Annotated in this window: 40 protein-coding genes; 36 read left to right on the forward strand and 4 right to left on the reverse strand. The window is 36.7% G+C overall.

Annotated features, from left to right (window positions below; translation table 11 throughout):
* The first annotated feature begins 447 nt into the window (after positions 1-447).
* The 23 genes from B0A67_RS04705 (at position 448) to B0A67_RS04810 (ending at position 38,556) form a co-directional block, all read left to right on the forward strand.
* Positions 448-3,579 (forward strand): SusC/RagA family TonB-linked outer membrane protein, encoded by a 3,132-nt coding sequence (locus B0A67_RS04705; protein ID WP_072960172.1) that lies wholly within the window; start codon positions 448-450, stop codon positions 3,577-3,579.
* A 16-nt stretch (positions 3,580-3,595) separates the two neighbouring features.
* Positions 3,596-5,068, forward strand: a complete 1,473-nt coding sequence (locus B0A67_RS04710) for a RagB/SusD family nutrient uptake outer membrane protein (protein WP_072960175.1) — start codon at positions 3,596-3,598, stop codon at positions 5,066-5,068.
* 27 nt (positions 5,069-5,095) lie between these two features.
* On the forward strand, positions 5,096-7,021 hold the full coding sequence (locus B0A67_RS04715) for an arylsulfatase (protein WP_072960178.1): 1,926 nt from the start codon (positions 5,096-5,098) through the stop codon (positions 7,019-7,021).
* Positions 7,022-7,090: 69 nt separating this feature from the next.
* Positions 7,091-7,642 (forward strand): DUF1254 domain-containing protein, encoded by a 552-nt coding sequence (locus B0A67_RS04720; protein WP_072960181.1) that lies wholly within the window; start codon positions 7,091-7,093, stop codon positions 7,640-7,642.
* A gap of 396 nt (positions 7,643-8,038) precedes the next feature.
* Positions 8,039-8,632 carry a DUF1214 domain-containing protein gene (locus B0A67_RS04725; RefSeq protein ID WP_072960184.1) on the forward strand — a complete coding sequence of 198 codons (594 nt, stop codon included), beginning with the start codon at positions 8,039-8,041 and terminating at the stop codon, positions 8,630-8,632.
* Between the two features lie 365 nt (positions 8,633-8,997).
* Positions 8,998-10,068 carry a sterol desaturase family protein gene (locus B0A67_RS04730; RefSeq protein WP_072960186.1) on the forward strand — a complete coding sequence of 357 codons (1,071 nt, stop codon included), beginning with the start codon at positions 8,998-9,000 and terminating at the stop codon, positions 10,066-10,068.
* Between the two features lie 6 nt (positions 10,069-10,074).
* Positions 10,075-12,027: an alkyl/aryl-sulfatase gene (locus B0A67_RS04735; protein WP_072960187.1), complete on the forward strand. Its 1,953-nt coding sequence runs from the start codon at positions 10,075-10,077 to the stop codon at positions 12,025-12,027.
* A 10-nt stretch (positions 12,028-12,037) separates the two neighbouring features.
* Positions 12,038-12,754, forward strand: a complete 717-nt coding sequence (locus tag B0A67_RS04740; RefSeq protein WP_072960189.1) for a thioredoxin domain-containing protein — start codon at positions 12,038-12,040, stop codon at positions 12,752-12,754.
* Positions 12,755-12,916: 162 nt separating this feature from the next.
* Positions 12,917-14,533 carry a sulfatase-like hydrolase/transferase gene (locus tag B0A67_RS04745; RefSeq protein ID WP_072960191.1) on the forward strand — a complete coding sequence of 539 codons (1,617 nt, stop codon included), beginning with the start codon at positions 12,917-12,919 and terminating at the stop codon, positions 14,531-14,533.
* 176 nt (positions 14,534-14,709) lie between these two features.
* Positions 14,710-15,972: a YeiH family protein gene (locus B0A67_RS04750; protein ID WP_072960193.1), complete on the forward strand. Its 1,263-nt coding sequence runs from the start codon at positions 14,710-14,712 to the stop codon at positions 15,970-15,972.
* Positions 15,973-16,354: 382 nt separating this feature from the next.
* Complete coding sequence (locus tag B0A67_RS04755; protein ID WP_072960196.1) at positions 16,355-18,001, forward strand: arylsulfatase; 1,647 nt, start codon at positions 16,355-16,357, stop codon at positions 17,999-18,001.
* Positions 18,002-18,964: 963 nt separating this feature from the next.
* On the forward strand, positions 18,965-22,150 hold the full coding sequence (locus B0A67_RS04760) for a SusC/RagA family TonB-linked outer membrane protein (protein ID WP_072960199.1): 3,186 nt from the start codon (positions 18,965-18,967) through the stop codon (positions 22,148-22,150).
* Between the two features lie 30 nt (positions 22,151-22,180).
* Positions 22,181-23,644 (forward strand): RagB/SusD family nutrient uptake outer membrane protein, encoded by a 1,464-nt coding sequence (locus tag B0A67_RS04765; protein ID WP_072960201.1) that lies wholly within the window; start codon positions 22,181-22,183, stop codon positions 23,642-23,644.
* 241 nt (positions 23,645-23,885) lie between these two features.
* A complete protein-coding gene (locus B0A67_RS04770; protein ID WP_084074560.1) occupies positions 23,886-25,586 on the forward strand; it encodes an amidohydrolase in 1,701 nt (566 codons plus the stop codon).
* Positions 25,587-25,608: 22 nt separating this feature from the next.
* The gene (locus B0A67_RS24920; RefSeq protein ID WP_207557310.1) at positions 25,609-25,761 is read left to right on the forward strand and encodes a hypothetical protein; all 153 of its coding nucleotides are present in this window, start codon (positions 25,609-25,611) and stop codon (positions 25,759-25,761) included.
* Positions 25,754-26,920 carry an LLM class flavin-dependent oxidoreductase gene (locus B0A67_RS04775; RefSeq protein WP_072960204.1) on the forward strand — a complete coding sequence of 389 codons (1,167 nt, stop codon included), beginning with the start codon at positions 25,754-25,756 and terminating at the stop codon, positions 26,918-26,920. Before B0A67_RS24920 ends, B0A67_RS04775 begins: the two co-directional genes overlap by 8 nt.
* 21 nt (positions 26,921-26,941) lie before the next feature.
* Entirely contained in the window at positions 26,942-28,375 is a 1,434-nt protein-coding gene (locus B0A67_RS04780; protein ID WP_072960207.1) for an APC family permease, read from the forward strand.
* Positions 28,376-28,637: 262 nt separating this feature from the next.
* The gene (locus B0A67_RS04785; RefSeq protein WP_072960210.1) at positions 28,638-29,462 is read left to right on the forward strand and encodes a serine O-acetyltransferase; all 825 of its coding nucleotides are present in this window, start codon (positions 28,638-28,640) and stop codon (positions 29,460-29,462) included.
* A 352-nt stretch (positions 29,463-29,814) separates the two neighbouring features.
* Positions 29,815-30,735: a cysteine synthase A gene (cysK, locus tag B0A67_RS04790; RefSeq protein WP_072960424.1), complete on the forward strand. Its 921-nt coding sequence runs from the start codon at positions 29,815-29,817 to the stop codon at positions 30,733-30,735.
* A gap of 170 nt (positions 30,736-30,905) precedes the next feature.
* Positions 30,906-31,826: a family 2A encapsulin nanocompartment shell protein gene (locus B0A67_RS04795; RefSeq protein WP_072960213.1), complete on the forward strand. Its 921-nt coding sequence runs from the start codon at positions 30,906-30,908 to the stop codon at positions 31,824-31,826.
* A complete protein-coding gene (locus B0A67_RS25280) occupies positions 31,810-33,747 on the forward strand; it encodes a family 2A encapsulin nanocompartment cargo protein cysteine desulfurase (protein ID WP_072960216.1) in 1,938 nt (645 codons plus the stop codon). The genes B0A67_RS04795 and B0A67_RS25280 overlap by 17 nt, the downstream gene beginning before the upstream one ends.
* 395 nt (positions 33,748-34,142) lie before the next feature.
* Positions 34,143-37,151 carry a SusC/RagA family TonB-linked outer membrane protein gene (locus B0A67_RS04805; RefSeq protein WP_072960219.1) on the forward strand — a complete coding sequence of 1,003 codons (3,009 nt, stop codon included), beginning with the start codon at positions 34,143-34,145 and terminating at the stop codon, positions 37,149-37,151.
* A 10-nt stretch (positions 37,152-37,161) separates the two neighbouring features.
* Entirely contained in the window at positions 37,162-38,556 is a 1,395-nt protein-coding gene (locus tag B0A67_RS04810; RefSeq protein ID WP_072960221.1) for a RagB/SusD family nutrient uptake outer membrane protein, read from the forward strand.
* A gap of 75 nt (positions 38,557-38,631) precedes the next feature.
* Here the strand turns inward: B0A67_RS04810 and B0A67_RS04815 are convergent, their stop codons facing one another.
* Positions 38,632-39,093, reverse strand: a complete 462-nt coding sequence (locus B0A67_RS04815; protein ID WP_072960224.1) for a DUF1810 domain-containing protein — start codon at positions 39,091-39,093, stop codon at positions 38,632-38,634.
* Between the two features lie 270 nt (positions 39,094-39,363).
* Positions 39,364-40,617 carry an ornithine--oxo-acid transaminase gene (rocD, locus tag B0A67_RS04820; RefSeq protein ID WP_072960227.1) on the reverse strand — a complete coding sequence of 418 codons (1,254 nt, stop codon included), beginning with the start codon at positions 40,615-40,617 and terminating at the stop codon, positions 39,364-39,366.
* Positions 40,618-40,838: 221 nt separating this feature from the next.
* On the opposite strand from rocD, the gene B0A67_RS04825 reads away from it, so the two are divergent.
* From B0A67_RS04825 to B0A67_RS04855, 7 genes are all read left to right on the forward strand, one after another.
* The gene (locus B0A67_RS04825) at positions 40,839-41,291 is read left to right on the forward strand and encodes an Lrp/AsnC family transcriptional regulator (RefSeq protein ID WP_072960229.1); all 453 of its coding nucleotides are present in this window, start codon (positions 40,839-40,841) and stop codon (positions 41,289-41,291) included.
* Between the two features lie 21 nt (positions 41,292-41,312).
* Positions 41,313-42,791 (forward strand): M20/M25/M40 family metallo-hydrolase, encoded by a 1,479-nt coding sequence (locus tag B0A67_RS04830; protein WP_084074561.1) that lies wholly within the window; start codon positions 41,313-41,315, stop codon positions 42,789-42,791.
* 12 nt (positions 42,792-42,803) lie between these two features.
* Entirely contained in the window at positions 42,804-43,667 is an 864-nt protein-coding gene (locus tag B0A67_RS04835) for a cyanophycinase (RefSeq protein WP_072960235.1), read from the forward strand.
* Between the two features lie 2 nt (positions 43,668-43,669).
* Positions 43,670-45,871: a penicillin acylase family protein gene (locus tag B0A67_RS04840; RefSeq protein WP_072960238.1), complete on the forward strand. Its 2,202-nt coding sequence runs from the start codon at positions 43,670-43,672 to the stop codon at positions 45,869-45,871.
* Positions 45,872-45,970: 99 nt separating this feature from the next.
* Positions 45,971-46,744, forward strand: coding sequence for a dienelactone hydrolase family protein (locus tag B0A67_RS04845; RefSeq protein WP_072960240.1), 774 nt, complete (start codon positions 45,971-45,973; stop codon positions 46,742-46,744).
* A 179-nt stretch (positions 46,745-46,923) separates the two neighbouring features.
* Positions 46,924-47,901, forward strand: coding sequence for a DUF3667 domain-containing protein (locus B0A67_RS04850; RefSeq protein ID WP_072960243.1), 978 nt, complete (start codon positions 46,924-46,926; stop codon positions 47,899-47,901).
* A 7-nt stretch (positions 47,902-47,908) separates the two neighbouring features.
* Positions 47,909-48,925, forward strand: coding sequence for a M28 family peptidase (locus B0A67_RS04855; protein ID WP_072960245.1), 1,017 nt, complete (start codon positions 47,909-47,911; stop codon positions 48,923-48,925).
* Positions 48,926-49,094: 169 nt separating this feature from the next.
* On the opposite strand, the gene rho is transcribed toward B0A67_RS04855, so the two are convergent.
* On the reverse strand, positions 49,095-50,999 hold the full coding sequence (rho, locus tag B0A67_RS04860; RefSeq protein ID WP_072960248.1) for a transcription termination factor Rho: 1,905 nt from the start codon (positions 50,997-50,999) through the stop codon (positions 49,095-49,097).
* A 183-nt stretch (positions 51,000-51,182) separates the two neighbouring features.
* Between rho and B0A67_RS04865 the strand changes: the two genes are divergently transcribed.
* The 3 genes from B0A67_RS04865 to B0A67_RS04875 all read left to right on the forward strand — a co-directional run bounded on the left by B0A67_RS04865 (position 51,183) and on the right by B0A67_RS04875 (position 53,396).
* Positions 51,183-51,593: a DUF4293 domain-containing protein gene (locus B0A67_RS04865; RefSeq protein WP_072960252.1), complete on the forward strand. Its 411-nt coding sequence runs from the start codon at positions 51,183-51,185 to the stop codon at positions 51,591-51,593.
* Between the two features lie 168 nt (positions 51,594-51,761).
* Positions 51,762-52,424: a response regulator gene (locus B0A67_RS04870; RefSeq protein WP_072960255.1), complete on the forward strand. Its 663-nt coding sequence runs from the start codon at positions 51,762-51,764 to the stop codon at positions 52,422-52,424.
* A gap of 45 nt (positions 52,425-52,469) precedes the next feature.
* A complete protein-coding gene (locus B0A67_RS04875) occupies positions 52,470-53,396 on the forward strand; it encodes a sensor histidine kinase (RefSeq protein ID WP_072960258.1) in 927 nt (308 codons plus the stop codon).
* Between the two features lie 6 nt (positions 53,397-53,402).
* Here the strand turns inward: B0A67_RS04875 and B0A67_RS04880 are convergent, their stop codons facing one another.
* Positions 53,403-53,897, reverse strand: a complete 495-nt coding sequence (locus tag B0A67_RS04880; protein ID WP_072960260.1) for a metallophosphoesterase family protein — start codon at positions 53,895-53,897, stop codon at positions 53,403-53,405.
* Positions 53,898-54,262: 365 nt separating this feature from the next.
* On the opposite strand from B0A67_RS04880, the gene truA reads away from it, so the two are divergent.
* The 3 genes from truA (at position 54,263) to B0A67_RS04895 (ending at position 57,548) form a co-directional block, all read left to right on the forward strand.
* Entirely contained in the window at positions 54,263-54,997 is a 735-nt protein-coding gene (gene truA, locus B0A67_RS04885) for a tRNA pseudouridine(38-40) synthase TruA (protein ID WP_072960263.1), read from the forward strand.
* Between the two features lie 69 nt (positions 54,998-55,066).
* Entirely contained in the window at positions 55,067-56,821 is a 1,755-nt protein-coding gene (locus B0A67_RS04890) for an ABC transporter ATP-binding protein (protein WP_072960266.1), read from the forward strand.
* Between the two features lie 142 nt (positions 56,822-56,963).
* Positions 56,964-57,548: an NUMOD4 domain-containing protein gene (locus B0A67_RS04895; RefSeq protein WP_072960428.1), complete on the forward strand. Its 585-nt coding sequence runs from the start codon at positions 56,964-56,966 to the stop codon at positions 57,546-57,548.
* Positions 57,549-57,671 lie beyond the last annotated feature (123 nt).

Raw genomic sequence — 57,671 nt, forward strand, 5'->3', positions numbered from 1 at the left:
AAAACAACCGAAAGCATATCGCATTACATTTTTTCTGAAAAATATACTTATAACACTCTCTGTTATATGTGCTTCTGTTGCTAATTCTTAGCCTTTTTTCGTTTACATCAGTTTCTCATTTTACATCAGGCTGATTAAAAAACGAATCTTTACAAAAACATCATAAAAATTACTTACTGAAATTACAAAAGTCTATTTGATACCTCTATTTGTATCAGAAGGATTCTTGAAACTATACCTGAAAATTAAAACGAAAATGACTAATAACTAAAAACAAGAAGATGAAAAAAATGCAAAGCTGTTGCTGTAAATAAAAAAAGCCATTTCTGCGGCAACAGAAATGGCAAGGCTTAAAGAACATTTATCACTAAATCAAGAATCCCATTAGAGAGTTGAAAATTCAACTTTCAAGGCGCCTTGTTAATTACTTAAAACCAGTACAAAGAAATGAAAAAAAATTTAAAAATATACTCATTGCTTTTTATCCTGCTGCTTTCGGCAGGAATTAATGCCCAAAATACCACACCGCTGATACAATCCAAACTCGACGGAACTGTTGTAGATGATGTTACAAATCAACCAATTATAGGCGCTTCTATCAATATTAAGGGTACAACTCACGGGGTTCAGACGGATGCAGAAGGAAAGTTTTATTTTCAAACCGGACAAAAATTCCCTTATACTTTAATCGTAAGCTACATTGGCTATAAAAAAGCAGAAGTCGTAGTCAATAAAAATCCGGTTACCATTCACCTGAAAGAAGAACGTCAGGAATTAGATGAATTGGTAGTGGTAGGTTATGGTTCTCAAAAACGTAAAGACATTACAGGATCTGTAGCTTCAGTTCCCAAAGCAAATTTATCACAGGTCACCTCATCTGCAGATAATCTGTTACGAGGCGCAATTGCCGGAGTGGTAGTTACGCAAAGTTCGGGACGTCCGGGAGCTTCATCAAGTGTACGTATCAGAGGAGGAAATTCGATTACTGCTGGTAACGAACCTCTTTATGTAGTAGATGGAATATTGATTTATAATGACAATAATAATGGTACAGCCGGAGTTACGAATGCCGGTTCATCAATCAATGTATTGTCGACCATAAATCCCGGCGATATTGAATCTATCGAAGTACTAAAAGATGCATCAGCAACGGCAATATACGGATCCCGTGGGGCAAATGGTGTTGTAATTATCACTACCAAAAAAGGAACAAAAGGACAGGATAATATTTCGTATCAGGGCTATTTTGGATTTCAGAATGTTTCAAAAAAGCTAAACTTAATGAATGCCAGCCAATGGGCAAGCTTACGCAATGACGTTCAGGCAAGTATTGGTCAGGCTCCCTCTTTCTCTGATGCTCAGATCGAAGCGCTAAAAACGTCAGGAGGATATGACTGGCAGTCTGAAATATTCAGAACCGCAGCTCCTGTTCAGAATCATCAGTTGTCATTTTCCGGTGGGGATGAAAAATCAAGATATGCGGTGTCAGCAGGTTATTTTCAGCAAGACGGAATTGTAATTGCTTCTGATTTCAAACGGATTTCATTACGTGTTAACTACGAAAGAAATTATTCGCAGAATTTTAAGTTTGGTGTCAACGCCAACTACAGTAATTCGGTTTCTAATGGTGTAGGAACAAATGGCGGTGCTGCTGCCGGAAGATCGCCAAGCCCATTAGTTGTTGCGCTGTATCAGCCGCCGGTAGTGCCTATTAAAAATCCTGACGGAAGTTATAATTTAACAAACAACCCTTATGCAACGCCTGTCAACGGTATTATCGGGAATCCCATCAATGACCTGGTAAGTACCATTAATGAAACCAAAATTAACAGAATTTTGACCAGTTTATTTGGTGAGTATAAAATAACCAAAAAACTGGTTGCAAAAGTGGCTGTGAGTGGTGATGTACTGAATACAAAACAAAATTATTATGCTCCGACTACTACTACGGCAGGTGCGGGAACAAAAGGTCTGGCATCTGTTGGAGACAGATTGGTAAGCTCTGTTTTGAATGAAAATACGCTGAACTACAATACTACTTTTGGCGAAGACCACAAGTTCTCTGCTTTAGGCGGATACACACTTCAATACACTCAGGGTGAAGTTGTAAATGCAGGCGCAAATACTTTTGTAAATGATGCCAACACTTTTAATGCGCTTCAGGATGGCGTTCCTGTAAAACCTTATACAGATGCATTCGAAAGTGTACTGAAATCATGGTTAACAAGAATCAATTATTCCTATAAGGGAAAATATAATTTAACGCTTTCAGCACGTGCGGATGGTTCGTCAAGATTTGGTTCTGAATCACTTTGGGGCTATTTTCCGTCAGCAGGATTTTCATGGAATATTACTGATGAGAATTTTGCAAAAAACATCAAAGGTGTAACTGAAGCAAAACTTAGAATAACAGCCGGAACTACAGGAAATCAGGAAATAGGAAACTATCTTCCACTTGCTTCAATGGGTTCTGTAAACTACTCTTTTGGAGGTACATTGTACACAGGACTTGCGCCTACCCGACTGGCAAATCCGGATTTGAAGTGGGAGAAAACCAATCAGTACAATGTTGGTTTAGACTTATCATTATTAGACCGAAAAATCAATTTTGTGTTTGATGTTTACTACAAAAAAACAAATGATTTACTGATCAATGTCCCCGTTCCATTGACATCAGGATATGCAACTGTTCTTCAGAATATTGGTGGTGTTGAAAATAAAGGTGTTGAAATTGGTTTGATCACAGAAAACCTGAAAACAGAAAACTTTTCATGGAACTCTAACTTTGTGTTTTCTGCCAACAAAAATAAAGTGGTGTCAATAGGAAATGGTGTTGATCAGTTTTTCCCGGTTGTGCCAAATGGTTCTTTATTGCAACAACAGCCTGTAACGGTAAAAGTAGGATTGCCTCTGGGAACTTTCTGGGGATACAAAACCAACGGCATTTTTCAGACTCAGGAAGAAGTAAATACGCAGCCAAAAATAAACAGTTTAGCCAATACAAAAGTGGGCGACAGAAAATATGTCGATACTAATGGAGACGGTGTAATATCAGCTGCTGATAAGGGAAATCTTGGAACTTCGCAGCCTAAATTTGTTGGAAGTTTTACGAACACGATTTCATATCACGATTTTGATCTTAATTTCTCTTTTCAGGGATCGTATGGTGGAAAAGTTTTTAATGCTTTAAATCAGCAATTAGAAATTTCTACTCTTGGAACGAATGCGAATGTTACGCTGGAAGATCGTTGGACACCAACAAATCCAAGCAATGAAATTCCGAGAGCAACAAGTTCTCCTCTGGGAATCGTTTCAGAACGTTATGTAGAAGATGCTTCTTTCTTGCGATTAAAATTAATCACTTTAGGATACACATTGCCTAAAAGCGCTTCTCAAAGATTAGGAGCCAAAAGCATTAAATTTTATGTATCTGCTGAAAATTTAATCACATGGACAAAATACACTGGTTACGATCCAGAGGTAAGTTCATACGAACAAAACAACTTATATCCCGGAATTGATTTTGGTTCTTATCCAAACTCTAAAACGTTCATTTCGGGTCTGAACATAACTTTCTAAGTAAAAAATACATACAATGAAAAAAATTATAATAACAATCCTAATAAGTGCCGGTTTATTTGCATCGTGCACCGATTTAGAGGTAACACCTACCTCTTTTGTAACCGAAGACAATTATTTTAAAACCCAGGATGATGCTATTGCAAGCGTAACTGCTGCTTATGCTTCTTTAAGTCTTGATCCGGGTGAGCAAAGTTTATTTGGCAGAAACCTTTATTTCCTGACCGACATGGCTACTGATTATGCAGCAGCAGGAGTTTCTGCTACGAATCCGCAAGTAAGGGCATTGAGCAGTTTAACTCACGATGCTACTTCAGATCGTGTTCAGGTCGCCTGGCGCCAGATTTACAACGGAATAAACAGAGCCAACGTTTCTATAGATAATATCCCTAAAGTAGCAGGTACAGAAGCCGTAAAAACAAGATTGATCAATGAAGCAAAATTCATCAGAGCCTTATTATATTTTCAGGCCGTTCGTCTTTGGGGCGGAGTTCCAATTGTATTGCACGAACCTACTTCTATAAAATTAGAAAGTTTAAAATCAAGAAGGGAAACTGTAGATGCGGTATACACACAAATTATTTCAGACTTAAATGCTGCCGAAGCTTTACCGGCGACTTATCCTGCCAGTGATGCCGGACGTGCTACATCAGGAGCTGCAAAAGCAATTTTAGCCAAAGTTTATCTGACCAGAAAGGATTATCCAAATGCCATTTTAAAAGCCAGAGAAGTAATCAATGGAGGATATGGTTATGGACTTTTTGAAAGCTTTCAGGATATTTTTACTAAAACAAAAAAGAACGGAAAAGAGCATATTTTCTCTGTTCAGTTCGAGCCTAATCAGGCAGGAAACGGATCAAGCGGAAGCACTTTTCAGGCCACTTCATTTATAGGATATACTGCTACAGAACCGGCGGATATTATCTCAGATGTTGCTTTGTTTTATGATATTTATGCACCCGGAGATACCAGAAGAGATGTAAGTTATGCAAAACAATTGCCGATTGCCGGAACTGCAGCCATTTATACTTTTCCCAAACCAATCTTCAAAAAATACATCGACTTTACCAATTTGGCAACGCCGGGTAACGTAGCCATCAATTTTCCTATTATTCGTTATGCTGATATTCTGCTGTCTTTGGCAGAAGCCATTAACGAGCAGGGAACGCCAACACCGGAAGCTTACGAATTAATCAATCAGGTAAGAAGAAGAGCTTTTGCCAAACCAATTGCAACACCGGACCCTGCAATCGATTTATCAGGATTAAATCAAACCTCTTTCAGGGCTGCGATCCAGGAAGAACGCAAAAAAGAATTCGTTCAGGAAGGACAACGCTGGTTTGACCTGGTACGTTGGGGAACTTTGGTTACCGAAGTAAAAAAGGTAACCGCTAAAAACTCTGTTTCAGAAAGAAACAATTTATATCCGATTCCGCAAAGCGAAAGAAGTATCGATCCGGTAGGTTTACCACAAAATCCTGGCTATTAATACAACCACATCTAAACAACTATAGTTATGAAAAATTTAAAATTGAATACTACAATCAAAAGTCCGCAAAAAGGGCTTTTGATTACTGCCCTCATACTGGCGCAATTAGGTTTTGCGCAAATAAAACCAGATCCCAACTACAAAGGTGTAATTGGCAAAACCTTAGCCGATTCTAAAGAATATTGGCCAGATCCTGTAAAAGCTCCTGAAGGTGCGCCAAACGTAGTCTGGATTTTATTAGACGATGTGGGTTACGGCGCTACAAGTACTTTTGGAGGTTTGATCAACACGCCTACTTTCGAGAGTCTGGCCAATAACGGTTTGCGTTATACCAACTTTCACACCACAGCGATTTGCGCCCCTACCCGCGCCGGATTATTAACTGGTCGTAATGCACACGCAGTTCACGTAGGTGGATTTTCGCATACCGCAATGTCAGCCGGTTTTCCGGGTTACGATGGCAGAATTCCGTCTTCGGCAGGAACAATTGCTGAGATTTTACGCGACAACGGATACAATACTTTTGCTGTTGGAAAATACGGCGTTACTCCAGACGAAGATGCAACAGATGCAGGTCCGTTTGACAGATGGCCAACCGGAAAAGGTTTCGATCATTTCTACGGATTCCTGGGTTCAGAAACCGATCAGTACAATCCTGATTTAGTTGAAGATCAAACCTGGTTAAACGGAAACACGAGACTTAACAATTCAGGAAAAGATAAATCGAAAAATGAATTTACAGCTGATCTAAAAGGGAAACACTTAAGCGAATTGATCACGGATAAAGCCATTACCTATATCGATCGCCAGAAAAGTGCAGCGCCAAACAAACCTTTCTTTTTATACTATGCGCCAGGAGCAACACATTCACCTCATCAGGTAGCCAAAGAATGGAGCGACAAATACAAAGGCAAATTTGATGAAGGCTGGGATGTTTACCGTGATAAAGTAATTGCCAACCAAAAGAAGTTAGGTTTAATTCCGGCTGATGCCAAATTGCCTACGCGTGATTCATACGTAAAAGCATGGAATACTTTATCTCCTGACGAAAAGAAATTATACGCTCGTTTCATGGAAATCTATGCCGGATATCTTGAATATACAGATTATGAAGTAAGCCGAATCGTAAATCACCTGAAAGGAATAAACCAGTTAGACAATACCGTTTTCTACGTTGTTTTGGGTGATAACGGAGCCAGTAAAGAAGGAACCGAATCCGGAACAATCGATCAGCCATTACTGAAAAAACTATTTGGAAACAATTCTAAAGAAGCTGATTTAAAAGAAAACCTTGCCAAAATTGATCTTCTCGGGACTCCGGAAGCTATCGAAGGTAATTATCCTTACGGATGGGCCCTGGCAGCAAACACTCCGTTTAGAAATCTGAAACAAGATGCCCATTCTGAAGGAGGAACAAGAAATCCGTTGATTGTGTATTATCCAAAAGGAATCAAAACTCCGGGAATTCGTAACCAATACGGTCACGTGATCGATATTTTGCCAACCACTCTGGAAACAGTTGGTATTACGGCTCCAAAGGAAATCAGGGGAATTGCACAGGATTCTATTCAGGGAACTTCATTAGCGTATTCTTATGCTGATGCAAAAGCGCCTTCAAGACATAAGATTCAATACTATTATATTTTTGGTTCAAGAGCTTTGTACAAAGACGGTTGGAAAGCTGCGGCACCGCATCATCCTGATTTTATCGATATCGTTGATAATGGCGCTTTGGCAAAAAATACAGGACCAAGCACGTATGATAATGATGTTTGGGAATTATACAACCTTAATACTGACTTTAACGAAAGAGTCGATTTAGCCAAAAAGAATCCTGAAAAATTAAAAGAACTTCAGGCGGCTTTTGACGATCAGGCGAAGAAAAACAACATCTACCCTTTTATCGATTGGCAGGATGTTTTGAAACAACGCGTTCACAAGAAAAATAAATAGAAATCCTTCAGTACTATTCATCACGCTGTAAAGAATGATGAATAGTACTGATATCAAAACAAGTAAATTATGGCAGCAACAAAACCAATTTTGAAAAAAGGCCTATTTGCCTTGATTCTTGTAGTAATTGCAGTAAGTTTTTACTACCTCACGATCTGGATAACTCCTTATTATGTGCAAAAAAAGTTTGCAGAAAAAAGCTTAGGTGTTATCAATACTCCCCGATTTGGAGACCAGCCCAATGCTGAAAACAGCAGAGTGATTCCGTTACCAAATCCTGACTTTTTGTATTCGACAATCAATTATGATTTGAAAGATGATGTATTGAAAATTTCAGGAATTGTTCCCGATTCTACTTATTGGTCCATCTCGGCTTATCAGGAAAACACCACCAATTTTTTTGTTGAAAACGAAGAAAAAGTAAAAGCCAAATTCGAATATTATTTAGCTCCTGAAGGAAGCACTTCTGAAATCTTGAAAAATATTCCGAAGGAAAAAATCATTTACAGTCCAACGACTAAAGGATTGATTCTGTTTCGTTATTTGGTTTCGAAAGCATATCCGGTAAAAACATTGGCGGAATTGCAACATGGCGTAACGGTAGAGAAATTAGGGAAGTAAGCTTAACCTTTGTCATGATACGCAGATGACACGGGTTTGCTTTGCAAAGACGCGGATTTAAACAGATTTTTTAGTTTAATCCATCAGATCGTAACCGCACAAGCTTTGTCATGATACGCGGATGACACGGATTTGCTTTGCAAAGACGCGGATTTAAACGGATTTTTTAGTTTAATCCATCATTCGCGATCGTAACCCAAAGTTTGTCATCCTGAGCGAAGTCGAAGGACACACAAGTAACTCCACAAAGATTGGCCTAGCCCCGATAGTCCCGAGGCTTCGGGAGGAAATCCTTTTGTTCCGGTCCCGATAACTATCGGGAGGAACAAAAGATTGAAACGGATAGCGGGATTAGCTCCTAAAAAAACACAACATTCAATTTAAATAAAAATTAAAATGGCTTTAAATCAAAAAATTAAAAAGATAGGACTTGCGGTAGCATTGATCATTCTCGCTATTGTATTTGGGAGTGCCGTTGGTGTTTACAACATCAAATCCGGCAAAAGCGATTCACAACGCATTATTAGCAATTGGCAAACGGTTGATAAAGACAAAGACCTCAACTCAGCCGATTTGCTAACCATTGCACAAGTGGCAGTTTACGGACCTTATGCCTTGACTAAAAAAGAAGTTATCTATTTGAGCACAAATACTGATAGCGAAGGAAACGCATTAGACCCAAAAGCTGATTATGTCATTAGCGGAAAAAAACTAGATGCGAAATATTGGAGCATTACAGCGTATGACGAAAATGGTTTTTTAATTAAAAACCCAATCAACAAATACAGCTATAATCTTGAAGATGTAAAATATGAAGCTGATAGTACTTCGTATAAAATCAATCTTTCAGGAACAGAGAAAAAGGAAAACTGGCTGCCAATCAATGATGTTCAAAAAGCAAGTCTGATCATTCGTTTGTACTTGCCTTCTGAAAAACTCAGAGAAAATTTAACGGTGGAGACGCTTCCAACCATTCAAAAAGTAAAATAATAATCAATACGTATTATAACAAATTTGGAAAAAATCAATAAATAAAACTCTATTAATTCAATAGAATTAAAGTAGTATTTTATTTATTTTTACATTTATTAAAAACGTACTGATTTTCAATACAGTTATAAACATAAAAATTAGAAATCATGAAATCGCCTCTAAAACAAAATCTGTGCAAAACAAACAGCAATAATGGCGATTACATATTTGACAATTAAAAAATAAATTTCACAAATATGAAACGAGTAGACTATGAAATTATAGGAAAAAAAATCATCGTGGGAGTGATTGTTTTTTTAGTTCCGTTAGTGATTTTGGCGGGAGGTTTAGCATTAATTAGTAATTTTTTAAAATAAGATATCATGGCAATAATAGATCACAATTCAAGAAGCAGATTAATAAGAGATTTAAGTATTAGTTTCGTAATATATTCACTGCCGGTAGTGGCAATATTTCTTTATTTCAAACTAACAAATGGTGTTATAACGCAATCGCACCTTACCTTACCTTCCTTTTTAGAATTTACAAAACCTGCTTTCGAAAATATTCGCACCTGGGGATTAACTATTTTTATGTTGGTTCTGGGAATTATAGAATTTACAGCCGGTTTGTACGATGACGAATGGACAGGCGAAGAACGCAAAATAGATATCGTTTGTTTCTTAGCACCAAAATTACTTTTACCACCGGTAATCGCATTTTTCAGCTTAACGGCATTACCATATTTAATCCCGAATTTATCTAACTCCCTTTCATGGGTGCCGTTTTGGGGAGGATTTTTCCTTATTGCAATTGCAGATGATTTAACACAATACTGGTACCACAGACTGCATCATCAGGTTCCGTTTTTGTGGAGATTTCACAGAACGCACCATTCGGCTCCATACATGGGAATGGCGATGGCATCGAGACAAAACTTTATTTATACGGTTTTCTTTTCTCAAATTTATTTAACGGCTACCTTGACGTATTTAGGTTTAGGATTACCTGCATTGTTTGTTTTGGTGATCAAAAGTTTCATCACTCTTGGTGCGCATTCAAGCATCAAATGGGACAAACCATTTTACAAATACAGAATCTTACATCCAGTTGCATGGGTTTTGGAACGCTTAATTTCGACTCCTGCAACACATCACGCACATCATGCAGATACTAGCGGAGATGGCGTTGGACACTTTAAAGGCAACTTTGGGAACATGTTTTTTCTTTGGGATGTGATTTTTGGAACGGCTTTAATTACCCGTAAATATCCAACTTCGTACGGAATGAAATCATACAAGCAAGAAGAATGGTACGCGCAATTTTTGTGGCCAATATTCAAATCTAAAAAAGAAGGAAGTGCTTTGGCAGAAGGAGTTTTATCTGTCCCATTAAAAGCCAAAGTAGAAACAGTTTCTCCGAGCCCGGTATATTACGAGCAGGCTCAATCTTAAAATACCATGAAAAAAAATAAAATAACGACCCTGTTAATAGGATTCACCATTGTTGCAAACGCACAAGCGCCAAAACAGGCCTCAACTTTTACCCAAAAATCAAATGAGGCAGTATATTCAAAGTTAAACTTTGATGATACTGCCGATTTTACCGACGCCAAGAGAGGTTTTATCGCCACTCTTGCCGACGGTAAAATTCTTTCTAAAACCGGAAATGTCGCTGTAAACCTAAACGATTTCGCCTTCATTAAAGGAAAATCTCCTGAAACGGTAAATCCCGCTTTATGGCGTCAGGCACAACTCAACAACATCAATGGATTATTTAAAATTACCAATGGCGTTTATCAGGTTCGATCTTTTGATGTTGCCAATATTTCGTTTATCGAAACTAAAAACGGTTATGTTGTCATTGATGCCCTAACTATTGGCGAAGCTTCATCAGCAGCTTATGAATTGGTCAAAAAACACGTTGTCAATAAACCTATTTTGGCTGTAATCGTAACGCACAGTCACGGTGATCATTACGGAGGTATTGAAGGTTTAGTTGCTGCCGAGGATATAAAATCCGGAAAAGTAAAATTTATTACACCAAAAGGTTTCTACGAAGAAGCCGTAAGCGAAAATGTGCTTTTAGGAAACGTAATGCGACGAAGAGCCGGATATCAATTTGGTTTAAGTTTAGAAAGAAGCGCTACAGGTCAGGTGGATGTGGGTTTAGGAAAACCGTTTTTAAGCGGAGGTACTTCCTCTCTTTTGCAGCCTAATTTTGAAGTGGAGAAAACCGGACAAACGATCAATATTGATGGACTGGATTTAATTTTTCAGCTTACGCCGAATTCCGAAGCTCCAGCCGAATTAACGGTCTTTGCTCCTGCCCAAAAAGTTTTCTTTTCGGCCGAAATTGCCAGTCATACCTATCATAATGTACTTACGCCTCGCGGTGCCAAAACCCGAGATGCTAAAGCCTGGGCAGGATATCTGGACGAAGCCATTGATTTATTTGGAGACAAAACCGAATTTATCGTTCCGTCGCACACCTGGCCGGTTTACGGACATGATAAAGGAATTAATTTTCTGGAAAAACAACGAGATTTATACAAATACGTGCACGATCAAACCGTTCATTTGGCCAACAAAGGTTTGAATAAAGATGAGATTGCCGAAGAAATAAAACTTCCTGCCGAATTAGGCAAAGAGTGGTACAATCGTGATTTTTACGGAACGGTAAAACACAATGCCAAAGCAACTTATCAATTCTATTTGGGTTGGTGGGACGGAAATCCTGCTGATTATGATAAATTGCCACAAGTCGAATCGGCTAAAAAATATGTCGAATGGTTTGGCGGCGAAGAAATTGCCTTGAAAAAAGCAACCGAAAGTTACCAAAAAGGAGAATACCGTTGGGTTGCCGAAGTGCTGAAACATGTCATCTTTGCGAATCCCGAGAATGTTGCAGCTAAAAATTTACAGGCCGATGCTTTCGAACAAATTGCCTATCAAAGTGAATCAGGAATTTGGAGAGATTTATATTTATCCGGAGCCAAAGAACTTCGCGAAGGGGTAATTGTTCCTAAAAATCCTGTGAATCGCGCTGTTGGATTTTTGTCTGCACTAACTCCGGAAGCTATTTTTGATTATTTATCGGTTACTGTTGACGGAACTAAAGCAGCCGGAAAAGACGTGAAATTGCGTTTCATTTTCCCGGAACTCAATAAAAACATCCTGGTTTATCTTAAAAACGGCGTTTTACACCAAAGTCAAACGCGACCAAATGATAAAGCCGAATTTACCTTAACCATTCCAAAAGCCAAGTTGGTAGCCTTATTGTCCAATCCAGACACGGCAAGAGAAATTTTAACTTCTGACGGCGTTAGTTTTGAAGGTGATCCGTTTAAATTCAGAGAATTGGCGAGCACTTTCGAACCGGCAAATCCGTATTGGAATATTGTAACTCCTTAAAATCAAAATCATGAAAAATAAAATATTCAAAAATAGTATTGTCACTGCAATTTTACTTTTTACAATCGTAGGTTTTTCTCAGGAAAAAAGCTCTAATACAGTTTCGTTAGAAGTATTTTATTCTAAAATTCAAAGCGAAAAAAATCCACAGATCATTGATGCAAGAGGTGCTGAAGAATTTGCGCTGAACCATATCAATGGCGCAGTAAATTTTAATCTGGAATCTAAAGATTATGCGGCGCAAGCAGCAAAATTAGACAAATCAAAACCTGTATTTACTTACTCGATTGGTGCAGGAAGAAGTGTTTGGCTGGCTGATGATTTACTAAAAAAAGGTTTCAAAGAAGCGTATAGTCTTGAAGGCGGAATTGCCAACTGGATTGGAAACGGAAAACCTTTTTACGCCAATTCTAAAAGTAAATTGACTCTGGCCGAATACAAAAAAATCATTGCAGAAAACAAAGATGTTTTAGTTGATATTGGTTCAAAATATTGCGCGCCTTGCAAAAAAGTAAAACCAATTCTAGAAACCATCAAAGCGCAATACGGAAACAATCTTAAAATCGTAGAAATAGAACTGGAAGACAGCCCTCAAGTAATCGCAGATCTCAAAACAGTAAAAGTTTTCCCTACTTTGATTTTATACAAAGAGGGGAAAATTGTATTCAAAAAAGAAGGTTTAGGCGATTTGAAAAATGATGTTGATGTGGCTTTGGCTGTGAAATAATCGAAATTTTTTTCAACGGATTAAAATCCGTTGCCACAAAATAAATCATTCCTCGGGAATTTTATACAAGAAGTTCCAGAGGAACAAATCATATTGTAGGGATGGATTTTAATCCATCTTTCGCAATTATAATCGTCATTTTAAATAACAAAAATAAAAACCATGGCATTATCAAAAGCAAAAAAGATTATTCTCCCAATTGTAGTGATACTTTTTCTATTGGCGGTGTTTTTATTCTGGCCCATCAATACCGATGGAACTTTAATCAAACCAGACGCAAAACTACTCGCAGGAAAAGCAGCATTTCTATCCGAAAAAGTTCCCGCAGACAGTTCTTTCAAAAAACCAAATATCATTATTCTTCTGGCAGATGATTTAGGAAAATATGATATTTCGTTGTACGGAGGAAAATCCACACCAACGCCACAAATAGATTCTTTGGCGGCATCAGGAGTTACGTTTCAGGATGGTTATGTTTCGGCTTCGATTTGTTCGCCTTCACGTGCCGGAATTTTAACCGGGCGTTATCAGGAACGTTTTGGTCATGAATACCAACCCGGAGATCGTTATCCAAAAAACAATCTGGAATATTACGGTTTCAAATATTTAATCAATACCAATAACTGGAGATTAAATGATAAAATCAATTACCCAAACGAAGCGTCGATCGCCACACAAGGTTTGCCACAATCTGAAATTACGTTTGCTGACCTTGCCAAAAGAAAAGGTTACAGTACAGGAATTATCGGAAAATGGCATTTAGGACACAACAAGGGATTTTTTCCTTTAGACAGAGGTTTCGATTATCATTACGGTTTTTATCAGGCATTTTCGCTTTACACTCCCGAAGATGATAATCCGGATATTATCAACCACCATCACAAAGATTTCACCGATAAAATGATTTGGGGAAATGGCCGCGTTGGCATCGGGCAAATTCGTCGTGATACTACGATTATTCACAATAAAGCGTATTTAACCGAAACATTTGCAGATGAAGCCGAAGCTTTTATTGATAGAAATAAAAAGAAACCTTTCTTGCTTTATGTTCCGTTTAATGCGCCACATACACCTTTTCAGGTTCGTAAAAAATACTACGATCGTTTCCCGAATGTAAAAGACGAAAACAAACGTGTTTATTTTGCGATGATCAGCGCCTTAGATGATGCCGTGGGAAGAATCAGGGCTAAAGTCAAAAAAGAAGGTCTGGAAGATAACACTCTAATCGTTTTTGCCAGCGACAACGGCGGTGCCGATTATACTTTCGCCACCACAAACGCGCCATTAAAAGCCGGAAAGTTTTCTCATTTCGAAGGCGGAGTAAATGTTCCGTTTGCACTTTCGTGGAAGGGAAAAATCAAACCGCATACTATTTATAAAACTCCGGTAAGTACATTAGATATTTTTGCTACAATTGCCGCGGCCATACATTCTGATTTGCCAAAAGACCGCGTTTATGATGGCGTTGATCTTGTCAATACAGTCAACGAAAATAAAGAAGTACACAAAACATTATACTGGCGATCCGGCGATGCAAAAGCCATCAGAAGCGGTGACTGGAAACTAATTATCAGCGGAAAAACGCATGAAGAATGGCTTTATAATTTAGCAAATGACAAGTCTGAAACAACAGATTTGGCTCAACAAAATCCTGAAAAAGTAAAAGAATTACATGTGGCTTTAAAAAATTGGGAAAAAGGTTTGGTAAAACCTTTATGGCCAAATCTAACGCATTATGAATTCGATTTTGGCAAACAAAAATATTTTGTTGATTTATAGTTAACATCATACAAACCCGACAGGTTTTAAAAACCTGTCGGGTTTAATTCAAAATATCTTTTAATTCGATTTTTTGAATAGCCTCCAGCNNGCTGGAGGCTATTCAAAAAAAACGAACAAATAAATAACCTAGCAGTCCCGAAGCCTCGGGATTGTTAGGATAATAAAATAATACAATGTCAACCCCAACCAAACAATTCAACATTCACGAAGACTGGACGGTCGTAATTCTCGGATTTATGATCATCGGGATTTCTCTTTTTGTTTTTCTTCCCGAAGTTCCCGTTTTCAAATGGTCAACCGGAACCGATTTATTTCATGATGTATTCGATCTTGAAAACTTAAAAGTCCTTGGATTACAGTTTTTATACCTGATTTCCATCGGAACTTTAGGCGCTTTTTTAATTGGGAAATCAGTAAAATACTTTTTATTAGGATTTCCTGTTGTTTATATCCTGACTGTTCTTGCCCTGATCATTGCCGGAAATACCGAAGTAAAAGGATTAAATCTCGAAGCTGTAATTTTCAGTTTGGCAATTGGTTTAGCGATTGGAAATTTCTTCAAACTTCCGGATTGGTTCAAGTCAGCACTTTCGACAGAAGTATTCGTCAAAATTGGATTGGTTTTACTGGGAACAAGTGTTATTTTCTCGGATATTCTAAAAGCAGGTTCTCTAGGATTAATTCAGGCTTTGGTAGTTGTTTTATCCGTTTGGTATTTTGCTTTTTGGTTGTGTAAAAAACTAAAAGTCGACGACGAATTGACCATGATGATTTCGAGCGCGGTTTCTATTTGTGGAGTTTCCGCAGCTATTGCCACTTCGGGAGCTATAAAAGGAGATTCGAAAAAACTGTCTTATGTAATCTCGATTGTGCTGGTAACCGCAATTCCTATGATGATTTTCATGCCCATAATCGCCAAATATTTCAATTTTCCCGAAGAAGTTACCGGAGCCTGGTTAGGCGGAAGTATCGATACATCGGGTGCTGTTGTGGCTTCAGGATCTTTGGTTGGCGAAACGGCTTTGAAGATTAGTACCATTGTAAAATTCTCCCAGAATGTACTGTTAGGAATAGCCGCTTTCGCGATCTCGGTTTATTGGACGTATACACACAACAATTCGGCGGAAGTTGTCGAATCAAAACCTACTTTAAGTGTTATTTGGGACCGTTTTCCAAAGTTTGTAATTGGTTTTATTGCTGCTTCTTTGCTCTTCTCTTTCCTGCTTACTGCTGAAACCAGAGATGCGGTAAAAGACAGTTTGAAGAACCTTCAGGGAATTTGGTTTGCTCTTGCTTTTACAAGTATTGGTTTGGAAACGAACTTTAAAGATTTATTGAGTAACAATAGCCGAAAACCTTTGTATGCGTTTTTAATCGCACAATTATTCAATGTGATTGTTACGCTGATTATTGCGTTTTTACTGTTTGGGAAATGATTTTTTTTTTTAAACACATAGCAATGGGAATGTAAAACCATATTTTGACAAAGTTAAAATTCAATTATTTAGACAAAAGTTACCACAATCATTGTCATCCTGAGCGAAGTCGAAGGACACACAAGTAGCTCGACAAAGTTTTGTCATTTTCTTTGCGGAGCTACTCACGGAGATCCCTCGTTCCTCGGGATGACAAAAATGAGAAATCGTTCTTATGAAACAAGTGCCTAGCCCCGATAGAAGTGGAAATCCTTTTGTGTCCGCCACGGCGGACACAAAAGATTGGAACGGATAGCGGGATTAGCTCCTAAAAAAAGATTTGGTTTTATTATAAAATCCATCCCTACAATATAATTTTCGACACTTTAAAATATCAACAATAATGAAAAAAACACTTATTACACTAAACCTTCTACTTGCTGTAGTGGCTTTAAATGCACAAAACAAAACAACTTCTGAAAAACCGAACATTATTTTAATAATGGTTGATGATATGGGCTATTCTGATTTGGGGAATTATGGTTCCGAAATTAAAACCCCTAATCTTGATAAATTAGCCATTGAAGGTTTACGCTTACGCGAATTTTACAATAACTCGATTTGTGCGCCAACACGCGGTTCTTTGCTTACTGGGCAATATCAGCACAAAGCCGGAATGGGATTTTTTGATGTTAATTTAGGATTACCGGCCTATCAGGGTTATCTCAACAAAGAATCTCTGACATTGGGAGAAGTTTTTCGTTCCGGTGGTTACAGCACTTTGCTTTCGGGAAAATGGCACGTAGGTTCTGAAGATAAAGCGCAATGGCCCAATCAAAGAGGATTTGATAAATTTTACGGCATCCTGAAAGGAGCATCGAACTATTTTGATACCAAACCTTTGCCTTTCGGGAAAACGCCTTATCCGGTAAAACTGATTCGTAATAATGAAGAATTGCATCCAAAAGATGATTCGTATTATTTTACAGATGAAATCGGGAACAATGCAGTGACTTTCTTAGACGAACAAAATAAAGAAAATAAACCGTTCTTTTTGTATTTAGCGTTTACGGCTCCGCATTGGCCATTACAGGCAAAACCCGTTGACATTGCCAAATACAGAGGGAAATTTGATGAAGGCTGGGATATTTTAAGAGAAAAAAGAATTGAAAAACTAAAAGCAAATGGCATTTTACCCGCCAATCAAACGGTTTCTGCAAGAGATCCTGAAGTGCCGGAATGGAGTAAATTAACGTATGATGAAAAGCAATTCTGGAAAGCCAAAATGGAAGTTTACGCCGCTATGGTCGATAATATGGATCAGAATGTGGGGAAAGTTCTGGAAAAGTTAAAAGCATTGAAGAAAGATAAAAACACGCTGATTATTTTTATTTCAGACAATGGTGCTCAAGGTGGTTTCAATACCTATAATCCGTTAGGAAGAGGTTTGGTAAGAAACGACGGGCCAGTTGGAACTTCGGGATCCTTTGATTATCAGGAACAAAACTGGGCGTATTTATCGAATACTCCGCTTCAGCAATACAAAAACAATATGCACGAAGGCGGATTCAGTTCGCCGTTTATTGCGTGGTTTCCCTCAAAAATAAAAGCGGGCCGAATCGATAAAGGAACGGGACATATTATTGACCTTGCACCTACTTTTTATGAATTGGCCGGAATTGATTATCCTAAGGAATACAATGGAGTACATTCAAATCCGTTAGCAGGGAAAAGTCTGTTGCCCGTTTTATTCGATAATGTTTCAGAAGTAAATCGAGGAACTCCTTTATTTTGGGAAAGAGCGGGTAACAGAGCCGTAAGAGATGGGAAATGGAAACTGGTTTCGACTTATCCTGCTTATGAATGGGAACTTTACAACATCGAAACAGATCGTGGCGAAACTACCAATGTCGCACAACAAAATCCCGCGATTGTAAACCAACTTTCGGCTGCTTATTTTGACTGGGCAGATAAAACCGGAGTGGTTGAATACAGTAAATTCAAATTGAAAACGGAGGTTATGCCTGGCGGTGCAGCTTTGAAAAAGTAACTGGTATTAATTATTTTTAATATTGAAAAAAAGCGTTTCATTTATTTGCTGTACGTTTAAATTTTTCACGCAGATTTGGCAGATTGAGCAGATTCTTTTTTTATCGTTTAAAAATTTAATCTATTGTATTGATTTTAATAGAAAAAAAATATTTTCCTTTTTTGATAGGTATAAAAACCAGATTTCGATGTTTTAAAATAAAAACTAAGGAATTTTAAAATCTGCTTAATCTGCCAAATCTGCGTGAAAATAAATACTCATTTTAAGAATCACCACAAAAATAAACCTATATTTCTATTTACTTAAAACCCTTAAAGACAGAAAAATAAGTATAAATATTTAACGTATACTTATTTTTTTGTTTTTTTTATTGAAATAAAACAAAATTCAAATCACTAGAAATCAATACATTAATACAAATTCCTATTCAATTTATAAGTTCCTTACCTCTATTCACTTAAAGAAAAATTAAAAAACTTTTGGTTTTTATTATATTAAATTTAACTTTGTCTATAGAATTAGTAGAGTTTAAAACCAAAACAACTTAATTTTGAAAACAACCGAAAGCATATCATTTTACATTCTTCCAAAAAAATATACTTATAACACTTTTTGTTATATGTGCTTCTGTTGTTAATTCCCTCACATCCTTTTCATTAAAAATCGATTTCTATCTAAAAAGAATCGGTCTTTTTTAAACCTCAACGGTTTCTTATTGAATAATACACGATCATTTTGCTGCATTTTTTGCATCAGGAAGAAGTATCACGCATAACTATAAATCATCCAAAAACAATAATTAATACGAACAAACATGACACAAATACCACTACAAAATTGCTCCTAATATTTCTGCGGCAACAGAAATAGCAAGGCTAAAAGAACCTTTATCACTCAATAAAACAATGCGCAGGACATCCAATCTTCCGTCATTTTTTAATTACAAAAAATCAATAACCAAGAATGAAAAAAAATACCAAACTTATTTTATGGATTAGCATTTTGTTCATCTCCATCGGAATAAATGCTCAAGACACAGCACCCAATATTCAATCGAAACTAAGCGGAACCATTGTAGATCAAATATCAAATCAGCCTATTATTGGCGCTTCGGTAAACATAAAAGGAACTACACACGGCGTTGAAACGGATATCGACGGAAAATTTTATTTTCAAACCGGACAAAAATTCCCTTATACTTTAATCATCAGTTACATTGGTTACAATTCTAAGGAAGTAACGGTAGACGGAAGTCCGGTGGTGATAAAACTAACGGAACAAGTTGAAAAACTAGACGAAATAGTGGTCGTAGGATACGGCACATCGGCAAAAAAAACCTTTACAGGAGCAACCTCAAAAATCGATGCGAAACAAATTGCCAATCGTCCGGCACAAAGTTTTGATCAATTGTTAGGCGGTCAGGCTTCAGGATTAAACATTGTGCAGCCCAGCGGATCATTAAACAGTACGCCGGTAATCAGAATTAGAGGAATTAACTCGATCACCAGTTCACTTTATCCTTTGGTTATTGTTGATGGTGTTACTGTTTTTACAGGAACAGCCGGAGGTGCCATTGGCAACAATCCGTTATCTGACATTAACCCAAATGACATCGAATCGATTGATGTTCTTAAAGATGCTTCGGCAGCGGCAGTTTATGGTTCACGTGCCGCAAACGGAGTTATCGTGATTACGACTAAAAAGGGAAAAAAAGGAAAAGTAAACGTTAATTATGATGTTTGGGTAAGCTGGAACAAAGCTACAAATCTGCCAAAACTTTTGAATGCCGAAGATTATGTAAGCATTAAAAACGAGGCCAGAACCAACGCAGGACTTACACCCGGTTTTGCTTTAGGTCAAAATGCTGATGGATCGACAATAGGAACCAATTGGTACGATGTGGCGTATCATACAGGAGTTTCACAAAATCATAATTTAAGCTTTTCAGGAGCAACAAATTCTACCAGTTATTTTATTTCGACCAGCTATTCCGATCAGGAAGGGATTCTAAGAACAAATGAATTTGTGCGAAAAGGAATCCGATTGAATTTTGAACATAAGCTGAACAATTCGCTGACTTTAGGAACTAATTTCTCTTATAACAACTCTGTAAATTCAGGTCCAAATTCAGGATCTTCGACACCCAATTCGATTGGTTCTTCAGCCGGAAATGCGGTTAACACACAATACATCGGTTTGCAGCCTTTAGGAAGACTTACCTATATTTTACCTTCGAATGTTTCGGTTTACAATCCTGATGGTTCTTACAACATCAATCCGAGTAACGGAAATATCGGATACGGTGCAAATAGTCCTTCTTTAGGAGTTTTTAATGCCTACAACTTGCAAACGATTTTAGATCTGGATAAAAATACTTCTGAAAATAACACTTTTATCGGAAGCGTTTATGCTGAACTTGAAATCATCAAAAACCTGAAATTCAAAACGGTTTACGGTATCAATAATTTCGTAGTAGAAAACAAGGAATTCAGAAATCCGTACAGCGGAGATGGTTTCTCTACTAAAGGAGCTGCAACAAACTCCAACACCAAATACTCGAGATCAAACTGGACCAATACCCTAACCTACTCGACTGTATTAGATCAGAAACACAATTTGAAAGTGCTTTTGGGACAAGAGAAAAATGTTCGTGAAATTGATGGTTGGGGCGCCATAAAAACAGGTTTAACAGATCCTTTCTTCACCAGTTATCAAGGCGGATTTACAACTATTGCGCCTGGTCCTTCTGTTCAGACAGAAAATGTATTGCTTTCTTATTTCAGCAGTATTGCTTACGATTATAACAAAAAATACTTGCTGAACCTTAATTTCAGAAGAGACGGATTATCTGCTTTGGCATCCGGAAATAAATGGGGAAATTTTGGCGGGGCTTCTGTAGGATGGAATGTTTCTGAAGAAGATTTTTTCAAAAGTTCCTCTATCAAAAATGTTTTAAACGCGTTTAAGGTTCGTGCGAGTTACGGAATTGTGGGTAACAGCGAATTGAACGATTATGCTGCTTTATCACAATATTCAGCAGGTACTTACGCCGGAGTTCCAACACTTAATTTTTCGCAATCCGGAAATTCAAATTTGAAATGGGAAACCAGCAAAAAGTTTGACTTCGGAATCAATTTTGGATTGTTTGATAACCGAATCACTGTTGAAGCGGATTATTACAAAAACAACATCAACGATTTGATTTTGAATGCGCCTCAGTCTTTATCACAAGGAATCCCTAACAATTCGATTGCAGCAAACGTGGGATCTTTATACAACAAAGGATTTGAACTTACTGTAAATGCCAACATTATAAATGGCAATGATTTTCAATGGAATGCCAGTTTAAATTTATCTACTATCAAAAACAAAGTGACTTCATTAGGCGGATATGGAGATATTTATCCAACGGCTTTGAGCACTTTCGGAATCCAGAATATTACCAGAGAAGGCTATTCTGTAGGATCTATTTTCGCTGTGCCAACAACCGGAGTAAATCATGAAAACGGAAATCGTGTTTACGTAAATGCCAACAACGAAGAAGTACAATACAATGCGCTTACAAAAGCTTTTACTTATCTCAACGGAAATACGGCTCCGGCAATCGATAACTATCGTGACGGACGTATTCAGGGGCCTTCGTTACCCACTTATTACGGAGGATTGAACAATAATTTATCGTATAAAAATTTCGATTTAACGATTGGTTTAACCTTTTCCGGCGGAAACAAATTGTACAATGGTACAAGATCTACATTATCAGATCAGCGTTTCTTTAATAACGGAACTTTCATCAAAGATCGCTGGACTACTCCGGGACAGGTTACAGACGTTCCTAAGTTAATTTACGGAGACAGTTTTTCAGGTGGTTTCTCGTCAAGCAACTCCGCTTATGTTGAAGACGGATCGTACTTAAAAGTAAAAAACATCATTTTAAGCTATAGAATTCCGGTAAAGAACGAGTTGGTCAACAAATACATTTCATCTGCAAAAGTGTATGCTCAGGGATCTAATTTACACACGTGGACAAAATACCGCGGTTCAGATCCGGAGATTTCCATCAACGGAAACTCCATCAATTCAGGGAAAGATCAAAACGTGCCTGCCAATTCAGTAGTATTCACTTTAGGACTTAATGTAGGTTTCTAGGCATTCATCTTAATTAAAAATAAAAACATCATGATTTTCAATTATAAAAAAAGTATACAAAAAGCCTTGATTATTACGCCATTTCTAGCCTTATTATTGGCCGGATGCAGTGATAATGCTTTAGATACTGTTCCTGAAACGAGCATTTCTACAGAAACTGCTTTCAGTACACCTGCCAAAATTCTGGCGCAGGTAAACGGGCTTTACGGTCAGTTTAGCAATCCGTCTTTATATGGCGGACGTTTCATTATTTTTAATGAACAAAGAGGCGATGAATTCAGTCAAAACGATGGTAACAATTCAACAGGCGCGAATGTTTGGAATCAGACTATTACCTCATCAGGAGATTTTGTCAACTCGGTTTGGAGCGCTGCATACACAACCATCAATTTTTCGAATATTCTGATCGATAATCTGGCAACTTCTACTGTTGTTACTGACGATTTACGTAAAAATTATATTGCCGAAGCCAAATTTGTAAGAGCCATTTCATATCTGAGTTTAGTACAAACCTATGCAAAACCTTATGCACAAAACAGCGCTGCATTGGCACTTCCGTTGCGATTAAAAGGAAATACTTCAGGCGGAATTAATGACTTTACTTTTAGCAGTGTTGCGGATGTTTATGCTCAAATCTTAAAAGATCTTGACGAAGCCGAAGTTGATTTACCGGAGAGCTATTCTACCGGAATTCTTACGGCTTCAAGAGCGCACAAAGCTACTGCGATAGCCTTAAAAACCAGGGTTTATTTAAGCAAAGGCGATTATGCAAAAGTAATTTCTGAAGCCAGTAAACTGGTTCCTGCAACAGCTCCTTTTCAATACGTTTCCGGAAGTTTGACACATCGTTTAGAACCAAATGTAGCCACCGTTTTTGGAGGTTCTTATGTAGGGAACGAAGCGATATTTTCGATTCCGTTTACAACCGCGGCAGAAGCTCCGGGATTGCAAAGCGCACTTGGCGGAAACTACTTAACTCCTGTTATTTATTTTAATACCGCAGCAATAATTGCTGATCCTGTTTATGCTTCGGCAACTTCTGCAGATGCCAGAAAAGGTTTGGTTATCACCAATGCAACCGGACAAAAACTATTGAACAAATTCAAGAAAAACGGTGCGCCTTTTACAGATTATGTTCCGGTGATTCGCTATGCCGAAGTTTTACTGAATTATGCCGAAGCAGCTGCTCAAAGTGACAATTTGCCTTTAGCACAATCTTTATTAGCAGCAGTAAGAAATCGTTCTGATGCCGCTTACGTTTTCACAACCGGAGTTGCTACAAAAGACGAATTGATTGCCACTATTTTAAACGAAAGAAGAATAGAATTAGTAGGCGAAGGATTCCGTACGCCGGATTTATTGCGACGAGTTCAGGCGCTTCCTGCCAAAACAGGAAATGCAGGCGCTGCACCAGAAGTTTTGCCAACAGCGGCCAATTATGTCTGGGCAATACCAAGTAACGAATTAGCTTATAACAAACTGGCTCCAAGATAGAATACTATTAGATATAATTATAAAAAAATAAAAATTAAACACATAGAAACATAGCTTTTAGAAACTTTAAAAAAGGCGTTTCACTCGCATTAAAAAACATAGCTATGTGTTAGAAACTAGTTTCTTTCCAATTTTCTTTTTTCTAAAAAGCCAAAAACCTATGTTTCTATGTGTTTAAAATAATTATCCTCAACAGTTCATTCACTATAGCATTTATAAAAACAAAAAAAGAAATAACGAAATGAAAACTAATTTAAAATATCTGGCTGTACTCTTCGCTACGACGATTATTAGTGCACAGCAAAAAAATACTGCCGAAAAGATTTATATCAACGGTAATATTATTACGGTTGATGCAAAAAATAGTACTGCGCAAGCTGTTGCCGTAAGTAACGGTAAAATTCTGGCGGTTGGAACGAACGCAACAATCGAAAAATTAAAAGACAAAAATACGATCGTTGTCGATCTAAAAGGAAAAACAGTAGTTCCCGGATTTATTGACGGTCACAGTCATTTTATGGGTTTATCAAGATCTACTACCGTAAATGTAGGTTCTCCGCCAATGGGAGATGTTAAAAATATTGCCGATTTGGTAAACCGTATTCAGGATTTTCAGAAGAAAAATAATGTCGCTCCAGGCGAATGGATCGATGCTTACGGATATGATCAGGATCAACTTGAAGAAAAAAGACACCCGAATAAGGAAGATCTTGACGCTGCTTTTCCTAACAATCCGGTAACGATTACAAATATCAACGGACATATGTCGGTTTCGAATTCGTATGCTTTAAAACTTTCAGGAATTGATGCCACTACAGCAAATCCTCCGGGAGGCGCGATCGAAAGAAAAAAAGGTACCAACGAACCTACAGGATTATTACAAGAAAATGCCAGCCGATTATTGAAAAGGCCAGCCAAACCAGCTCCAACTTTAGACGAGCAGATAAAAGGTTTAAAAGAGCAGCAATTGTTTTATGCCAGCAATGGTATTACAACGGCTCAGGACGGATACTCAAGTTACGAATCGGTTGAATTATTGCATAAAGCGGCAGAAAGAAACGAGTTATTTATCGATATTGAAGCTTTGCCGGGATATCCAACTTTAGAAAAAGTATTAAAAAACCCTGACTTTAAATTTGGCGTTCTAAAAAATCACTTAAAACTGGCCGGAACAAAAATGATTGCCGATGGTTCTCCACAAGGTAAAACTGCCTTTTTTAGTAAATCATATCTGGTAGAAGTGCCAGGTTGTAACCATGACGAATGTACGGGTTTCGCTAATATTACTCAGGAACAGTTTAATGATCTTGTTATTAAAGCATTCCAAAATAATGTTCGTCCGTTTGTGCATTGCAACGGAGATGCAACTATCGATATGTATCTGAAAGCGATAGAAAATGCCAATAAAACTTTAAATACGAATAGTAACGACCGCAGACCAGTGACCATTCACTCTCAGTTTGTGCGACCAGATCAGCTTGATGATTATAAAAAACTGGGAATTATTGCGGCTTTCTTTAGCAATCACGCTTTCTTTTGGGGCGATGTACACGTTCGCAATCTAGGCGCAGATAGAGCTAATTTTTTAAGCCCATTAAAAACTGCCATCAAAAAAGGAGTTGTTGCTACGAACCATACCGATTATCCGGTAACGCCTTTAAACCAGTTGTTTTTATTGTGGACATCCGTAGAAAGAAAATCCCGTTCAGGTCAGGTTATTGGCCCGGATGAAAGACTTACTCCTATCGAAGGACTGCGTGCTATCACAATTAATGGCGCTTATGAATATTTCGAAGAAAATAGCAAAGGTTCTATCGAAACCGGAAAACTAGCTGATTTAGTAGTGCTTTCTGACGATTTAACCAAAATAGATCCTTCTAAAATAAAAGACATTACGGTTCTTGAAACGATAAAAGAAGGCAAAACAGTTTTTAAAAAATAATCCATAATTAAAACTCAAAAATATGAATCAGTTCAACCTAAATCCCGCACCTGTTGTATCAATGAGAATTAAAAATACTGAAATTTCCTGGTCGAGCGAAGCTGATAAAAACGCACAGGAAAACCACAACAAAAAATTGAAAAAAAGCTTAAAAAAGAAAAGAAAAAATGATTGAAGGTAAAATTGAAACAGTAACCATTAGAACCCCGGAAAGAGTAGCAGAAATTTCCTGGTTCAATGACATTATTGGTGGAGATACAGCATATTTAGGCGTATTAGATAATGATCGCCGAAGCAGTTACGAGCATTGTCGTGAAATAACATTAGAAGCAGAAAAACTTGGATTTAGTAATATTCTTTATCCATCTGCCTATACCGTAGGGCAAGACGGATTGGCTTTTGCAGCAAGCGTTGCGCCGGAAACGAATAAGATCACGTTTTTGCTTGCGGTTCGTACGGGAGAAGTGCATCCGCCCATGTTGGCGCGAGCTATTTCTTCGTTAGATCACATGCTGAAAGGAAGATTGATCTTGAATATCATCAACTCTGATTTGCCAGGAACTCGTGAAGATCCTAATCTAAGATACCAACGATGTTCTGAGGTTATTCAGATTTTACAACAAGGCTGGACACAAGACAGAATCTCGCACAAAGGCGAAATTTATCAGTTTGATTTGCCATCAGATCCTGTAAAATCCTATCAGCAAAACGGCGGTCCATTATTGTATTTTGGAGGAACTTCCCCTGGTTCCAGAGCCGTTTGTGCGAAACATTGCGACGTGTTTTTGACCTGGCCGGAATCTGAAGAATCTATGTATGCCACTTTGAAAGAAATGAGTGAACGCGCTGCCGCAGAAGGAAGAACCATCGATTTCGGGTTAAGAATTCATGTTATCGTTCGTGAAACGCAGGAAGAAGCAAGAGCTTACGCCAAAAAATTAATCTCAAAATTCGACGAAAAACGAGGTTTAGAAATCAGAAGTCGTGGCGAAGATTCACGTTCGTTAGGTGTTTTAAAACAAGATGAATTAAGAGAAACTTCGGATGAAGAGGGTTATGTAGAAGATATCTTATGGACCGATATTGGTAAAGTTTTCTCCGGTTGCGGAAGTGGTTTGGTAGGAAGTGCTGATCAGATTATAGAAAAACTAAACCGCTACATGGATATGGGTTTCAGATCTTTTATTTTTTCCGGTTTTCCTTTGATTGAAGAAGCGAATTATTTTGCCAAATTGGTTTTACCTCGTTTACCAAATGCATCGTTACCTTATCTGCAAGGAAGAATTCCGCAGGAAACACCTACAACACCTTTGACCAATGCCGAATTGGTTTAGTTATAAAAACAAAAAATCAGAATGTCAGAAATAGAAAAAAAACAAGAATACAAAAGAGAACTCGGTCTTGCCGATGCAGCCTTATTGGTGGCCAGCGGAATGATTGGTTCGGGAATTTTTATTGTGAGTGCCGATGTTACGCGTAATGTAGGATCAGCTGGCTGGCTGATTTTAGTTTGGTTAATTGGCGGATTCATGACATTGATTGCTGCTGTGAGTTATGGCGAATTGAGCGGCATGTTTCCTAAATCGGGCGGTCAGTATATTTATCTAAAGGAAGCTTATAATCCGCTTGTGGCCTTTGTATACGGATGGAGTTTGTTTACCGTAATTCAAACCGGAACTATTGCTGCGGTTTGTGTATCGTTCTTTAAATTTCTGGCGTATTTTTTTCCGCTTTTCAGCGAAGATTTGGTCGCTTTCAGGATTGGAGATTCTTTCACCATTTCGCCGGCACAACTCTCCTCTATCGTCTTGTTGTTCATTTTAACCTACATCAATACCAAAGGCGTAAAACTGGGAAAAGTGATTCAAAAATTCTTTACCGGAACCAAATTAATAAGCTTACTAATTCTGATTGTCTTTGGGTTTATCTTTTTCAAACCCGAAGTGTGGCAGGCCAACTGGACGAATCCGTTTCATTTGCAAAAGCTAAATCCGGATGGTTCGTTTTTACAATACACCAATACACCCGCTTTTTGGGGCGCGATTGCTTCGGCATTGGTTGGAACTGTTATTAGCTATGATGCCTGGAATAATGTGACGTTTGTTTCGGATGAAATAAAAAATCCAAAACGAAATATTGGTTTGAGTCTGCTTTTAGGAACTGCCGTTGTAACGATTATTTACGTTTCGGTAAATGTAATGTTTACAGCCGTTTTACCTGTTGAAGCTATCGGAACTCCTGAAAAAGACCGCGTTGGTATTGCTGCTGCACAGGCAATTTTTGGCTCAAGCGGAACTTCGATTATTGCGCTAATGATTTTGATTGCTTCTTTTGGTTGTGCCAACGGAATGATTTTATCTGGCGCAAGAGTCTATCAAAGTATGGCAAAAGATGGTTTGTTTTTTAAGAAAACAGCGATTTTAAACCAACATTCGGTTCCTGCAAACGCACTTTGGATTCAGTTTTTTATGGCCGTGATTTTAAGTTTAAGCGGTCGTTACGGGAATTTATTAGACATGATTTCTTTTGTAGTGGTATTGTTTTACGTGATTACCATTGCCGGTATTTTTGTTTTAAGAATTAAAAAACCGCAACACGAAAGACCGTACAGAGCTTTTGGATATCCGTTTTTACCTATTATTTATATCCTTTTAGGATCGGCTTTTTGTATTTTATTAATCATTTATAAACCTACTTATACCTGGCCGGGATTAATCATCGCCGGTATCGGAATACCTGTTTTTTATATTAGAGAGAAATTTTCAAAACCAAAAACCGAAGACATTTAACCCGTTGTGCATAATTATTTAACACATAGAAACATAGCTTATGGTTACTTTAAAAAAGGCGTTTCACTTAGAATAAATCACATAGCTATGTGAAAGAAATGTATTTCTTTTTGTCTCCTTTGAGATACATAAAATCTATGTTTCTATGTGTTTAATAAATGTTGGAAGATTCGACGAATTGCTTTAAAATGTTTTAGAATACCTAATTAGATTAGTTGATTTCTCATAAAGATGTTAGTTATGAACCAAAAAACAAACCATTATGAATTCATTTTATCAAGAAATAGCAAACAACCATCAGAGTTTATTGATCCTTCCTCAAAAAAAGGTAATTCATCAGTTTATTGAAGATTTATTCTCTGTTTTATTTTCGAATACTTCAAAGCGTTTTGGAGATTTATCTATTATCAAAAACAAATTTGAAGTTTTAGAAAAGCAATTTAATGAAATCGTAATCGACTATTCATCCAAAAAAGAGGACAGTTTCGAGCAAACTCAACTATTTTTCGAAGCACTGCCTAATTTGTACAAAAAAACATTAAACGACGCCGATACGATTTTTAGAAAAGATCCCGCCGCAAAATCTATAGAAGAAGTTTTGTATGCTTATCCCGGATTTTTTGCAATTGCCGTTTACCGGTTTTCACATCAAATTTGGAATCAGGATTTAAAACTTCTGGCACGAACTTTTTCTGAATATGCGCATATCAAAACCAGTATCGAAATTCATCCCGGCGCGCAAATAGGTAATGATTTCGCTATCGATCACGGAACCGGAATTGTAATAGGCGAAACCACGATTATTGGCGATAATGTGCAAATCTACCAAGGCGTTACATTGGGCGCTTTGAGTGTAAAAAAGGAAGAAGCTTTTATAAAGAGGCATCCTACGATTGAAAACAATGTTATTATTTATTCGAATAGTACGATTCTGGGCGGGCAAACTGTTGTGGGAAGGGATTCTATCATTGGAGGCAATGTCTGGCTGACGTATACGGTTCCGTCAAATTCTGTGGTGTATCATAAAAATGAGATTAAAGTGAAGGATAATAATCCGTTTCCGGAACCTATTTTTTATTCGATTTAAAATGGTTTAAACCATGTAAGGAATATTTGAACCATATAAGTAATGTAAGAACATATAAAAGGTCTTGTAAAATCTAACCGTAATCTTGTCATCCCGAGGAACGAGGGATCTCCGTTAGTAGCTCGAAAAAGATTGGCGATTTTATTTGCGGAGTTTCTTGCGTTCCTTCGACTTCGCTCAGGATGACAAAAATGAGTAGAATCATTGGCGTAAAACTTTGACAAAGTTGTCGAAATCAAAGTATTCTTTTTCACATCGCTATGAGTTTTATTCTAAGTGAAACGCCTTTTTTAAGCACAACTAAAAGCTATGTCCCTATGTGTTTAAAAAAATAACAGTTAAAAAAAGCAACATGAAATATCAAAATATACTACAAACCATAGGCAATACACCCCACGTAAAACTCAACAAGATTTTTCCGGAGCATCAGGTTTGGATCAAAATTGAAAAGTCGAATCCGGGGGCGAGTATCAAAGACAGGATTGCATTGGCGATGATTGAAGATGCCGAACAAAAGGGACTTTTAAATCCTGATTCGATTATTATAGAACCTACTTCGGGAAATACAGGAATAGGACTTTCGCTGGTTGCTGCAGTAAAAGGATACAAAGTAATTCTGGTAATGCCGGAATCGATGAGTGTCGAAAGACGAAAAATCATGAATGCTTATGGTGCCGAATTTGTTTTAACGCCAAGAGAAAAAGGAACTTCGGGCGCAGTAGAAAAAGCGAAAGAATTAGCCTTATCAACTCCTAATTCATTTTTGCCTTTTCAGTTTACGAATCCGGCAAATGTTGAGATTCATGAAAAAACAACGGCTCAGGAAATTCTGCAGGATTTTCCGGAAGGTATCGATTACCTCATCACGGGAGTTGGAACGGGCGGACATATTACGGGAGTTTCTAAAATTTTGAAACAACATTTTCCTAATCTTAAAACCTACGCGGTCGAACCTGCCTTATCACCGGTTTTAAGCGGAGGTTCTCCTGCCCCACACCCTATTCAGGGCATTGGCGCGGGATTTATTCCTGAAGTTTTTAATCGGGATTATATTGATTTGGTGATTCCGGTTGAAAAGGAAGATGCTTTTTATTTTGCTAAAAGGTTACCCAAGGAAGAAGGAATTTTTGCGGGAATTTCGACGGGAGCTTCTTTGGCAGCAATAGCAAAGCAAATCAATAAAATCCCGAAAGATGCTGTTGTTTTGACTTTTAATTATGATAGCGGAGAACGATATCTTTCGGTTGACGAGTTATTCGATCCGCTTTCATAATTCTGTAATACAACAAATTACATATTATTTCACATTAAAATAAACAACATTTACTTCTGATATTTTTATTTTTAACATAAATTTACTGATACGCTTAAATAGTGTTTTTTACGAATAAAATTCTTAAAAAAGTGTACCAAAAATAAATTAACCATTAAACCTTTAAAGCCATGGCTGAACAAAAACAACAACAAACAGCATTAGGAGATGTTGCAGCAAGACAATTAGCAATTGCAACACGTACGGTCCCTCAAATTGGGACAATTTCACCACGTTGGCTCACACATCTTTTACATTGGACACCAGTAGAATCAGGTGTATTTCGTTTGAATAAAGTAAAAGACGGAAGCCATATCGAAGTCGATTGTTCGGCACGTGACGAAAGAGTTTTACCAAATACTTTCGTAGATTATATCGATAATCCAAGAGAATACAATCTGGCAGCAGTACAAACGATTGTAGATGTACACACCAGGGTTTCTGACTTGTACAGCAAACCATACAATCAAATTTCTGAACAATTACGTTTGGCTATTGAAACGATCAAAGAACGTCAGGAAAGCGAATTAATCAACAATAAAGATTATGGTTTGTTGAGTAATGTTGCAAAATCTCAAATCATTAAAACCAGAACTGGCGCACCAACTCCGGACGATTTAGACGAATTGCTGACAAAAGTGTGGAAAGAACCTGGATTTTTCTTGTTGCATCCTTTAGCGATTGCTGCTTTTGGCCGCGAATGTACACGTCGCGGTGTTCCTCCTCCTACAACGTCTTTATTTGGATCTCAGTTCTTGACATGGAGAGGTATTCCGCTTATTCCATCGGATAAATTACCAATCGTAAACGGAAAATCGAAAATTATCTTATTGCGTACGGGCGAAAGCCGTCAGGGTGTTATCGGATTGATTCAACCGGGATTACAAGGCGAGCAATCACCAGGATTATCAGTTCGTTTTATGGGAATCAATGAAAAAGCAATTGCATCTTACCTGGTCTCTCTTTATTGCTCATTGGCAATTTTGGTCGATGATGCTATTGCAGTTCTTGAAGATGTAGAAATAGGAAAGTACCATGAGTATAAATACTAACCACGAAGGTTTACCCAACATTGAGGATTTGCAGCTTTTGGCGAACGAATTGTTCAAGTCATTACCTAATGAATTTCCTAAGGAAATTTCGTTAAGTCCTGATCGAAATGAACATCCGCGTGCGACAAAAATTGCAGAAACTTTGTTGAATACCGGGAATTTAAGTGGTAATAGCGCGACAAATCTTCCGTTACAGGATGTAGCAACACCACCTTCCGGTGCGCCTGCATTTAGTGGCTTTGGAGCGTCGCCCACTGTTGCCAATTATGGTTCAGGAGCTTCGGCTTTATATCCTAATGCCGGAGCCGGATTTGATCCTCAAAGTGGCGTTTCTCCTTCGGGAATTCCACACGGAAACAATGTCAATGTCAACAATCCGCAAACGGGTTTTCATGATGTCAATTTCAAGAATGGCGGAACGGCACAATCGAATGAAGAAAACCTCTTTTCGCAATTGCTTTTAAATAATAATTATCTGCCTTTTCAAACGGAAAGTTCTTCTTTTGAAACCGAATTAAAAGAGGCATTATCTTTTGTGGATACCAACTTTACAAAGCGTGTTGATTTTCCGTTGAACGGAAATGAAATACCGAATTCGTATTATTTTTTAGAACAAAATCCGTTTGCTTTTGATCAGAGAAATTCAAATTTAATTGTTGGAAATACTTTCGAAAAGCCAGATTTTGGGAATGTCTCAGGTTCTCGTTTTGATGCTAATCTGATCAAAAAAGATTTCCCTATTCTAAGAGAAACTGTAAACGGAAAACCTTTAGTCTGGTTTGATAATGCGGCTACGACCCAAAAACCACAATCGGTTATTGATCGTATTGCGTATTTCTACGAACATGAAAATTCGAATATCCATCGTGCAGCACATGAACTTGCAGCACGTGCCTCTGATGCTTATGAAGCCGCCCGTGAGAAAGTAAAAACGTTTTTGAATGCCAGTTCTGTAAACGAAATTGTATTTGTTCGTGGTGCTACAGAAGGGATCAATCTGGTCGCTCAAAGTTGGGGCGATCATAATCTGGTTGCCGGAGACGAAATCATTGTGAGCAATCTGGAACATCATGCGAATATTGTTCCGTGGAAAAGATTGGCGGATAAAAAAGGCTTGAAATTAAGAGTAATTCCCGTAGACGATGACGGACAAATTTTGCTGGATGAATATTCTAAACTACTAAATTCTAAAACCCGTTTGGTTGCTTTTACACAAGTTTCAAACGCATTGGGAACCGTAACTCCTGCAAAAGAAATTGTAAAAATGGCACATGCTGTTGGAGCAAAAGTTTTAATTGACGGAGCACAATCGGTTTCGCATATGAAAGTGGATGTTCAGGATTTAAATCCGGATTGGCTGGTTTTTTCAGGACATAAACTTTTTGGTCCAACGGGAATTGGCGCTTTATACGGAAAAGAAGAATTGCTAAACGAAATGGAACCGTACCAAGCTGGTGGAAACATGATTCAGGATGTGACTTTTGAGGAAATAAAATACCACAAAGCCCCGAATCGTTTTGAAGCCGGAACCGGAAATATTGCTGATGCCATTGGTCTTGGTGCTGCAATAGATTATGTTACCAAACTTGGTATTGACGCTATCGGACAATATGAACATCAGTTATTAGATTATGCAACAAAATTGCTAAAAGAAATTCCGGGTGTGAGACTGATAGGAACGGCGAAAAATAAAGCAAGTGTACTCTCTTTCAATTTACAAGGCTATACCAATGATCAGGTGGGTCAGGCTTTGAACAAAGAAGGTGTTGCAGTAAGAACCGGGCATCATTGCGCGCAGCCTATTTTGCGACGAATGGGAGTCGAAACTACTGTTCGTCCGTCTTTGGCTTTTTATAATACTACAGAAGATGTTGATACTTTCATCAAAACTTTGTGGGAACTTAAAAAAGTTAGATTTTAAAATAAAATAGAGAAATGTCTTGTACATCTTCTTGAAGAAATAATTACTTTTTTTGATATTTTAAGTAATTATAGCCAAAAGCGATTGTTTTCGAACAGTCGCTTTTTTACGTTAAAGCCGATTTTTTTTTCACACAATTATCAAACAAAACAAAGAATGACTAAAATTAAATCAACTTAATTGTTAAAACACCAAAACAAAAACAGTTAAAAAATCAAAAGCATTACACAATAAGCAACAAAGAGTATTTATTTTTATAATAAAAGATAAATACAGACACAAATGTTACAAATAACACAAAAGCACACAACATAGTTACGTCTAATGTTAAAAACATAAGGATTATTAACATAAATTTAAGACATTTGAGAGAACTAATCCAAACATTAAACAAAATGAAAATTAACTTAAAGCATTTTTTGTGGCTTTTGTTGGTATTATTTGTGCAAGTGGCCAATGCACAAGGAGGATCTATTTCTGGTAAAGTTACAGATGCAAAACGAGTACCTATTCCTGGAGTAAATATTATCCTAAAAGGAACAAAAATCAGTACTCAGACTGATTTTGACGGAAATTTTAAAATAGCAGCCAGTAAAGGTGATATTTTAATTGTGAGTTATGTAAGTTTTGCAACTGTTCAGGTTGCTGCATCAAATTTAATGACAATTGAATTAGTAGAGACGCAAAACGAACTTGAAGCTGTTCTGGTAGTAGGTTACGGAACACAAACTAAAAGAAACTCAACTGATAATATTGCCCGTGTCACTACAAAAGATATTCAGCAAATACCGGTTTCAAATCTGCAAAATGCCTTAGTAGGTAAACTTGCCGGTGTACAGGTAACGCAAACAAATGGTAAAGTCGAGGGCGGAATTAATATTAGGGTACGTGGTGCCGCGAGTATTAGCGCAGGAAGCCAGCCGTTGTATGTGCTTGACGGCATCCCGTTAATCAACGATGATGAATCCAGTAACGGGGCTCCAACAAACCCATTACTGACTTTAAGTACAAGCGAAATTGAATCTATAGATGTTTTAAAAGATGCTTCTTCAGCAGCCATTTATGGTGCACGTGGTGCAAACGGAGTAGTCATCATTACCACTAAAAAAGGAAAAGACGGAAAAGGCACTTTCTCTATCAATTTTTCACAAGGGGTTAGCGAAGCAACTCATAAAAAGAAATGGCTAAATGCTACACAATATGTAGAATTACTACAGGAAGCCGGAAGAAATGTCAATGATCTTGAATCTGTAGAAGATGAATTCGATTATTTAGCACAAGGAACAGACTGGAGAAACGGTGAGGTAAATACCGACTGGCAAAAAGAAGCTTTAAAAACCGGTTATACTACTGATGCTGATTTTTCGGTTTCCGGAGGCGATGACAAAACAAAATACTTTTTCTCCGGTTCTTACAATAAAACAATCGGAATTGTAGACAGCAATAGTCTGGAAAGATTGACTGCAAGAAGTAACTTATCACACAAAGTATCAGAACGTTTTACGGCCGGAATGAATATTGGTTTTTCAAGATCGGCAATTGACAGGGTTCAGGATGATAATGCATTTACAACGCCATTACAATCTGTTGCACAGGCGCCTATTTCGCAAGCCAGATTAGCAGACGGAACTCCAAATCCGAATACAGAATATGCCAATTATCTTTTAGCCAAAGACAATAGTTTCTGGAAAACAATCATGAGAAGGGTAACAGGAAAAGTATTTGGTGAATTAAAAATTCTAAGATCTTTAAAATTCAACTCTGATTTTTCATACGATCTCTTAAGTCAGACGGAAGATTACTGGCAAGGAAAAAACGCACCCTTTATGGCGACTGACGGTGCTGTATTTGCAACCTCTGTAAATACTGAAAATTATGTTTTCAGTAACTATTTTACTTTCGATAAAACATTTGCAGAAAAACACACTATAAATGCCGTTGCCGGTATGGAATTCAACAAATACAACAGAAGATATCAGGATGTACAAAGTATTTATTTTCCTAACGATAATTTCCAGACCGTTGATGGCGGGGCTGAAGTGAATGAGGGTCACGGAAGCGAAACTGATTATGCTTTTGTTTCTCAATTTGGAAGATTAAATTACAGCTATGATGGCAAATATCTTTTTAAAGCCAGTATCCGTCGTGATGGTTCGTCCCGATTTGGAAAAAACAACCGATTCGGAATTTTCCCTGCATTCTCGGCAGGTTGGATAATGTCTCAGGAAAGTTTCTTAAAAGACAATCCCGTTTTGACCTATTTAAAATTAAAAGGAAGCTGGGGAAAACTAGGAAATGCTGAAATTGGAAACTTTGCTTCACGACAATTGTACCAGACAAATCCTTATAATCTAAAATCAGGATTAACATTTGACCAACCCGGAAATGATGATCTTACCTGGGAAAAATCAACTCAAACTGATGTTGGTATCGAAATTGGATTCTTAAACAAAATTACTTTTGAAGCGGATTATTATCAAAAAGATACTGACGGATTACTTTTTGATGTACCACTTCCTAAAAGTGCGGGCGCTGGTACCACCGGAACTATCAGCAAGAATATCGGAAAAATCAGAAGCAATGGTTTCGAGTTTACTTTAAACACTAAAAATATTGAAACAGAAGAATTCAAATGGAATACGAGTTTTAATATTACAACCAATCAATCTAAGGTAAAATCGCTTCCCAACAATAATACAGATATCATTTCAGATTATACAATCAACAGAGTGGGCGAAAACATTTCTTCGTTTTACTTAGTGCAATATGCAGGAGTTGATTCACAAAACGGAGATGCTCTTTTTGTAAAAAATACCAGAAACGCAGATGGTAGTATTGATAAAAGTACCACTAATGATTACAGCGAAGCTAAAAGAGTTATTTCAGGAAATCCGTTCCCAACTTTAATGTCAGGTTTAACCAATACAATCCTGTACAAAGGCGTTGATTTTACCTTTACTTTTCAGGGAGAATGGGGAGCCAGTATTTATAATTCAGCGGGAATATACCAATCAGCAGCGGCAGATTATTTTGATAATCAAACTGCTGATCAGTTAAATCGCTGGCAAAAACCGGGAGATATCACCAACGTGCCCCAGGCAAGGTTTGGAGGTTCAAACGGAACGCAGAATTCTACACGTTACTTAGACAAATCAGATTTTATTCGTTTAAGAAATGTCACCATAGGATATTCCTTGCCTAAAAAGACTGTAAACAACATGGGAATGAGCAATCTAAGAGTCTACGTTACTGCTGTGAACCTGCTTACTTTTACGAATTATAACGGGACTGACCCGGAAGCAAGAAGAGATGACATTAGCAGAACCAGCCCAAGAGTAGGAGAAGATTTTTACTCAGCTCCGCCAGCGAGAACAATTGCGATGGGAGTAAATATTAATTTTTAAAACGAACAAAATGAAAGCAAATAAAATAATCTTATATATATTTTTCGTAGCCCTTTTTGCAAGTTGCGAAAATGAACTGGATATAGACCCTAAACAAACTGAAGATGCTTCTATCACACTTGGTACAGAAGGCGGTATCACCAATATACTTACCGGAACTTACGCTCTGGCAGCTAATGGAAATGCTTATGGAGGAAGAATTTTAGTTTACGCGGATTTATTAGGCGTTAGTGGCGCACTAAACACCACTGATCTTAGATGGAGAGGAACTTACGGAGAGTTGAGACAGATGTACATCAAAACAATGTTATCAGACAACGTTATTATTGAAGGAACTTATTCCAGATGTTACGAGATAATCAATGCTGCAAATACGGTAATCGAAAATGTCGACAAAGTAAAAGATCCTGACAAACAAACCCGAATGATTGGTGAGGCCAGTTTTTTAAGGTCCCTGGCTTATTTTGACCTTGTTCGCTTTTTTGCAAAACCTTATGTAAGTGGTCAGCCAAATACGCAATTAGGAGTTGTGATCAGACCCAATGCTATTTATAATTTTAATGTAGATCTTTCAAAAGAAAGAAGTACTGTTGATGAAGTTTACAAAGTAATCATAGACGGCTTAAACGTTGCCTACACTAATCTTCCTGCTGATAATAGTTTTTATGCTGATAAATATGCCGCAAAAGCATTATTGGCCAGAGTTTATCTGCAGCAAGGCAATTATGCTGAGGCAAGAGATGCAGCAAATGATGTGATCGAAAATAGCGGTCACGGATTATCTCAAACTTATGCCGCAGCCTTTAATCATGATACAGATCAGACTGAAGATGTATTTGCTATACAAATTACAAAACAAACCGGATTAAACGATGCCAACACCTTTTATCAGTCTGAAGATAATGGAGGCCGTGGTGGTGATTTTTCTATCAGAGATCATTATTTAGAAAAATTCAGCAGCCCTGATGACCGGGCGACTTTTAATTATGAGAATGAAGCAAACGGCAGAATATTGACTTCTAAATTTACAGATCAATTTTCTGATGTGAGTATTATTCGATTGGCCGAAATGTATTTAATAAGAGCAGAAGCAAATCTCAGACAAGGAACAGCGGTTGGAAATACGCCTCTTGATGACATTAATACAATCCGATCTAGAGCAAATGCAGACGATTTATCAGCTGTGACAATAGACGATATTTTACTGGAACGCGAATTAGAATTAGGAATGGAAGGTTTCTTAATTCACGATATCAAACGAACGAAACGCTCTATTGATATTAGTGAGAATGGCGACGGATCAAGTTTACTGCTTTATGATGCCAATAATCTGGTATTCCCTATTCCGTTGAGCGAAACTGATGCGAACAAAAAAATCACTCAGAATCCGGGATATAGTAACTAATACAAAACACTTTATAAATGAAAAAACCATTCCGCCTTAACGGAATGGTTTTTCTTTTTTACATTTCGATGTAATTTATAGTAATGCTTCAACAGCTGGCGACATTATTTTTGAATTTGTCATAGACAAAGTAAGCTGATCAGAATATCCTAAGAAAAAGGCATCCAATATTTCCTGAAATACAGGATGAGCTCCTTCAACCTGAGAAAAAAGAGTCATCGACGAACATAATTTACGGGCGTCTAAATCCCCAAAAATACCCTCGGCAGATTTTCTTTTAAACGTTAACAGAATTTCTGAAATCTCAATAAGGTGTTTGGCTAAAACAGGATGATCAAGATATTCTTTTGCTTCGTTAAGATTAGCAATCGCATAATATTTTGAGATATTACTTGTTCCCAATCCTTTTAATTGCGGGAAAATAAACCACATCCAATGTGTTTCTTTTTTCCCTTTTTTAATTTCGGAAAGAGCGGTCAGATACAGTTTATTCTGTGCTTCTAAAAAACGCGTTATATCATTATTTGAGTAAGCCATTATAGTAAAATTGTGTTTTAATAATTAATAAAAACCGTTTGGTTCTTTAAACATGTCATTCAATTTAAAATCAGATAAACAATCCTCTTTTTGAGATTCGATTTTAATTCTGTTTTAAAGACATTCAAAACTACTTATCATCCCGCTCAATTAATTATACAATTCGTTACGTTTGTTATATAATTTATCTTCTAAGGTTAAAACAAAAAAAAAGCTGCAAGAAGGATCTTGCAGCTTTGTTGTTTTTATATAGAAAACTGAAAAAAGTTTCTAGTCTCTAAAGTCATTTAATGATTTCTCTATAATTTCAAGACATTCCTGAATCTGAGCTTCTGTCATCACCAATGGCGGTGCTAATCTGATTTTATTACCGTGAGTAGGTTTTGCCAATAATCCGTTATCTCTGAATCTTAGGCAAATTTCCCAGGCCAGATCAGAGTCTTCGCCACAATTAATTACGATTGCATTCAATAAACCTTTTCCGCGAACGAGTGTAATCAGGTTATTTCGCTCCGCGATTTCGTTTAGGCCTTTTCTTAAAATGATTCCCAAACGTTCTGCATTTCCGGCCAGATTTTCGTCTTTAATTACTTCAAGCGCAGCAATTGCAACTGCTGCGGCAACAGGATTTCCACCAAAAGTCGATCCGTGCTGACCCGGTTTAATCACATTCATAATTTCGTTATTACACAAAACAGCCGAAACCGGATAAACTCCGCCAGAAATGGCTTTACCTAAAATCAAAATATCAGGCTGAACATTTTCATGATGTACCGCTAATAATTTTCCGGTACGTGCGATTCCAGTCTGAACCTCATCGGCAATAAACAATACATTATGTTTTTCACACAATGCTTTTGCTTTCGCTAAATATCCTTCAGAAGGTACATAAACCCCTGCTTCACCCTGAATTGGCTCTACTAAAAATCCGGCAATATTTTTTGATGATTCTAAAACTTTTTCAAGAGCCTCAAGATTATCATATTCAATTTTTATAAATCCTTCTGTAAAAGGTCCGAAATTTTTACGGGCCCCTTCATCATTAGAAAATGAAATAATTGTAGTGGTTCTTCCGTGAAAATTATTCTCGCAAACAATAACCTGCGCCTGATTTTCCGGAATCCCTTTTACTTCATACGCCCATTTTCTACATACTTTAAGAGCCGTTTCAACAGCTTCTGCTCCGGTATTCATTGGCAGCACTTTATCAAAACCAAAATACTTCGTTACATATTCCTCATACTCCCCTAATTTATCGTTATAAAAAGCACGTGATGTCAAAGTTAGTTTCTGTGCCTGATCTACCATTGCTTTCACAATTTTCGGATGGCAATGTCCTTGGTTTACTGCAGAATAAGCCGATAAAAAATCATAATATTTTTTTCCGTCTACATCCCAAACATATACTCCTTCTCCTCGTTCTAACACAACTGGAAGCGGATGATAATTATGAGCTCCGTATTTATTTTCTTTTTCGATCAAAACCTCAGATTTTGACGAAAGGGATTTTTCAGTATGAATCATGATTTATTTATTTAAAGTACAAAAGTATTAAAAATTATTCATTACCAAGGCACAAAATATCTATTTTGACTTTTAAAAACCATTATTAAAGTCAAAAACAACATTTTTCACGACATAAAAAATCAATTGTTTTAATTTAATGACATCCCGACATTCCCTTTTATTGAAAAAAATAGTTACTTTTATAAATGTAAAAACTGAATTTAACACAATTTAAGAGAATGGATATATTAGACGAATTTGATATCAGCATCATTAAAGAATTAGAGAAAGACGGCAGAATGGCTTTTTCTGCAATTGCAGCTAATTTGAAAATATCAAATACAATGGTGCACCAACGCATTAATCGAATGATGGAGCAAGGTATCATTGGCGGAATAAAACCCATTATTCAGGAAAAGAAAATTGGTTTCGACTGGGCTTCTTTTACCGGAATTACCTTAAATAAAGACTCCGATTCTGATCGCATTATCCAGGCATTAAAAGATATTCCGGAAATTACAGAGTGCTATTATGTAACGGGTTCGTTTACACTTTACATCAAAATCGTTGCAAAGAATCACGAACATATGCGTAAAATCCTTTATGAAAAAATCGACAATATTCCGGGTATCGCCAAAACCGATTCAATTATTGAGTTGGGTTGTGCTTTTAAACGAAATATTACTTTATAATCATTTTCTAATCTAAAAAATATGCGTTTACGAATACTGCTTTTATTTACTTTGCTTTGCTGTAAATCATTGTTGTTTTCGCAAACGACCGTTCAAAACCCGTCTAAAAGTGATTTCTCTCCGGCATTAACTATTTTAGCTTCAGATTCGCTTCAGGGCCGAAAAGCTAATGGAAAAGGCGGCAGTTTAGCTGCTTCTTATGTATCCTCTAAAATGCATTCTTACAAGCTGAAAGCTTACAATTATTTCGAAGATTATTTTCAAATATTTGAAATTGAAGAACATGCCGTAAAAAAAACATCTTTACAAATCAAAAAAAGAAATCATAAAACAATTTCCCTTTCTCCTGACAAAGATTTTGAAGTTACTCCAACAACAAATTCCATTCAAAAAAAACAAGTTGACGTAGTTTTTGCATCTTATGGTCTAGATGTCCCAAAAGAAAACTACGACGATTATAAAAACTTAGATGTAAAAAACAAAATTGTGGTGGTTTTAAGCGGATTCCCAGACGATCAGGATACCACTTCTTCAACTTATAAAAAATTCAAAAACATATTTCCGGAAGAAAATGATCTGGAAGAAACCAAACTAAAAACCGCAATTAGTAAAGGTGCGATTGCTTTAATCATTATCGAAACAAGAGAAAATTTTAAGCCTCAGAACAAAGAAAATGAAGTTTTTCATTCTTTAGAAAATACAACTACGACATCGATTCCTGTTTTTAAAATTAGCAAAAAAACAGCAGAAACTCTTTTTCCGAAAAGTGACATTCCTTTAAAAAATGACCTAGCTTCTACTCTATTAAAAAATGTAAAAATCAATTTTTCGATAGAATTAAAACATGAAACCTCTTATGTTGGAAATGTTTTAGGGCTTATTCCCGGAAAAGACACTACAAAAACTATTATTATTGGAGCGCATTATGATCATTTGGGAATTAAAAATGATTCGATCTATAACGGTGCAGATGATAATGCATCCGGAACTTCGGGCATGCTGGCTTTGGCCAAAAAATGGTCAGAATCAAATATAAAACCCGAATATAATATTCTTTTTGCAGCATGGACTGCCGAAGAAATGGGCCTCTTAGGAAGTGAATATTTTGTTCAGAATTTTGATTTCAAAAAACAAAAAATCTTGCTTGCTATTAATATGGATATGATTTCAAGAAGTGCTCCTGAAGACAAAACACATCGAATGCTGAGCATTGGAACCCAAAAGGAAACCGAATACCTAAAGAAAATTGCCAGCGAAAGCAACGCCAGACTCCAAAATCCATTTACGCTCGATTTATGGGAAACTGATGGGCATTCCGGAAGCGATTATGCATCGTTTACCGCAAAAGGAATTCCGGTAATGACTTTTTTTAGCGGTTTTCACGAAGATTATCATACGCCCCGGGATAAAGTTTCAAAACTAGATTTAGATAAAATACAGGACGTTTTATTTATAGTCAATAATTCTGTTTTAAAATTCATAGAAAATCAGCCTAACTAAACCAAAATAACCATGAAAAACCAACTGCTTTTTACATTTTCATTTCAAAAATACTGTTTGCTTTTATTCTTATTCAGCAGTTATTTTATGCAGGCACAAACACCAAAAGGAAAGTTATTTATTATTGGCGGCGGAGACCGATCTGATAATTTGATGAAACAAGTTTTGAGTGTCGCTGAATTATCTAAAAAAGATTATATCGTGGTTTTACCTATGTCGAGCGAAGAGCCGGACAGTTCGTTTATTTTCTTTAAAACACAAATGGTAAAATTAACATCCAACCCAATTGTGATGCTCAATTTCAACAAGGAAACAGCGCAAAATAAAGTATTGGCCGATTCGCTGCAAAAAGCAAAACTGATCTTTATAAGTGGCGGCGATCAGGTTCGTTTTATGAATGTAGTGCAAAACACTCCAATAAAAACCGCCATACAAAAAGCCTACGAAAACGGCAGCACTATTTCAGGAACAAGTGCCGGAGCAGCTGTAATGTCTGAAAAGATGATTACCGGAAATCAGAAATTGCAAAAAGAATATTCCGGAACTTTTGATAATATCCGATATGATAATCTGGAAACTTCTGAAGGTTTGGGATTATTGAAAACAGCCGTTATCGATCAGCATTTTTTAAAGAGAAACCGTTACAATCGTTTACTTTCTGCTTTAGTTGAATTCCCAACCCTAACAGGAATTGGAATTGATGAAGCAACGGCAATTATAGTTCGAAACAATCAGATAGAAGTAGCCGGAGAAAGCGAAGTAATCGTAGTCAGAAATCCAAAAGGAATTTTGAAAGCAAAACACCATAACCTGATTTCCATCGAAAGTCTTCAAATGAGTATTTATACCGCAGGGCAAAAATTTAATATCAAATAATCATGTTCAATTACCATAAAATAATACAATTCACCTTTGTTTTTTGTTGTGTGAATTTTCAGATTTCTGCACAAAAAATCAATACAAAAGAGGTTGCCCGTCTGGAAAAATCAGCACAACAGGTTTCGATTATCAGAGACAAATGGGGAATTCCGCATGTTTACGGAAAAACTGATGCTGATGCTGTTTTCGGATTATTGTATGCACAATGTGAAGACGATTTTAAACGTATTGAAATGAATTATGTCGAAAAATTGGGACGCCTTTCAGAAATAAAAGGAGAATCGGTTTTATACAATGATTTAGAAATTCGCCTTTTGATAGATACTGAAGAAGCAAAATCAGATTATAAAAAAGCACCACTTTGGCTAAAAAAATTATTGAACAGTTATGCCGATGCCATCAACTTTTATCTTTACAAACATCCTGAAGTAAAACCTGCACTTTTAACGCATTTTGAATCGTGGTTCCCACTATTGTGGACAGACGGAAGTATTGGCGCCATAAGTACTGCCGATCTTTCAACAGGAGAATTAAAGGCTTTTTATTCCGGTAATAATGATAAAGTAGCGTATGTAGAAAGAGAAAAAAATGTACAAACCGGCTCCAATGGTTTTGCCTTCTCACCTTCAAAAACCGCTGACGGCAACGCTATTTTATACATCAATCCGCACACTACTTTTTACTTTAGACCAGAAGTACAGATCACAAGCGAAGAAGGCCTGAATGTGTACGGAGCCGTAACCTGGGGACAGTTTTTTATTTATCAGGGTTTTAATGAAAATTGCGGCTGGATGCATACCTCATCAAACGTTGATGTTGCCGATATGTATGCGGAAAAAATCATAAATAAAAAAGGAAAATTATTTTATGAATTCGATAAAAAGCTATTGCCTGTTATTGAAAAAGAAATCACAATAAAATATACTGAAAACGGAAAAGTAATTCCTAAAAAATTCAAAACGTATTTTACCAACAACGGTCCGGTTATGGCGAACCGTGACGGAAAATGGATCAGTTTAAAATCGAACAATCGTTCGATGACCAGTTTGATTCAGAGTTGGGTGAGAACAAAATCAACGAGTTTTGATGACTATAAAAAAGCGATGGATCTAAAAGCCAACACCTCTAATAATACCGTTTATGCTGATAACAAAGGAAACATTGCCTACTGGCACGGTAACTTCATACCAATACGGGATAAAAGCCTCAATTGGGCAAAAGTGGTCGACGGATCGATTTCATCCACACAATGGAAAGGTTTACATGAAGTAAACGAAACGGTTCATGTTTATAATCCGGTAAATGGCTGGCTGCAAAATTGCAATTCGACACCCTATTCTGTAGCCGGAGAAAACAGCCCGAAAAAAGAAAATTACCTGCCTTATATGGCGCCTGATGGAGAAAATTTCAGAGGAGTAAATGCGGTTCGTATTTTCAGTAAGGGAGATCATTATACTTTAGACAAAGTAATCGCTGACGGATATGATACCAAATTATCGATTTTTGAAATTCTGATTCCGAGTCTGATTGCTGTTTTCGAAAAAAACATAAAACCATCAGATCCGGAATATGCAGCATTAATTGAACCTATCTCTATCTTAAAAAAATGGGATTATTATGCCAAAGAAAATTCGGTAGCTACTACATTAGCCGTAGAATGGGCGTACAAATTAGACCCGATTATCTTAAAAGCTTATATCGATGAAGGCGAATTGGATCAGGTACAGAACACTAAAAATTTCGCTGCAAATGCCTCCGTAAAACAAGTTATACCTCAGTTACAGGACGTTTTAAAAAATTTAAAATCAAACTGGGGAACCTGGCAAGTAGCGTGGGGAGAAATCAACCGTTTTCAGCGTTTAAATGGTGATATAGATCTAAAATACGATGACGCAAAACCAAGCTTACCCATTGCTTTTGGTCCTGGTTCGTGGGGAAGTTTACCTTCTTTTAAAAGCAGTTACCAAAACGATTCCAAAAAACGGTATGGCTACAATGGCAATAGTTTTGTTTGTGCAGTAGAATTTGGCCCAAGAATAAAAGCTAAATCATTATTGGCAGGCGGAAACAGCGGAGATCCAAATTCAAAACATTTTAATGATCAGTCTGAAATGTATCAAAAAGGAGCATTTAAAGAAGTGTTGTTTTACAAAGAAGACGTGATCAAAAATGCCGAAAAAACCTATCATCCCGGCGAATGATTTTTTACTTGTAAATTAACTTAGAAACCTCGGAAGAAATACATTCCGAGGTTTTTTTGTAACATTTTATTTCAGATATTTGTTAAAAATTGTAAAACTATGAAAAATCTATCCTTTCTTTTGTTTGCTTCTATTTTGTTTTCTAACGCTATAAATGCACAACTAAAAGCTGTAAAATATACAGACGGTTCTCAGGCATTAAATGGATTATTTATAAAATCTGCTAAAAAAAGCAGCCAGAATCCGGGCATTTTACTTTTACCAGCCTGGTTGGGAATCGATAAAGCGTCGAAGGATATCGCAGAAAATTTATCAAAACTAGGCTATAATGTCTTCATCGCTGATATTTATGGAGAAGGAAACTACCCTACAAACACTGCCGAAGCCGGAAAACAAGCCGGTTATTATAAAAAGAATTACGAAGTATATCAAAAACGCATTGATGCAGCCTTAAAAGAATTAGTAAAGTCCGGAGCAAATGCAGATAATATTGTCGCTATCGGGTATTGTTTTGGAGGAACAGGTGTTCTTGAAGCAGCCCGTGGACATTTGAACCTAAAAGGCGTAGTTTCGTTTCACGGAGGTTTGGGCAAAGATGTAAGTCGTCCGGTTCAACCAATTTCAACAAAAGTATTGGTTTGTCACGGGGCAGATGATCCGTTTGAATCAAAGGAGGAAATTACCGCTTTTCAGCAGGAAATGCGCGACTCAAAAGCCGATTGGCAAATGATTTATTATGCGAATGCCGTACATTCATTCACCAATCCTGAAGCCGGAAACGACAATTCAAAAGGAGCTGCTTATAATGCAGTTGCAGCAAAAAGATCATTTGAGCATTTGCAGCTTTTCCTGAATGAAGTATTGAAAAAATAATATTGTTATTGATGGCACACGGATAACGCTGATTAAACGGGTTTACACTGATTTTTAACATAATTAATTCGTGCTAATTCGTGCAATTTGTGGCAAAAAACCAGCGTAAACCAGTTCAAACCCGTAACATCCGCGGGCAAAAAAACAACAACCAAAACAGATTAAACCAAAAATAACCAATGTCACACAGTCCGATTAGAAAAGACAAAACCTGCCTGAATTGCAGACATGTTGTAGAACAAAAATTTTGTCCAAATTGCGGGCAGGAAAATACAGATTCCCGAAAAACTTTTCATCACTTATTCATTCATTTCTTTGAAGATTTAACGCATTATGAAAATGCTTTCTGGCGTACCATTAAAAACCTTTTATTCAAACCTTCTTCTTTAACCAAAGAATATCTTTCGGGAAAACGATTATCTTATTTAGCGCCTGTGCGCCTTTATATTTTCATCAGTTTTATTACATTTTTAATGATTGCTTTATTTCCGGATCATGATAGTGAAATTGTAACTTTAAATAAAAATCACAAAACGGATACAAAAGAAGTCCCTAAAAATATTTTTACAGGAGATATAAATGATCTTGAACCGGGAGATGATTTTGATAAATTTACTATAGAAATGGATTCTGTTCAAAAACATGCTCCGGAAAAAGACAAAATAAACGATTTTACTTATTCGAATCTTAAAAAAATTCAATACATAAAAGATCATAATACAAAAGAGGAATTAATCAAAAAGTTTACAGAATCTTTCGTTCATAACATTCCGAAAGTGCTATTTATTGTCATGCCTTTTTTCGCTTTCTTTTTATGGCTTTTTCACAACAAAAAGAAATGGTACTATTTTGATCATGGTATATTTACCTTACACTATTTCTCTTTTTTACTTTTAATATATCTGATCCTTTTTCTAATCCGAAAACTCGTTGGTCTTTTTGGAGTGGATAGTCCATTAACCTTTATTTCAGATGTAACTGACTTTTTGGGCTTTGTCTGGATGTTCTATTATTTTTTCCCTGCACATCATCGTTTTTATGGAGAAACCAGATGGGTATCATTTGTTAAAAGTATAGTCTTATTATTTATAAACTCCTTTTTTATCCTATTTTTACTAATACTTTATGCTTTCTATACATTCATAAACTTACATTAAATTAACAATGAAAAAAATTATAATTCTCTTATTAATTGGTTCTGCATTTTCGTGCAAAAATATGCAGTCTGTTGCGTCAAAAGACAATTCAGATCCAAGCAAATACATAAAATCTATTAAGGAAAAAGACTTAAAGGAAATGCTATATGTTATCGCTTCTGATGAAATGGAAGGTCGTGAAACCGGCTCTAAAGGACAGAAAAAAGCAGGTCTCTATATGATCGAACAATACAAGAAAAACGGAATTTCTTTTCCGAAAGGAGCTACAGATTTTTACCAGCATATTCCTGCCTCTTTCCTTAACGCAAGACGCAATGAAAACTTACCGGATTCTGAAAACATCTGGGCGTATATTGAAGGTTCTGAAAAACCGGATGAAGTTCTTGTGATTTCTGCACATTATGATCACGTAGGCATCAAAAATGGCGAAGTATATAACGGAGCTGATGACGATGGATCAGGAACTGTAGCAGTAATAGAAATGGCAAAAGCATTTGCAAAAGCAAAGAAAAACGGACACGGACCAAAACGTTCTATTCTTTTCCTGCACGTAACCGGTGAAGAACACGGCTTGCACGGATCACGTTTTTACTCTGAGAATCCTTTATTCCCGATTGCCAATACCATTGCTGACATCAATATTGACATGATTGGCCGTCGTGATGTAGAACATGCTAATACAAACAACTACGTGTATGTAATTGGAGCTGACAGATTATCAACAGATTTGCACAATATTGTAGTGGCTCAAAATGAGAAATATACTAAAGTAGATCTGGATTTTAAGTTTAATGATCCTAAAGATCCTAATCATTTTTATGAGCGTTCCGATCATTATAACTTCGCGAAATTTGGTATTCCGGCAGTTTTCTTCTTCAACGGAGTTCATGAAGACTATCATGGAAAGGGTGATGAACCTGAAAAAATCGAATACGATGCCTTAACCAACAGAACGAAACTGGCCTTTGTTGTGGCTTGGGATTTAGCCAATAGAGAGAACAGACCGGTAGTGGATAAAAAATAAGCTTAAAAGGTTCAAAGTTACAAAGGCCCAAAGTTTTTTTATAAACTAAAGTCTATTTAGAGTAAAAACAAAAAGGGATGAGTTTTAATAACTCATCCCTTTTTTATATTTCCAGATCCCAAAAGAAAAACCTCAGAACCTTTGTAACTTTGAACCTTTGTCCCTCTTTTTAGTCATTCATAGAAATCAAAAACTCTTCGTTGTTTCTTGTTTTCTTGAAACGTTCGTTTACAAAATCCATAGATTCTACCGGGTTCATATCTGATAGGTATTTACGCATAATCCACATTCTTTGTAATGTTTTTTCGTCTAATAATAAATCATCACGACGTGTGCTTGACGAAGTAAGATCAATTGCAGGGAAAATACGTTTGTTAGCGATTTTACGATCCAATTGAAGCTCCATATTACCAGTACCTTTAAATTCTTCAAAGATCACCTCATCCATTTTAGAACCTGTTTCAGTCAATGCAGTTGCGATAATACTTAATGAGCCACCGTTTTCTACATTTCTTGCCGCTCCAAAGAAACGTTTTGGTTTTTGTAATGCATTGGCATCCACACCACCACTTAACACTTTTCCTGACGCAGGCTGAACAGTATTATAAGCTCTTGCCAAACGTGTAATTGAGTCTAAAAGAATCACTACATCGTGTCCGCATTCTACCAGACGTTTCGCTTTTTCAAGAACGATATTGGCGATTTTTACGTGTTCTTGTGGTTCTCTGTCAAAAGTAGAAGCGATAACTTCTCCACGAACGCTGCGTTGCATATCTGTAACCTCTTCAGGACGCTCATCGATCAAAAGAACGATAAGATATACTTCAGGATGGTTTGCAGCAATTGCGTTTGCAATGTCTTTTAATAACATTGTTTTACCTGTTTTAGGCTGTGCAACGATCATACCACGCTGTCCTTTTCCTATAGGAGAAAACAAATCGATAATACGGGTTGAAACAGAACTGCCTTTTTCGGCTAGTTTGAATTTTTCTGAAGGAAAAACAGGTGTCAGGTGCTCAAAAGAAACTCTGTCGCGAACCACCTGAGGATCGTGACCATTGATTTTAAGTACACGAACTAAAGGGAAAAACTTCTCGCCTTCTTTAGGAGGGCGAACCACTCCTTTTACAGTATCTCCGGTTTTAAGACCAAATAATCTGATTTGTGAAGTTGATAAATAAATATCATCAGGAGAGGCTAAATAATTATAATCTGATGAACGTAAGAAACCATAACCATCCGGCATCATTTCAAGAACACCTTCACTTTCTATAATTCCGTCAAACTCAAAGTCTGAATCCCTGAAATTATTTTTTTTGTTTTTATGATTTGGATTTTGATTCCCGTTACTCACATTTCCGTTAGCGTTTCCATTTTGATTTGGATTCTGAGGAGCCGCCGGATTTTGATTGGGATTCTGATTTGGATTTTTAATCTGATTCGGATTGGTCTTTTTAACCAGAACCGGTGCTTCTGTTTTTTCAGCAGTTGAAGTTTCTGCTACAGCTTCGCCCTCTGGAATTGCTTCTTTTGTGGCTTCTTTTTCTTTTTGTAAAGCGACTTTTTTCTCGTAAGCTGATTTATTGAATTTTACGATTTTTGGTCCTTTTTTCTCCGTTACTTCATTTTCTGAAGCTTCTTTTACTTCTAAATTCTCAGGAGTTTCAGCTGGCTTCTTAACTTCTGCAGCTTCTTTAGCTTCTGCAACTACTTTAGCTACGGGAGTTGGTTTGGCTTTAGGAGTTATCTTTGCTGCCGGTGTTTGTTTTACAACTACGGGAGCTTCTGCCTTTTCAGGAGTTTCCTCTACTTTATCAAATTCTAAGACCGGGGCATTTTTGCTAATAGCCACTTTTTTCACCGGAACAATTCTTGCTCTTTTTGGCTTATCATCAATGTTTTCCGTTTCAGTTACAGCACTAACAGGTGGTGCTACAGTGGTTTCTTGATGCGCTAAAATCTGGCTTATTAAAGCCTCTTTTTTGACACCATTAAACTTTATAGTTTTAGCTAACTTAGCTATTTCTTGAAGCTCAGAAAGCTTCATTTCTTTTAATGCAGAAATATCAAACATGAATGTTCTATGAATTTAATTATTTTAACGGAAATACTGTAAAAAGAATAGGTAGATAATTGTTTTCGATTGACCGCAGTATGAAGTGCTTACGGTATTATGATGCAATAATACGAATAAAATTTTATCATACAATAGTATTTTAAAAAAAGAAAATATATTTTTGTAAAACAATTTCATACCATGATACAACGAATTCAGACTGTATATTTAATTCTTACCTTTTTAATTACAGGGGTATTACTGTTTTTTATTCCGCTTTGGACATTAAATAATGGTAAACCATTTTACTTTATGCAAGACCAGTTTTACACCGTTTTGTTATCATTAAGTACTGTGTTAACTATCTTTAGTATCATTTCATACAAAAAAAGGCAAAATCAGTTTGTAATGGGCAGACTGAACATAATATTAAATTTAATTTTATTAGGATTGTTTGTATATCGCTCTCTAAATTTATCTGGAGAAACAGTTGTTTCAGAGAAAGGTATTGGGATGTTTCTACCAATTGTTGCTATCGTATTATTAGTCTTAGCTAATAAGGCCATCAAGAAGGATGAAGATCTCGTAAAATCTGTAGACCGTTTGAGATAAACCTATAAACTTAAGTTTTTTGTGCGAAGAGAACCCGAATTTTATAATTCGGGTTTTTTTGTGGCTTATATTTTATAATCGCTTTCAATAATTAGCTAAAACACAAATCAAAAACAGCTTTGTAAGATATTTTTTTCATAAATTTGCTTTTTAGTTCCAAAAACAACCATGACACACAAAATAAGGATACATCTTGCTGACGATCATCAGGTACTTATTGATGGTCTTACCAATTTACTGCAAACCGTACACAACTTTGAAGTAGTAGGCAATTCATTGAACGGTACGACTGTATATGATGATGTCGTGCTAAATACTGCAGATATATTAGTTTTAGATATCAGCATGCCTAAAAAAGATGGTATCGAAGTATTAAAAGAATTCGACCAAAAAGGATTTCCCTGCAAAGTGATTATACTATCCAGCTATGATGATCTGAAAATCATAAAGGAAGTGATGAAATTAGGGGCTAAAGGCTATCTCACTAAAAAATGTGCGGGCGAAAATATCATCGAAGCCATCGAAGCTGTTTATCAGGGACAGGAATATTTTTGTGATGCTGTGAGGGAGAAAATCTTTAATAGTTTTACTCAGAACAATCCTAAACTAAACAAACCGCTTTACGTCGAAAATCCGATATTAAGTGCCCGCGAAATCGAAATCATTACCCTGATCTCGCTTGAATACAGTGGTAAAGAAATAAGCGAGCAACTATTTATTAGCATGAATACGGTGGAAACACACCGAAAAAATATCATGAAAAAATTACAAACCAAAAATACTATCGGACTTGTAAAGTATGCATTAAAAAACAACTTGATAAATCCTTAGTCTTATTTTAAAATCAAAAATCTATCAAATAACTACAATTGATTTATGGGTTTAATCAGAGTTTTTATAGTATTGTTTTTTTTTACTTCTATAAGTGGAAATGCCTTATTTAGTCAGCAAAAGTCAGCTTTACCTTCTAGGCAATCTGATAGTATCACTCAGAAAATCCTCAAAAAAAATAATCTTCCCGAAGCCCGGAAATCTGAGACTTTGAGAAACAAAAAAATTGTCAGTTTATCTATTGTCCTTGTCATCATATTATTCTTTTTGTTTTATTTCTTTTATCAGAATAATAAATTAAAACAAAAAATTAAACGAAAAGATGCCAAACAAAAAATACTGCTCAACATCATCAATGCCGGAATTGACAGCCATGAAATCGAAAATAAAAAAATCGCTTCTTTTTTGCATGATAACATCAACTCTTTATTGTCTTCTGTAGGTTTGCACCTGAATACTTTTACAGCACAAAACAATATAAAATCAGAAGAAATCCAGAAAGCAAAAACGATTCTGCAAGAAGCACATGATCTTTTGCGTGATATGTCCCACGACCTCATCCCTACTCTTCTGGTTCGTTTTGGGTTGATTTATGCCTTAGAAGACTTATGCGAAAGAAATTCGAATTCGAGCATTCATTTTGAGTTTTCAAGTACAATTTCAACCAATAAAAGATACAGTGAAAAGTTCGAGATGAAGGTTTATTTTATTGTATCTGAATTGTTCAGCAACATTATAAAACATAGTGATGCCAGAAAAGCTCAAATTTCGCTGCTCGAAAACAATGATCAGCTTATCATTATTATTCACGATGACGGAAAAGGTTTTAAAACCGAAAAACTAAACGAAGCAGAAGGTTTTGGCCTGAACCGAATCAGGGCGCGAATCAAAAAATACAAAGGAAGTTTTGCCATTGTTTCGAAAGAAAACGAAGGAACCTCAATCAAAATCAGAATACCATTATCACATTAAATAAGTTTACTTCTTCCCGATTTCGACAATCTCTAAATCTTTTATTTTATCGTCATCAATAACAAATCGCAACATGGTCCGAACCTGATGAAATCCGCTTTTTCCAGCCGCACCGGGATTCATGTGCAACAGATTGTGTTTTTTATCAAACATTACCTTTAGAATATGCGAATGTCCACAAATGAATAATTTGGGCGGGTTCAAAGCCATTTCTTCCCGAATAGCGGGATTGTATTTTCCCGGATAACCACCAATATGAGTCATCCATACTGAAACATTTTCGCATAAAAACCTGTTATGCAAAGGAAATTCCAGCCTTGCCTGTGCATCATCTATATTCCCGTAAACACAACGCAAAGGTTTTAGCTTTTTTATGGTATCCGTAACATTCAAATCGCCAATATCGCCGGCATGCCAAACTTCATCAGCCTGATTTACATATTTTAAAATAGTGTCATCAATATGGCTGTGAGTATCAGAAAGCAGGAGGATTTTTTTCATTTTTTTAAAGGCTCAAAAGATTTAGAACCGCAAAGGTACAAGGTTTTTCTAAAAGAGATATCAAGATTCGGAGTTGCTAATTTGCTAAGTTTTTTGTTATATGAACTATAGTCAGACCTGACAGGTTTTAAAAAAGTGTCAAGTCTCCTGGAAGGTCTCAATGATTTAACATTTCAATATCTTATTTATAAATTCATTTCAAAAATTTAAACCTCCAGAATGTTAGACGCACTGCAATGCGTCTCTACGATTTATTATTTCAAATTACAATATACAAAACCTCTGAACATTTGTTACTTTGCTACTTTGAACCTTTAAAGAAAAACTTTGTACCTTTGCATCTCTGAACCTTTGAACCTTCACCTTTGAGATATTTTATTCAATTCGCCTATAACGGAACACATTATCATGGTTGGCAATTTCAGCCCAACGCGTCTTCTGTTCAGGAGACTTTAAACAAAGCTTTTTCGGTTTTGCTAAATGCACCTATAAATATAATGGGTGCCGGAAGAACGGATACAGGTGTTCATGCACAGGAAATGTACGGTCATTTTGATATTGAAACTGCGCTTAACGTCCCTACTTTAGTGCATAAACTGAATTCATATTTACCAAAAGACATTGCGATTTTCGATATTATTTTGGTTCACGATGAAGCGCATTGCAGATTTGACGCTACTAAAAGAACGTATGAATACCATATCAACACTGTTAAAAATCCGTTTACGGAGGAATTGAGTTGGTATTTTAATCAAAAATTAGACGTAGCTTTGATGAATGAAGCTGCAAAAATCTTGCTGAATCATACCGATTTTCAATGTTTCTCGAAAGTAAATACGGATGTAAATACTTTTGATTGCACGATTTTTGAAGCGTATTGGAAAAGCGAGAACAACAAATTGGTATTTACCATTTCGGCGAACCGGTTTTTAAGAAATATGGTTCGTGCCATTGTGGGAACTTTGGTCAATATTGGTTTACACAAAATTTCTCTCACTGATTTCGAAAATATTATTGCCAGCAAAAGCAGAGAAAAAGCTGGTTTTTCGGTTCCGGCACACGGATTGTACTTAACCGAAATTGATTACGATTATATATAGCTATAAGCTGTAGGCAATAAGCAGTAAGCCTTATGCCTAAAGCCTAAAGCCTAAAGCTTAAAAAACTAAATGAAAGCAAAAGCATTTGATACCGGATTATTCAAACGAATCTTAAAATATACTAAACCTTATAAGTGGCGCTATTATGGCGTTATTGTTTTTGCTGTGTCATTATCGATTTTTGCAGCACTTCGCCCTTATTTATTAAAACAAACGGTCGACGGCTATATCAAGACGCACGACAAGGAAGGTTTATTGATGTACATTGTATTAATGGGCGTGGTTCTTTTGTTTGAAGTTTTCTCTCAGTTTTATTTTGTGTATTGGGCCAACTGGCTGGGACAGGATATTGTAAAAGACATTAGAACTAAACTTTTTAAACACATTCTGAGTTTTAGAATGAAATATTTTGATTTGGTTCCGGTGGGACAATTGGTAACCAGATCTGTGTCAGACATTGAGTCGATTGCGCGTATTTTTAGTCAGGGTCTGTTTATGATTATCAGTGACTTGATGAAAATGCTTGTTGTACTGATTTTTATGTTTTATATGAACTGGAAACTGACCTGGATTGTGGTCGTTGCTATGCCGATTCTGGTTTACATTACCCGAATATTCCAGCGTAAAATGCAGGTTGCTTTTGAGGAAGTACGTACGCAAATTGCCAACATGAACTCGTTTGTACAGGAACGTGTGACGGGAATGAAGATTGTACAGCTTTTTAACCGTGAAAAAATTGAAGCGGATAATTTTAAAGAAATCAACAACAAACACAGGGTTGCCTGGATAAAAACAATTTTATACAACTCGATATTTTTTCCTATTGCTGATATTATTTCTTCAATTACATTGGGATTGGTTGTGGTCTATGGCGGATTTAAAATCCTGAATGGCGATCATTTTACCACTTTTGGGGATTTATTTTCTTACACGATGTTTATCGGAATGCTGTTTAACCCATTGCGTCAGATTGCGGATAAATTCAACGAGATGCAATTAGGAATGATTGCTGCCAATCGTGTTTTTGATATTATCGATACGCAGGACCATATTCAGGATACAGGAACGCTTGAAGCTCCGGTTTTTGAAGGAAGTATCGAATTTAAGGATGTCCATTTTAGTTATATCCCGGAAGAGGAAGTCATAAAAGGAATTGATTTATCAGTTGCTTCAGGGCAAACTATTGCAATTGTAGGTTCTACGGGAGCAGGAAAATCGACTATTATTAATTTACTGAATCGTTTTTACGAGATCAATAGCGGCACAATTTTTATCGACGGTCATAATATCGAAAATTATACGCTTGCTTCGTTGCGAAAACAAATTGCTGTGGTTTTGCAGGACGTTTTTTTGTTTGCCGATACGATTTATAACAATATCACTTTGCACAATCCGGAGATTACGCGTGAACATGTTTTGAATGCTGCCAAAAAAATTGGTGTTCACGATTTTATCATGAGTTTGCCGGATAATTATGATTTTGATGTAAAAGAACGCGGCGTGATGCTTTCGTCAGGACAGCGCCAGTTGATTGCCTTTTTGAGATCGTATGTAAGCAATCCGAGTATTTTGATTCTGGATGAAGCGACATCATCAATCGATACATATTCTGAAGAATTGATTCAGCGTGCTACAGAAACAATAACCAAAGGAAGAACTTCGATTATCATAGCACACCGATTGGCTACAATTGTCAATGCAGATAAAATTGTAGTGATGGATAAAGGACTAATTGTAGAACAGGGAACACATCAGGAATTGCTCAATAAAGCCGACGGTTATTATAAAAACCTCTACGACTCTCAATTTTCTGTCGCCAATTAGATTTTCAAATGCTAAAAAAGTTCTTAAAAAAGTTAAATAAGCGTTATAGGAATCATAAATGTAAGATCTGAGCGAAATTATATAATTGTTATGCTTTTTGAATTATTTATCTTTGAGAGACAAAATTCAAATGCAAAAGAAAATGCCACAAAATAGATTTTATCCAAACGAAGAATTCAAAGAAATAGAAATAAACGCCTCATTACAACTCAGATATGCAATTTCAAACAAAGGCCGACTAATAAGCTTTACAGATGAAATTCAAAGCGGACGCCTATTAAAAGGCGGCTTAAGTGACGGATATCCGACTTTTAGGTTTAAAGTTAAAAACGATGACAAAATCGTTAATAAATATCTCTTCTTATATAAATTAGTTGCCCATTATTTCATTCCCAAAACTTCAGAAGAACAAACTTATGTACTTCATTTAGATTACAACCGAAGTAATGATGATGTAAACAATTTACGTTGGGCAACAAAAGCCGAAATGATGGCGCACAGTCGTAAAAGTCCGCGCGTTATTCAGGCAAAAAAGAACCTGATCGAACACAACTTAAAAGCTGACGGAAGAAAATTGACCACTACAAAAGTGATGTTAATCAAGAAAATCCTGGCAAGACCGGAACAAAAAACGCGTCTGAAAATGATCGCCAAACAATTTGGTGTGAGCGAAATGCAGATCAGACGAATTGCCAGCGGCGAAAACTGGGGACATATTAAGGTTTAGCTTATTTACGGTTAGATGATAAAGTAAAATGTGAAATGGAAATCCAAATTGGGTTTCATCTCACATTTTACTTTTTTTATTTCACATTTCTTAGTTACATTTCACATTTTACACTGAACATTT

The organism is Flavobacterium aquidurense, assembly GCF_002217195.1.
GTDB classification, from domain to species: Bacteria; Bacteroidota; Bacteroidia; order Flavobacteriales; family Flavobacteriaceae; genus Flavobacterium; species Flavobacterium frigidimaris.

What these genes read in the sequence shown, in the direction of transcription:
- rho (WP_072960248.1), bottom strand. Translation starts at nt 50,999, where the DNA reads ATGTTTGATATTTCTGCATTAAAAGAAATGAAGCTTTCTGAGCTTCAA.
- B0A67_RS04710 (WP_072960175.1), top strand. Translation starts at nt 3,596, where the DNA reads ATGAAAAAAATTATAATAACAATCCTAATAAGTGCCGGTTTATTTGCA.
- B0A67_RS04840 (WP_072960238.1), top strand. Translation starts at nt 43,670, where the DNA reads ATGTTCAATTACCATAAAATAATACAATTCACCTTTGTTTTTTGTTGT.
- cysK (WP_072960424.1), top strand. Translation starts at nt 29,815, where the DNA reads ATGAAATATCAAAATATACTACAAACCATAGGCAATACACCCCACGTA.
- B0A67_RS04780 (WP_072960207.1), top strand. Translation starts at nt 26,942, where the DNA reads ATGTCAGAAATAGAAAAAAAACAAGAATACAAAAGAGAACTCGGTCTT.
- B0A67_RS04755 (WP_072960196.1), top strand. Translation starts at nt 16,355, where the DNA reads ATGAAAAAAACACTTATTACACTAAACCTTCTACTTGCTGTAGTGGCT.
- B0A67_RS04750 (WP_072960193.1), top strand. Translation starts at nt 14,710, where the DNA reads ATGTCAACCCCAACCAAACAATTCAACATTCACGAAGACTGGACGGTC.
- B0A67_RS04725 (WP_072960184.1), top strand. Translation starts at nt 8,039, where the DNA reads ATGGCTTTAAATCAAAAAATTAAAAAGATAGGACTTGCGGTAGCATTG.
- B0A67_RS04720 (WP_072960181.1), top strand. Translation starts at nt 7,091, where the DNA reads ATGGCAGCAACAAAACCAATTTTGAAAAAAGGCCTATTTGCCTTGATT.
- B0A67_RS04785 (WP_072960210.1), top strand. Translation starts at nt 28,638, where the DNA reads ATGAATTCATTTTATCAAGAAATAGCAAACAACCATCAGAGTTTATTG.
- B0A67_RS04810 (WP_072960221.1), top strand. Translation starts at nt 37,162, where the DNA reads ATGAAAGCAAATAAAATAATCTTATATATATTTTTCGTAGCCCTTTTT.
- B0A67_RS04865 (WP_072960252.1), top strand. Translation starts at nt 51,183, where the DNA reads ATGATACAACGAATTCAGACTGTATATTTAATTCTTACCTTTTTAATT.
- B0A67_RS04775 (WP_072960204.1), top strand. Translation starts at nt 25,754, where the DNA reads ATGATTGAAGGTAAAATTGAAACAGTAACCATTAGAACCCCGGAAAGA.
- B0A67_RS04880 (WP_072960260.1), bottom strand. Translation starts at nt 53,897, where the DNA reads ATGAAAAAAATCCTCCTGCTTTCTGATACTCACAGCCATATTGATGAC.
- B0A67_RS04895 (WP_072960428.1), top strand. Translation starts at nt 56,964, where the DNA reads ATGCCACAAAATAGATTTTATCCAAACGAAGAATTCAAAGAAATAGAA.
- B0A67_RS04735 (WP_072960187.1), top strand. Translation starts at nt 10,075, where the DNA reads ATGAAAAAAAATAAAATAACGACCCTGTTAATAGGATTCACCATTGTT.
- B0A67_RS04730 (WP_072960186.1), top strand. Translation starts at nt 8,998, where the DNA reads ATGGCAATAATAGATCACAATTCAAGAAGCAGATTAATAAGAGATTTA.
- B0A67_RS04835 (WP_072960235.1), top strand. Translation starts at nt 42,804, where the DNA reads ATGAAAAACCAACTGCTTTTTACATTTTCATTTCAAAAATACTGTTTG.
- B0A67_RS04850 (WP_072960243.1), top strand. Translation starts at nt 46,924, where the DNA reads ATGTCACACAGTCCGATTAGAAAAGACAAAACCTGCCTGAATTGCAGA.
- B0A67_RS04890 (WP_072960266.1), top strand. Translation starts at nt 55,067, where the DNA reads ATGAAAGCAAAAGCATTTGATACCGGATTATTCAAACGAATCTTAAAA.
- B0A67_RS04815 (WP_072960224.1), bottom strand. Translation starts at nt 39,093, where the DNA reads ATGGCTTACTCAAATAATGATATAACGCGTTTTTTAGAAGCACAGAAT.
- B0A67_RS04770 (WP_084074560.1), top strand. Translation starts at nt 23,886, where the DNA reads ATGAAAACTAATTTAAAATATCTGGCTGTACTCTTCGCTACGACGATT.
- B0A67_RS04805 (WP_072960219.1), top strand. Translation starts at nt 34,143, where the DNA reads ATGAAAATTAACTTAAAGCATTTTTTGTGGCTTTTGTTGGTATTATTT.
- B0A67_RS04875 (WP_072960258.1), top strand. Translation starts at nt 52,470, where the DNA reads ATGGGTTTAATCAGAGTTTTTATAGTATTGTTTTTTTTTACTTCTATA.
- B0A67_RS04765 (WP_072960201.1), top strand. Translation starts at nt 22,181, where the DNA reads ATGATTTTCAATTATAAAAAAAGTATACAAAAAGCCTTGATTATTACG.
- B0A67_RS04795 (WP_072960213.1), top strand. Translation starts at nt 30,906, where the DNA reads ATGGCTGAACAAAAACAACAACAAACAGCATTAGGAGATGTTGCAGCA.
- B0A67_RS04830 (WP_084074561.1), top strand. Translation starts at nt 41,313, where the DNA reads ATGCGTTTACGAATACTGCTTTTATTTACTTTGCTTTGCTGTAAATCA.
- B0A67_RS04715 (WP_072960178.1), top strand. Translation starts at nt 5,096, where the DNA reads ATGAAAAATTTAAAATTGAATACTACAATCAAAAGTCCGCAAAAAGGG.
- B0A67_RS04745 (WP_072960191.1), top strand. Translation starts at nt 12,917, where the DNA reads ATGGCATTATCAAAAGCAAAAAAGATTATTCTCCCAATTGTAGTGATA.
- B0A67_RS24920 (WP_207557310.1), top strand. Translation starts at nt 25,609, where the DNA reads ATGAATCAGTTCAACCTAAATCCCGCACCTGTTGTATCAATGAGAATT.
- B0A67_RS04705 (WP_072960172.1), top strand. Translation starts at nt 448, where the DNA reads ATGAAAAAAAATTTAAAAATATACTCATTGCTTTTTATCCTGCTGCTT.
- B0A67_RS04825 (WP_072960229.1), top strand. Translation starts at nt 40,839, where the DNA reads ATGGATATATTAGACGAATTTGATATCAGCATCATTAAAGAATTAGAG.
- B0A67_RS04740 (WP_072960189.1), top strand. Translation starts at nt 12,038, where the DNA reads ATGAAAAATAAAATATTCAAAAATAGTATTGTCACTGCAATTTTACTT.
- rocD (WP_072960227.1), bottom strand. Translation starts at nt 40,617, where the DNA reads ATGATTCATACTGAAAAATCCCTTTCGTCAAAATCTGAGGTTTTGATC.
- B0A67_RS25280 (WP_072960216.1), top strand. Translation starts at nt 31,810, where the DNA reads ATGAGTATAAATACTAACCACGAAGGTTTACCCAACATTGAGGATTTG.
- B0A67_RS04870 (WP_072960255.1), top strand. Translation starts at nt 51,762, where the DNA reads ATGACACACAAAATAAGGATACATCTTGCTGACGATCATCAGGTACTT.
- B0A67_RS04855 (WP_072960245.1), top strand. Translation starts at nt 47,909, where the DNA reads ATGAAAAAAATTATAATTCTCTTATTAATTGGTTCTGCATTTTCGTGC.
- B0A67_RS04845 (WP_072960240.1), top strand. Translation starts at nt 45,971, where the DNA reads ATGAAAAATCTATCCTTTCTTTTGTTTGCTTCTATTTTGTTTTCTAAC.
- B0A67_RS04760 (WP_072960199.1), top strand. Translation starts at nt 18,965, where the DNA reads ATGAAAAAAAATACCAAACTTATTTTATGGATTAGCATTTTGTTCATC.